This window comes from Corynebacterium sp. MSK041 (assembly GCF_030232265.1).
Classification (GTDB): Bacteria; Actinomycetota; Actinomycetes; order Mycobacteriales; family Mycobacteriaceae; genus Corynebacterium.
Window position 1 is genome coordinate 1 of record NZ_JASPJK010000002.1, and the last position, 57,371, is coordinate 57,371.

Annotated in this window: 57 protein-coding genes and 1 tRNA gene (1 of these 58 running past the window's edge); 30 read left to right on the forward strand and 28 right to left on the reverse strand. The window is 58.2% G+C overall.

Annotation, left to right across the window (positions count from 1 at the left end; genetic code table 11):
- Positions 1 to 84: 84 nt before the first annotated feature.
- From QP968_RS02350 to QP968_RS02430, 17 genes are all read left to right on the forward strand, one after another.
- Complete coding sequence (locus QP968_RS02350; protein WP_284854838.1) at positions 85 to 642, forward strand: hypothetical protein; 558 nt, start codon at positions 85 to 87, stop codon at positions 640 to 642.
- Between the two features lie 339 nt (positions 643 to 981).
- Complete coding sequence (locus tag QP968_RS02355) at positions 982 to 2,292, forward strand: TrkH family potassium uptake protein (RefSeq protein ID WP_284855100.1); 1,311 nt, start codon at positions 982 to 984, stop codon at positions 2,290 to 2,292.
- Entirely contained in the window at positions 2,285 to 2,974 is a 690-nt protein-coding gene (locus QP968_RS02360) for a potassium channel family protein (protein WP_284854839.1), read from the forward strand. The genes QP968_RS02355 and QP968_RS02360 overlap by 8 nt, the downstream gene beginning before the upstream one ends.
- Positions 2,975 to 2,996: 22 nt before the next feature.
- On the forward strand, positions 2,997 to 4,499 hold the full coding sequence (gene dop / locus QP968_RS02365; protein ID WP_284854840.1) for a depupylase/deamidase Dop: 1,503 nt from the start codon (positions 2,997 to 2,999) through the stop codon (positions 4,497 to 4,499).
- A 10-nt stretch (positions 4,500 to 4,509) separates the two neighbouring features.
- Positions 4,510 to 4,692 carry a ubiquitin-like protein Pup gene (locus QP968_RS02370; protein WP_034663289.1) on the forward strand — a complete coding sequence of 61 codons (183 nt, stop codon included), beginning with the start codon at positions 4,510 to 4,512 and terminating at the stop codon, positions 4,690 to 4,692.
- 35 nt (positions 4,693 to 4,727) lie between these two features.
- Positions 4,728 to 6,119: a Pup--protein ligase gene (gene pafA / locus QP968_RS02375; RefSeq protein ID WP_284855101.1), complete on the forward strand. Its 1,392-nt coding sequence runs from the start codon at positions 4,728 to 4,730 to the stop codon at positions 6,117 to 6,119.
- Entirely contained in the window at positions 6,112 to 7,068 is a 957-nt protein-coding gene (locus tag QP968_RS02380; RefSeq protein WP_284854841.1) for a helix-turn-helix transcriptional regulator, read from the forward strand. The genes pafA and QP968_RS02380 overlap by 8 nt, the downstream gene beginning before the upstream one ends.
- Complete coding sequence (locus QP968_RS02385) at positions 7,065 to 8,006, forward strand: helix-turn-helix transcriptional regulator (RefSeq protein WP_284854842.1); 942 nt, start codon at positions 7,065 to 7,067, stop codon at positions 8,004 to 8,006. The genes QP968_RS02380 and QP968_RS02385 overlap by 4 nt, the downstream gene beginning before the upstream one ends.
- 36 nt (positions 8,007 to 8,042) lie before the next feature.
- The gene (tatA, locus tag QP968_RS02390; RefSeq protein WP_284854843.1) at positions 8,043 to 8,339 is read left to right on the forward strand and encodes a Sec-independent protein translocase subunit TatA; all 297 of its coding nucleotides are present in this window, start codon (positions 8,043 to 8,045) and stop codon (positions 8,337 to 8,339) included.
- Between the two features lie 72 nt (positions 8,340 to 8,411).
- A complete protein-coding gene (gene tatC, locus QP968_RS02395) occupies positions 8,412 to 9,380 on the forward strand; it encodes a twin-arginine translocase subunit TatC (protein ID WP_284854844.1) in 969 nt (322 codons plus the stop codon).
- A gap of 24 nt (positions 9,381 to 9,404) precedes the next feature.
- On the forward strand, positions 9,405 to 12,176 hold the full coding sequence (locus QP968_RS02400) for a DEAD/DEAH box helicase (RefSeq protein ID WP_284854845.1): 2,772 nt from the start codon (positions 9,405 to 9,407) through the stop codon (positions 12,174 to 12,176).
- A 38-nt stretch (positions 12,177 to 12,214) separates the two neighbouring features.
- Entirely contained in the window at positions 12,215 to 13,318 is a 1,104-nt protein-coding gene (locus QP968_RS02405) for a M24 family metallopeptidase (RefSeq protein WP_350309328.1), read from the forward strand.
- An 18-nt stretch (positions 13,319 to 13,336) separates the two neighbouring features.
- Positions 13,337 to 14,086, forward strand: coding sequence for an SDR family oxidoreductase (locus tag QP968_RS02410; protein ID WP_284854846.1), 750 nt, complete (start codon positions 13,337 to 13,339; stop codon positions 14,084 to 14,086).
- A 23-nt stretch (positions 14,087 to 14,109) separates the two neighbouring features.
- Positions 14,110 to 15,408, forward strand: coding sequence for a lipase family protein (locus tag QP968_RS02415; protein WP_284854847.1), 1,299 nt, complete (start codon positions 14,110 to 14,112; stop codon positions 15,406 to 15,408).
- Between the two features lie 20 nt (positions 15,409 to 15,428).
- Positions 15,429 to 15,911: an FxsA family protein gene (locus tag QP968_RS02420; RefSeq protein WP_284854848.1), complete on the forward strand. Its 483-nt coding sequence runs from the start codon at positions 15,429 to 15,431 to the stop codon at positions 15,909 to 15,911.
- Positions 15,911 to 17,503 carry an apolipoprotein N-acyltransferase gene (gene lnt / locus QP968_RS02425; RefSeq protein ID WP_284854849.1) on the forward strand — a complete coding sequence of 531 codons (1,593 nt, stop codon included), beginning with the start codon at positions 15,911 to 15,913 and terminating at the stop codon, positions 17,501 to 17,503. Before QP968_RS02420 ends, lnt begins: the two co-directional genes overlap by 1 nt.
- A gap of 9 nt (positions 17,504 to 17,512) precedes the next feature.
- The gene (locus tag QP968_RS02430; RefSeq protein WP_284854850.1) at positions 17,513 to 18,418 is read left to right on the forward strand and encodes a polyprenol monophosphomannose synthase; all 906 of its coding nucleotides are present in this window, start codon (positions 17,513 to 17,515) and stop codon (positions 18,416 to 18,418) included.
- 92 nt (positions 18,419 to 18,510) lie between these two features.
- Here the strand turns inward: QP968_RS02430 and QP968_RS02435 are convergent, their stop codons facing one another.
- Positions 18,511 to 18,879 (reverse strand): RNA polymerase-binding protein RbpA, encoded by a 369-nt coding sequence (locus tag QP968_RS02435; protein ID WP_284854851.1) that lies wholly within the window; start codon positions 18,877 to 18,879, stop codon positions 18,511 to 18,513.
- A 153-nt stretch (positions 18,880 to 19,032) separates the two neighbouring features.
- On the opposite strand from QP968_RS02435, the gene QP968_RS02440 reads away from it, so the two are divergent.
- Positions 19,033 to 19,383: a hypothetical protein gene (locus QP968_RS02440; RefSeq protein WP_284854852.1), complete on the forward strand. Its 351-nt coding sequence runs from the start codon at positions 19,033 to 19,035 to the stop codon at positions 19,381 to 19,383.
- A 23-nt stretch (positions 19,384 to 19,406) separates the two neighbouring features.
- The gene (locus QP968_RS02445) at positions 19,407 to 20,144 is read left to right on the forward strand and encodes a YceI family protein (protein WP_284854853.1); all 738 of its coding nucleotides are present in this window, start codon (positions 19,407 to 19,409) and stop codon (positions 20,142 to 20,144) included.
- Positions 20,145 to 20,241: 97 nt separating this feature from the next.
- Here the strand turns inward: QP968_RS02445 and QP968_RS02450 are convergent, their stop codons facing one another.
- On the reverse strand, positions 20,242 to 21,561 hold the full coding sequence (locus tag QP968_RS02450; RefSeq protein WP_284854854.1) for an SAM-dependent methyltransferase: 1,320 nt from the start codon (positions 21,559 to 21,561) through the stop codon (positions 20,242 to 20,244).
- Positions 21,562 to 21,730: 169 nt separating this feature from the next.
- Here QP968_RS02450 and QP968_RS02455 point away from each other — a divergent pair, with 169 nt between their 5' ends.
- Together QP968_RS02455 and QP968_RS02460 are read left to right on the forward strand one after the other, a co-directional pair.
- Positions 21,731 to 23,131 carry an NAD(P)/FAD-dependent oxidoreductase gene (locus QP968_RS02455; protein WP_284854855.1) on the forward strand — a complete coding sequence of 467 codons (1,401 nt, stop codon included), beginning with the start codon at positions 21,731 to 21,733 and terminating at the stop codon, positions 23,129 to 23,131.
- Positions 23,132 to 23,243: 112 nt separating this feature from the next.
- Positions 23,244 to 24,314: a magnesium and cobalt transport protein CorA gene (locus QP968_RS02460; RefSeq protein WP_284854856.1), complete on the forward strand. Its 1,071-nt coding sequence runs from the start codon at positions 23,244 to 23,246 to the stop codon at positions 24,312 to 24,314.
- On the opposite strand, the gene QP968_RS02465 is transcribed toward QP968_RS02460, so the two are convergent.
- Entirely contained in the window at positions 24,311 to 24,751 is a 441-nt protein-coding gene (locus tag QP968_RS02465) for a PaaI family thioesterase (protein ID WP_284854857.1), read from the reverse strand. The two genes, QP968_RS02460 and QP968_RS02465, sit on opposite strands and share 4 nt — an antisense overlap.
- Positions 24,752 to 24,822: 71 nt before the next feature.
- On the opposite strand from QP968_RS02465, the gene gnd reads away from it, so the two are divergent.
- From gnd to QP968_RS02495, 6 genes are read left to right on the forward strand one after another with little or no spacing between them, the layout of a single operon-like run.
- Complete coding sequence (gene gnd / locus QP968_RS02470) at positions 24,823 to 26,325, forward strand: NADP-dependent phosphogluconate dehydrogenase (RefSeq protein WP_284854858.1); 1,503 nt, start codon at positions 24,823 to 24,825, stop codon at positions 26,323 to 26,325.
- A gap of 49 nt (positions 26,326 to 26,374) precedes the next feature.
- Entirely contained in the window at positions 26,375 to 27,715 is a 1,341-nt protein-coding gene (locus QP968_RS02475) for a DEAD/DEAH box helicase (RefSeq protein WP_284854859.1), read from the forward strand.
- Between the two features lie 12 nt (positions 27,716 to 27,727).
- Positions 27,728 to 29,110, forward strand: a complete 1,383-nt coding sequence (locus tag QP968_RS02480) for a hemolysin family protein (RefSeq protein WP_284854860.1) — start codon at positions 27,728 to 27,730, stop codon at positions 29,108 to 29,110.
- Positions 29,107 to 30,168, forward strand: coding sequence for a hemolysin family protein (locus QP968_RS02485; protein WP_284854861.1), 1,062 nt, complete (start codon positions 29,107 to 29,109; stop codon positions 30,166 to 30,168). Before QP968_RS02480 ends, QP968_RS02485 begins: the two co-directional genes overlap by 4 nt.
- 8 nt (positions 30,169 to 30,176) lie before the next feature.
- Entirely contained in the window at positions 30,177 to 31,043 is an 867-nt protein-coding gene (locus tag QP968_RS02490; protein ID WP_502870905.1) for a 3-methyladenine DNA glycosylase, read from the forward strand.
- Between the two features lie 33 nt (positions 31,044 to 31,076).
- A complete protein-coding gene (locus QP968_RS02495; RefSeq protein WP_284854863.1) occupies positions 31,077 to 32,507 on the forward strand; it encodes a vWA domain-containing protein in 1,431 nt (476 codons plus the stop codon).
- A gap of 72 nt (positions 32,508 to 32,579) precedes the next feature.
- Here QP968_RS02495 and QP968_RS02500 read toward each other — a convergent pair whose 3' ends face one another.
- From QP968_RS02500 to secA2, 5 genes are all read right to left on the reverse strand, one after another.
- Positions 32,580 to 33,164, reverse strand: coding sequence for a MerR family transcriptional regulator (locus QP968_RS02500; RefSeq protein WP_284854864.1), 585 nt, complete (start codon positions 33,162 to 33,164; stop codon positions 32,580 to 32,582).
- Between the two features lie 233 nt (positions 33,165 to 33,397).
- Complete coding sequence (locus tag QP968_RS02505; protein ID WP_284854865.1) at positions 33,398 to 33,964, reverse strand: bifunctional nuclease family protein; 567 nt, start codon at positions 33,962 to 33,964, stop codon at positions 33,398 to 33,400.
- Positions 33,965 to 33,971: 7 nt separating this feature from the next.
- Positions 33,972 to 34,709: a transcriptional regulator FtsR gene (gene ftsR / locus QP968_RS02510; RefSeq protein WP_284854866.1), complete on the reverse strand. Its 738-nt coding sequence runs from the start codon at positions 34,707 to 34,709 to the stop codon at positions 33,972 to 33,974.
- Between the two features lie 77 nt (positions 34,710 to 34,786).
- Positions 34,787 to 35,215 carry an oxoglutarate dehydrogenase inhibitor Odhl gene (odhI, locus tag QP968_RS02515; RefSeq protein ID WP_284865168.1) on the reverse strand — a complete coding sequence of 143 codons (429 nt, stop codon included), beginning with the start codon at positions 35,213 to 35,215 and terminating at the stop codon, positions 34,787 to 34,789.
- 195 nt (positions 35,216 to 35,410) lie between these two features.
- Positions 35,411 to 37,708, reverse strand: a complete 2,298-nt coding sequence (gene secA2, locus QP968_RS02520; RefSeq protein ID WP_284854867.1) for an accessory Sec system translocase SecA2 — start codon at positions 37,706 to 37,708, stop codon at positions 35,411 to 35,413.
- 107 nt (positions 37,709 to 37,815) lie between these two features.
- Between secA2 and QP968_RS02525 the strand changes: the two genes are divergently transcribed.
- A tRNA-Pro gene (locus QP968_RS02525) sits at positions 37,816 to 37,889 on the forward strand.
- A gap of 150 nt (positions 37,890 to 38,039) precedes the next feature.
- Here QP968_RS02525 and QP968_RS02530 read toward each other — a convergent pair.
- The 3 genes from QP968_RS02530 to QP968_RS02540 all read right to left on the reverse strand — a co-directional run bounded on the left by QP968_RS02530 (position 38,040) and on the right by QP968_RS02540 (position 40,010).
- Positions 38,040 to 38,300: a Txe/YoeB family addiction module toxin gene (locus tag QP968_RS02530; protein WP_284854868.1), complete on the reverse strand. Its 261-nt coding sequence runs from the start codon at positions 38,298 to 38,300 to the stop codon at positions 38,040 to 38,042.
- Positions 38,300 to 38,554: a type II toxin-antitoxin system Phd/YefM family antitoxin gene (locus QP968_RS02535; protein WP_284854869.1), complete on the reverse strand. Its 255-nt coding sequence runs from the start codon at positions 38,552 to 38,554 to the stop codon at positions 38,300 to 38,302. Before QP968_RS02535 ends, QP968_RS02530 begins: the two co-directional genes overlap by 1 nt.
- A gap of 85 nt (positions 38,555 to 38,639) precedes the next feature.
- Positions 38,640 to 40,010, reverse strand: a complete 1,371-nt coding sequence (locus QP968_RS02540) for an MFS transporter (RefSeq protein WP_284854870.1) — start codon at positions 40,008 to 40,010, stop codon at positions 38,640 to 38,642.
- Positions 40,011 to 40,078: 68 nt separating this feature from the next.
- Here QP968_RS02540 and QP968_RS02545 point away from each other — a divergent pair, with 68 nt between their 5' ends.
- Positions 40,079 to 40,483 (forward strand): cation:proton antiporter domain-containing protein, encoded by a 405-nt coding sequence (locus QP968_RS02545; protein WP_284854871.1) that lies wholly within the window; start codon positions 40,079 to 40,081, stop codon positions 40,481 to 40,483.
- 21 nt (positions 40,484 to 40,504) lie between these two features.
- On the opposite strand, the gene QP968_RS02550 is transcribed toward QP968_RS02545, so the two are convergent.
- The gene (locus tag QP968_RS02550) at positions 40,505 to 41,467 is read right to left on the reverse strand and encodes a CE1 family esterase (RefSeq protein WP_284854872.1); all 963 of its coding nucleotides are present in this window, start codon (positions 41,465 to 41,467) and stop codon (positions 40,505 to 40,507) included.
- A gap of 67 nt (positions 41,468 to 41,534) precedes the next feature.
- Here QP968_RS02550 and QP968_RS02555 point away from each other — a divergent pair, with 67 nt between their 5' ends.
- Entirely contained in the window at positions 41,535 to 42,326 is a 792-nt protein-coding gene (locus tag QP968_RS02555) for a class I SAM-dependent methyltransferase (protein WP_284854873.1), read from the forward strand.
- On the opposite strand, the gene QP968_RS02560 is transcribed toward QP968_RS02555, so the two are convergent.
- The 16 genes from QP968_RS02560 to QP968_RS02635 all read right to left on the reverse strand — a co-directional run.
- Positions 42,323 to 43,057, reverse strand: a complete 735-nt coding sequence (locus QP968_RS02560) for a CE1 family esterase (RefSeq protein WP_284854874.1) — start codon at positions 43,055 to 43,057, stop codon at positions 42,323 to 42,325. The two genes, QP968_RS02555 and QP968_RS02560, sit on opposite strands and share 4 nt — an antisense overlap.
- A gap of 12 nt (positions 43,058 to 43,069) precedes the next feature.
- A complete protein-coding gene (der, locus tag QP968_RS02565; protein ID WP_284854875.1) occupies positions 43,070 to 44,674 on the reverse strand; it encodes a ribosome biogenesis GTPase Der in 1,605 nt (534 codons plus the stop codon).
- Positions 44,674 to 45,363 (reverse strand): (d)CMP kinase, encoded by a 690-nt coding sequence (gene cmk / locus QP968_RS02570; RefSeq protein WP_284855103.1) that lies wholly within the window; start codon positions 45,361 to 45,363, stop codon positions 44,674 to 44,676. Before cmk ends, der begins: the two co-directional genes overlap by 1 nt.
- Before the next feature lie 39 nt (positions 45,364 to 45,402).
- Complete coding sequence (locus tag QP968_RS02575) at positions 45,403 to 46,443, reverse strand: pseudouridine synthase (RefSeq protein WP_284854876.1); 1,041 nt, start codon at positions 46,441 to 46,443, stop codon at positions 45,403 to 45,405.
- Between the two features lie 11 nt (positions 46,444 to 46,454).
- Positions 46,455 to 47,018, reverse strand: coding sequence for an SMC-Scp complex subunit ScpB (scpB, locus tag QP968_RS02580; RefSeq protein WP_284854877.1), 564 nt, complete (start codon positions 47,016 to 47,018; stop codon positions 46,455 to 46,457).
- Between the two features lie 5 nt (positions 47,019 to 47,023).
- The gene (locus tag QP968_RS02585) at positions 47,024 to 47,863 is read right to left on the reverse strand and encodes a segregation and condensation protein A (RefSeq protein WP_284854878.1); all 840 of its coding nucleotides are present in this window, start codon (positions 47,861 to 47,863) and stop codon (positions 47,024 to 47,026) included.
- 21 nt (positions 47,864 to 47,884) lie between these two features.
- A complete protein-coding gene (locus QP968_RS02590) occupies positions 47,885 to 48,760 on the reverse strand; it encodes a ParA family protein (protein ID WP_502869991.1) in 876 nt (291 codons plus the stop codon).
- Between the two features lie 106 nt (positions 48,761 to 48,866).
- The gene (gene xerD / locus QP968_RS02595; RefSeq protein ID WP_284854880.1) at positions 48,867 to 49,772 is read right to left on the reverse strand and encodes a site-specific tyrosine recombinase XerD; all 906 of its coding nucleotides are present in this window, start codon (positions 49,770 to 49,772) and stop codon (positions 48,867 to 48,869) included.
- Positions 49,772 to 50,446 (reverse strand): NUDIX domain-containing protein, encoded by a 675-nt coding sequence (locus QP968_RS02600; RefSeq protein WP_284854881.1) that lies wholly within the window; start codon positions 50,444 to 50,446, stop codon positions 49,772 to 49,774. Before QP968_RS02600 ends, xerD begins: the two co-directional genes overlap by 1 nt.
- A 52-nt stretch (positions 50,447 to 50,498) precedes the next feature.
- Positions 50,499 to 51,497, reverse strand: a complete 999-nt coding sequence (locus QP968_RS02605; protein WP_284854882.1) for a copper transporter — start codon at positions 51,495 to 51,497, stop codon at positions 50,499 to 50,501.
- Between the two features lie 15 nt (positions 51,498 to 51,512).
- The gene (steA, locus tag QP968_RS02610; protein WP_284854883.1) at positions 51,513 to 52,781 is read right to left on the reverse strand and encodes a putative cytokinetic ring protein SteA; all 1,269 of its coding nucleotides are present in this window, start codon (positions 52,779 to 52,781) and stop codon (positions 51,513 to 51,515) included.
- A gap of 66 nt (positions 52,782 to 52,847) precedes the next feature.
- A complete protein-coding gene (recN, locus tag QP968_RS02615) occupies positions 52,848 to 54,578 on the reverse strand; it encodes a DNA repair protein RecN (protein WP_284854884.1) in 1,731 nt (576 codons plus the stop codon).
- A 4-nt stretch (positions 54,579 to 54,582) separates the two neighbouring features.
- Positions 54,583 to 55,539, reverse strand: coding sequence for an NAD kinase (locus QP968_RS02620; RefSeq protein ID WP_284854885.1), 957 nt, complete (start codon positions 55,537 to 55,539; stop codon positions 54,583 to 54,585).
- A complete protein-coding gene (locus tag QP968_RS02625) occupies positions 55,539 to 56,366 on the reverse strand; it encodes a TlyA family RNA methyltransferase (RefSeq protein ID WP_284854886.1) in 828 nt (275 codons plus the stop codon). The genes QP968_RS02620 and QP968_RS02625 overlap by 1 nt, the downstream gene beginning before the upstream one ends.
- 14 nt (positions 56,367 to 56,380) lie before the next feature.
- Positions 56,381 to 56,566, reverse strand: a complete 186-nt coding sequence (locus tag QP968_RS02630) for a hypothetical protein (RefSeq protein ID WP_284854887.1) — start codon at positions 56,564 to 56,566, stop codon at positions 56,381 to 56,383.
- Positions 56,567 to 56,571: 5 nt separating this feature from the next.
- Positions 56,572 to 57,371: the 3' portion of an HAD-IIA family hydrolase gene (locus tag QP968_RS02635; RefSeq protein WP_284854888.1), read on the reverse strand. Its footprint extends 223 nt past the window's final position; only the last 800 of its 1,023 coding nucleotides appear in the window; the start codon falls outside the window, past its right edge; its stop codon occupies positions 56,572 to 56,574.

Here is a 57,371-nt window from a genome sequence, read left to right on the forward strand (position 1 = left end):
TGACTCACAATGAACATCCTCTCCTACGGACACAACATCCGTACAAGTTGGGTGTCCACTAAACGAGGGTAACCTCAGACACACTTGTTCTTTACAGATCTCGTGCTGATCCATCCCCCGTGTGCAGCGCAACTTATTTATCGATCCGAGGGTATTGATGCTCAAACGGCGGGTGGCCTCAAGCTCAATGTCCTTACCGGAGTATTTTTGGCAGTAAAACTTGTTGAAAAAGCCGACTTCGAAGCCCTGAGGGTGAGTGGCAAGAGTAGAGACGATATAAAGACGGAATTTGTTAGGTCTATTCCTCTTGCTCTGGCTCACCTAATGCATCGGGGCGGTTTACGGTCAGTGGAGAGATGGTCGTATTCTGATTCGTCCGAGAAGGTATCCGCAACTATCGCATGGTTGATCTTTGCAGTCGGAAAATTTGCTGATGTAGATGACCACTGGGCGTCTCGAATGGTTGAAAACCTAGAAGCTGCAATTTCGTCCATTCCTGCTCAAGATCGACGCTGGGGCGTTGATGCCCAGGATATTCGTGAGGGTTTTGATCAGATCAGAGTGAAACAACCGGCTTTGTGGGCAAGGTTTGGTGGCGAACTTGAAAAGGCGGCATCAGAGATCGGATCTTGGCGTTCGTAGCAAGTCCTTGGGTTTTCCTTCTAGTGATGTTTTGCGGCTCGTCGCTTGGAATGCCGACACCTTGGCGACTATCTGAAAGTGAGGATCGTAACCTTCTAGTAGAGGAGCTTGCGGAATGAATAACAGCCACATGTCACGCTTGGGTATGTCGCCCCTGTTGAGACCGAAGCAGCATGTTTTGGGCAGTAAACCAGGTGAAAGCAACTACAGAAAGCTCGGAAAACGCGTTAAAAGCAAATCCCGGGATAGCTCGAAAAGCACACGAGCGCATGGTCTACAGGAGTAGGCTGTGCGCTCGTGAAACTTATACCATCGTTCGGGCTGAATAGCCCGGCGCGCATGACGGCGGTGGGCTTCCTGTTGCTCATCTTTGTGGGCACGCTGCTGCTGATGCTGCCGGTGTCCGCTGTGGGGGACACGTGGACGCCCTTTATGCCGGCGCTGTTTACCGCAACTTCTGCGGTGACCTTGACTGGTCTCATCGTTGAAGACACGGGAACGTATTGGACTGGTTTTGGCCAGGGCGTGATCATCGTGCTCATCCAGCTTGGTGGCTTGGGCATCATGTCCTTGGCGGCCTTGTCTGGTCTGGTTGTGACAGGCAAGGTCAGTTTGAAAGCGCGGCGCACGGGGGCTGCTGAAGGGCGACCGATGTCCGGTGCTGGTTTGCGGCGCACCTTGATCTTCACGGTGCTGTTTACCTTGGCTGCGGAGGTTCTCATAGCGCTGGTCCTCGGCCTGCGCTTTGCGTGGGGCTATAACCATTCGTCTGGTCGCGCAGCGTGGGAAGGCATCTTCCATGCGATTTCAGCATTCAACAATGCGGGATTTAGTACGGAGAGCGACAATCTTGTTCCCTTTGCCGCGGATGCCTGGATCTTGCTCCCCATTGCTGTCGGGTTTATCGCCGGCGGTTTGGGCTATCCCGTGTGGTCCGAAATAGCATCACGGGTTCGGCACCGGACATCGCGCGCTCGCCGCATGTCGTTGACGGCGCGGATGACGTTCGCAGCAACGGGCTTTCTCCTTCTCGCCGGCACCGTGTTGATTGCCTGTACGGAATGGGAAGGCCAGCTGGATGACATGCCCGTGTGGCAGAAGCTGCTCAATGCGTTTTTCTCCGGCGCGTCACCGCGGACGGCCGGGTTCAATTCCATTGATTTTGGGGATGCACACCCCATCACGCTCATGGGCACGGACCTGCTCATGTTCATTGGTGGTGGCTCAGCTGGTACCGCGGGCGGTATCAAGATCACCACGGCCGTCGTGCTGTTGGCTGCCATGGCTTCAGAGTTCCGCGGCCGGGAAGAAACAACCGGGGGTAAACGGACGTTGCCGGAGTCAGCCACCCGGCAGGCACTCGCTCTAGCATGTGCCGGTTTTGCTGTTGTCATTCTCGGTGTTGGTGCTGTGCGAGTCTTTGACCCGGAGTTCACCGGTGACCAGGTGGTGTTTGAAGTGCTCTCCGCCTTCGGCACGGCTGGTTTGTCCACTGGTATCACTGCGTTGCTGTCCGCACCGTCGCAGATTGTGCTGTGCTTCATCATGTACCTCGGTCGCATTGGCTCTGTCACACTCATTGCAGCGCTAGCCGCATCGACGTTGAATCGTCATTACAGCTACCCGGAAGAAAGGCCCTTCATTGGCTAAGCAGATTCGCGCGTTCCACCGCTCCCATGGACGCATTAACATTCCACCGGTCATGGTGATCGGCCTCGGTCGCTTTGGTATCTCTCTCGCCTCGGAGCTCACAGCCAACGGCGTGGAAGTCCTCGGTGTCGATGCAGATAGTCGCGTGGTCAAGGAGCACGCGCCGTACCTCACCGATGCTGTGGTGGCAGATACAACAGACCCGGAAGCACTAGAGCAGCTGGGCCTGGATGACATTGAGTGTGTCGTGGTTTCTGTGGGTAGCCAGCTGGAAGCATCCATCCTCACGGTTTCGCACCTGCTTGATGCTGGTGTTCCGGATATTTGGGCGAAGGCGAGTTCAGAGCCGCACGGCCGGATCCTGAGCCAACTGGGCGTACACCACGTTGTGCACCCAGAGCGAGACACCGGACGCCGTGTAGCGCACCTGCTTGGCGGCAAGTTCCGGGAATTCGCCGAGGTCACTCCGGGTTACTGCGTGACCTCGATGAGTGCACCCCATGCTTTTACCGGCTTTGCCTTGGACCTGGAGGAGATCTGGCGGAAGCACCGCGTGCAGATCATCGCGATGAAACACGACAACGGCGATGTCATGCCGATGGTCAATGGGACGGTGCTCGCGCCCTCCGACATCATCATCGCTGGCGGTAGCCCAGCTGCACTGGAATCTCTCAACAGATAGGCGGCTATTAAGCTGAACTCTCATGACGCGTTTCATGGGTACAGAGACCGAATACGGCATCACCACCCCCGCCCAGCCGGGTTTGAGTCCGATTGTCAGCTCCACCCACTTGGTGGTGGCGTATGCGGCGATGCACACGGCGGCTCGTGCCCGCTGGGATTACCAGGATGAACACCCGCTGAAGGATTCGCGCGGGTTTGACCTGAAGCGCTACCAAACGGTTCCCATCGTCGCGCCGGATGCGCTGGGTGTGGCCAATGTGGTCACTGAGAACGGGGCGCGATTTTACGTCGACCACGCCCATCCGGAGTACTCAAGCCCGGAAGTCTCCGATGCGTTCAGTGCGATGGTCTATGACGCGGCCGGCGACATCGTTCTGGGCCAAGCAGCCGCGCGCGTGCAAGAGCTCTACGAAGAAGGAGTCTCCGTCCTTCATGGGCACGATCCGTGCCCACCGGTGAAGCTGTACAAGAACAACGTTGACGGCAAGGGCGCATCCTACGGCTCGCACGAGAATTACCAGTACTCGCGTTCAACGCCGTTCGATGCGATCACGCAGGGCCTTATCCCGTTCTTTGTTACCCGCCAGATCTTCACCGGCGCGGGCCGCATGGGTTTGGGGGAAGCCGGGGAGGAGGATGGTTTTCAGATCTCCCAGCGTGCAGATTATTTCTTCCAGGAGGTCTCGCTGGAAACCACGATTAACCGCGGCATCATCAACACCCGCGATGAGCCCCACGCAGATGCCACGCAATTTGGGCGCCTCCACGTCATCGTGGGCGATGCGAACATGTCGCAGTACGCGAATCTGCTCAAGCTCGGCACCACGAAGCTCGTGCTCGATGCGATTGAGCAGGGCGTTGACTTCAGTGATCTGCGCCTCCAAGATCCGGTTGCAGAACTCAAAGCAGTCTCGCGGGACCTAAGGTTCATACATAACCTGACGCTTATCGACGGCTCAACGGCTACCGCCATCGCCCTCCAGCGGGCGTATCGGGATCGTGTGGTGGCGGTAACAGACGTCGATAAGCAAGTGCTTTCTTTGTGGGGCGAGATCCTCGATGATCTGGAGCGCGAGCCGCTGAGCACGGCGGATCGGCTTGATTGGGCGGCGAAGTACACGCTGATCAATGGGTTCATCCAGCGTGGGGTGGACGTGGGCGACGCGAAGTTGAAGGCCGTGGACTTGCAGTACGCGGACATTGATCCGCAGACCTCGCTCTATCACGCGCTCGTGCGGGCGGGCAGGATGCGCTCGCTCGTCAGCGCGGAAGAGATCGCGAATGCAGCGGCGAATCCGCCGGAAGATTCGCGTGCCTACTTCCGTGGCCGCGTGGCTGCAAAGTTCGGCGCAGACGTGCTGTCTTCCAGCTGGCAGACCATTCAATTTGATACGGCACAGGGGCCGCGGACGATCTCCATTGCCGCGGTGGACAAGTTCACCAAGGACGACGTGGCCCGCATTTTGGACACGGCGGAAACGGCAGATGAGATCGTCGCCGCCCTTGGCACACAGGCGAAGTAGGGTAGAGAACATGGCTCAAGAGCACATTACGAAGCATTCTGGTGGATCTGAGGACGACGGCGACGCACAGGACGCCGGCCAGGTCACTGTCAACACTGCTGGCACTGACGATCTGTTGGATGAGATTGATTCGCTGTTGGATAACAACGCCGAGGAATTTGTGCGTTCCTACGTGCAAAAAGGTGGCCAGTAGTGACGGATCAACCCGTTGTCTACCCACGCCGGATCATGGGCGTGGAAACCGAATTCGGCCTCACCGCTATGCGCGATGGTTCCGCGGTCCTCGGACCTGAGGAGATTGCGCGTTATCTGTTCAAGCCCGTCGTGGCCCAGTACAAGAGCACGAACGTGTTCACGGATAATGCCGCGCGGTTGTACCTCGACGTCGGCGCGCATCCGGAATACGCCACGGCTGAGAGTGACTCGCTGACGCAGCTGCTCAACCACGACAAGGCTGGTGAGCTCCTGTTCAACGACCTGGCTGCGCAGGCGGAGGAAACTCTGGCGAAGGAGGGGATCGGAGGAGATATCTACATGTTCAAGAACAATGTGGATTCCGCAGGGAACTCCTACGGCACCCACGAGAACTATCTGATCAGCCGTGGACTTTCGCTGAAGCACTTTGGTAAGCGCCTTCTGCCGTTCCTGATCACGCGACAGTTGCTGTGCGGTGCCGGCATGATCAAGAACGGTCAGTTCGTTCTCTCCCAGCGCGCCGATCAGGTGTGGGAGGGCGTGTCGTCTGCTACCACGCGTACCCGCCCCATCATCAATACCCGCGATGAACCACATGGAGATTCTCGCCGATTCCGCCGCATGCACGTCATCGTGGGTGATTCCAACATGGCTGAACCTTCCTTTGCTTTGAAGATCGGCTCCACACAATTGGTCATTGAGATGCTCGAGGCCGAGTGGGATATTCCGGCTTTCGACGTCGCTGAGCCGATCAAACACATCAAGGAAATCGCTGCGGATACCACTGGCCAGACACCACTGGTGCTCAAGGATGGTTCCACGGTGAATGCCCTTGAGATTCAGCGTGGCGTCTACGAGGCAGCAACCCGCTGGCTGGAACAGCGCCCTGATGAAGGCACCCCAGTTGAGGAGCTGCGCCGCGTGCTTGAGCTGTGGGGACGGGTGCTTACGGCCGTCGAAAAGCAAGACTTTGAACCTGTCAGCACTGAGATTGACTGGGTGATCAAGCGGAACCTGTTGGAGCGTTATCGTGCGCGCCTCGGCGGGGATTGGTCCCACCCAAAGCTGGCGCAGATCGATCTGGCTTACCATGACATCAACCGCGAGCGTGGCCTGTTCTACCTGCTGGAGCGCAAAGGCTTGGTCAAGCGGTGGACAACCGATGAGGCAATTGCAGCCGCCGCGCACACAGCGCCGGAGACTACGCGTGCACATTTGCGTTCGGTGTTCCTCAAAGAGGCTCGTGCGCTCGGTGCCCACCACACCGTGGACTGGGTTCACCTCAAGGTGGATCGTCCCGTGCCGCAGACCGTGGACCTGCAGGATCCGTTCGCGGTGACAGATTCCCGCGTGGATGGTTTGCTGGACTATATGCGTGAACACGCCGATGAACTCGATGCGCCACTAGGGGGAATTCGTGGCTAAACCTTCCAACTCTGTGCACCCGAACGCGGATGCCGCGATTCAACGTCTGACCAATCTCACCTTTGCGCTGCTGGGCTCCGACCGTCCCCGCGAGTACGAGTGGGTGCGCAGCAACGTTGAGGGGTATGAGAATCGAACGGACGTCGCGTTCAAGCGCATGATCACCCGCGATGTCGTATCTTTGAAGCGTGCCGGCGTGCCCGCGCGTGCGGAAAACGGCCTGGTGTGGGTGAACAAGGACGCGTACGAGCTGCCACCTATTTCCTTCACCGATGAAGAAGCATTCGTCCTTGGGCTAGCGGGAGACCTCGGCACGCAGGGGAGCCTTGGTGCTTTCGCGCGTTCCGGTTGGACCAAGATTGCCGCTGCTGGTGCCACGCGCACGTTTGATGAGGCTCCCATTGCAGCTTTAGACAACGATATTTCGCGCTTGGACTCAGACATTGTGGCTGCTGTTACCGCGTGCGTGCGTGCGAAAACCAGAATGCGCTTTGACTACAGGCCTTCGCCCACTGCGGACGTGCAAACGCGAACGATGGATCCGTGGGGGATCGTTGCACTAAACAACCGCGCTTATGTTGTTGGTTTTGATGTGGAGCGCCAGGCACCGCGCAGCTTCCGTGCTGTACGCGTATCCAACATCCGCAAAGTCCAGGTCACAGATTTCACTGAAGCTGACAAGCCGCTGCAACAGGTGGTGGAGGAGTCCCTGCGTGGTCCAGTTGTCGATGCGGTGGTAACCATCGAGCCAGGCACGTGCACTGAACTCGCGGCCGCTGGTGTAACCCGCGCTGACGGCGCTCTCGTCTTCAAAGGTGTTGAACGCGATTGGCTCGTGCGCACCGTGGCCAGTTACGCACCACACGCGGTCGTCGACGAGCCAGCGGACGTGCGTGACAGCGTGGTGGCATTGCTGCACGCTGCTGCACAAGGAGGCGAAGAGCAATGACGAAGAAGGACAGCCCGGAGAAAATCTCCCACCTTGTGCGCACGCTCAATCTCATTCCGTACCTGCATAAGCACCCGAACGCGACGCCGATGGAGATCGCCCGCGACCTTGGGTATTCGCATACGGACGTGATGGACGATCTGCAGCGACTCATGCTGTCTGGGGTGGGTAAACGCCCGGAGGAACTGATCGATCTCGCACCTGAGTGGACGGGTGTCACCGTCATCGACGACCAAGGCATGAACGCGCCTTTGCGCCTGACACCCACCGAGGCCAACGCCTTGCTTCTCACCCTCGAATCGCTGGAAACAATGCCGGGTCTCATTGACCACTCTGCGGTGACCTCGGCGGCCCAAAAGATCCGTGAAGTGATGAGCAATGTGGGCGTGTCTGATGCTGAGCACCCGGATACCCCCGGTGCATTGGGCACGATTTCCGAAGCGCTGGCGCAGCGTCGGATGCTGCGACTGAACTACTACTCAGCCACATCCGACACAACCCGCGAACGCACCGTCGCCCCAGTTGGCATCTTCCATCGCGATGGCAATACGTACCTCTCCGCAGTGGAGGAGGGCGCAGCGAAAACCTTCCGTGTCGATCGCATTAAAGATGCATTGCTTATCGACGCCCCCGTGCCCGCCTCATCCACCCCCGGCGGCCCGGTATACGACGCGACTGATCCTTTCGGTTTCGGCGACGCCAAGGTTGCCACGCTTCGCATCCACCCGGAAGCGACGTGGCTGGCAGACTTCTGGCAGATTGAGCTCCACGACGAGCGTGATCGAGGGTGGGTCGTAGCCTCGATGCCGTACGGCAGTGATGACTGGCTTGTGCGTTTTTGCTTGAGTCAGGCTGACCGTGTGGCGGTCACCGAGCCAACGCATATCGCCGAAGAGCTTGCCGCTCGTGGAAAAGCTGGCCTTGAGCGTTATGCTTGACGGGATAGTTCGCCCCACTGTGTGAAAGGAAATCCGATGCCAAACCTCGGTGCGATGGAAATCCTCCTTATTGTCTTTGTCATCCTTCTGCTCTTCGGTGCAGCAAAGCTACCGGACCTTGCCCGTTCTGTTGGGCGTTCCGCGCGCATCTTCAAGTCCGAGGTTAAGGAGATGCAGAACGACGAAGCATCTGCCAACCAGAACCAGAATCAAGCTCCGGCCCAGCCGCGTGAGCTCACCAGTGGAAACGCCGGAAACACGGCTGCACAGTCTTCTGCTGAGGAAGGTTTCTGGGATCGCCCGGAGAACCAGCGGACTAATCCGGCTAATTAACCCGTGACTTCTCAGCCCACCGCATCCCCGCAAAAGAAGAGGCGGCGGAGGCGGAATAACCCCGAGGGATCCATGTCCCTCGTTGAGCACTTGCAGGAGCTGCGCCGCCGGGTGCTGATCTCCTTAGCCGCCGTCGTTGTGGGCACCGTGCTCGGGTTCATGTGGTACCAGTGGGCACCCGGCAACATCTTGCCCCTGGGAGAAATCATCCGCCGGCCGTACTGTTCGTTGCCGGTGGAGTTGCGCGCTGACCTCACCTCGGATGGCTCGTGTCGCCTTATCGCGACCTCCCCGTTTGAGATGTTCATGCTGCGCCTGAAGGTTGGCTTCCTCGCGGGACTCGTGGTTTCCTCACCAGTGTGGCTCCTACAGATCTGGGGCTTCATCACCCCCGGCCTGCTCAAGAATGAGCGACGCTGGACCCTCTCCTTTGTCACCTTTGCAGTGACTCTTTTCGTTGCTGGTGCAGTGCTTGCGTACTTCATCGTTGACCAGGGCCTGTACGTGCTCATGTCCATCGGTCGTGAGTACCAAGTCGGTGCCCTGTCCGGTGGCGAGTACTACAACTTCGTTCTCGCACTCATCGTCATCTTCGGCGTGAGCTTCGAGGTGCCCCTACTCATCATCATGCTTAACCTGGCCGGATTGTTGCAGTACGAGCAGGTGCAGGACAAGCGCCGCATCATCATCGTTATCCTGTTCATTTTCGCTGCGTTCATGACACCGGGCCAGGATCCGTTCTCCATGATCGTCCTGGCGCTGTCGCTGTGCTTCCTCGTGGAGATGGCGTTCCAGTTCTGCCGTATCCATGACAAGCGCAGCGCCAAGAAGAATGAATGGGGCGAATTGTCAGACGATGAAGCATCGGGCCCCATCGCCGCGCCGACACCAGTGGGTGCCGCAACGTCTGTCGGTGGACCGTCGGGGGCTGTACACGCTTCGCCCGCACCGCAGGCCCCGTCACCGGTTGCTCCACCAACGCGTTCAGAAGGCATCAACAACGCCTCTGACACCCCGGGCTACTTCGACGACGTTCTCTAACCACCACCACGTAGGGTGGGGGACATGGAAACCGGCTCATTGTCTTCGCATCTCGACGAGTTTCGTGCCACCAAAAGCTTCCCCCTCGATGATTTCCAGGTGGAGGCCTGCCAAGCAGTAGAAGATGATCGGGGCGTACTCGTGTGTGCTCCGACGGGCTCCGGCAAAACCGTGGTCGGTGAGTTCGCGGTGTCTTTGGCGCTCTCAAGAGGGACAAAGTGTTTCTACACCACGCCGATTAAGGCGCTGAGTAACCAGAAGTACCACGACCTCGTTGATGAGCATGGCGCGGATGCAGTGGGTCTTCTCACCGGTGACACGAGCATCAACGGCAGCGCTGAGATAGTGGTCATGACCACTGAGGTCTTGCGCAACATGATCTATGCCGAATCACCGGCATTGGATCGTCTGTCCCACGTGGTGATGGATGAGATCCACTATCTCGCCGACCGTGACAGGGGAGCGGTGTGGGAAGAGATCATCCTCAACCTCGATGAGTCCGCGCACATCATTGGCTTGTCTGCAACGGTGTCCAATTCCGAGGAATTCGGTGAATGGCTGGGGGAGGTTCGTGGTGATACAGCCGTCATCGTCTCGGAGAAGCGCCCCGTGCCGCTCAATCAGTTCATGATGGTGCAGCGCAAGATCCTCCCACTGTTTGAACCAGGTACGGACGGCCAGGTGAACAAGGATCTAGAGCGCACCATTGAGCGCTTGGAATCCGGCGCCGCCAACGAAGGCCGCGATGATTTCCGTGAGGGCCGTGGTTTCCGCTCCCGTTCGGGTGGTGGACGTAGTGGCTATCAACGGACCCAAGATCGTGTTCGCCCGGTTGGTCGGCCGGAGGTCGTGGAATCCCTCAAAGGCCGCGACATGCTGCCTGCCATCGTGTTCATTTTCTCCCGGGCTGGCTGCGATGGAGCGCTGTTCCAGTGCCTGCGTTCCCGCAAGGAGCTCACCACCCCGGAGGAAGCAGAACTGATCAAACAGATCGCGGATGAAGGGGTCGAAGGAATCCCGGAGGAGGACCTGGAGGTTCTCAACTTCCGCCAACTGCGCACCGCGTGGTCCAGGGGGTTTGCTGCGCATCATGCCGGCTTGTTGCCGGCGTTTAAACACATCGTCGAAAAGCTCTTCGTGCAAGGTCTCGTGCGCGTCGTTTTTGCAACGGAGACCCTGGCACTGGGCATCAACATGCCGGCGCGAACCGTGGTTCTGGAAAAACTGGTTAAGTTCAACGGCGATGCGCACGTTGATCTGACACCGGGCCAGTACACGCAACTGACGGGTCGAGCAGGCCGACGCGGCATCGACACGATTGGTAACGCGGTCGTGCAGTGGTCACCCGCGATGGACCCGCGCGCGGTGGCGGGTCTTGCGTCGACGCGCACGTACCCGCTCATTTCGCTGTTCACGCCGGGCTACAACATGGCCATCAACATGCTGCAAATGAACGGCTTTGAGGCCTCGATCCGGCTGATTGAGAAGTCGTTTGCGCAGTTCCAGACTGACCGCAGTGTCGTCGGTGAAGTCCGCAACATTGAGCGGAAGAAGAATCGAATTGAGTCCCTCCGGAGCTCATTGAACACTGAACTCGCGGAGCTCGGTTTTGATGAAAGCGATGATTATGTGGCCGAGCTCCTCGAGTACACCCGTTTGCGCAAGGACCTTTCGGAAGAGGAGAAGCGCTCCAAGAAGAACTCTTTGAATGAGCGCAACAAGGAGATCCAGCGCGTGCTTGGCCGGCTGCAGATTGGCGATGTCATCGCGTTGCCCTCCAAACGCCGACCTGAACTGGCTGCCGTTGTCGCTCCCGCCGGACGGAAAGACGATCCGCGACCATGGATCACCACCGAACGAGGCTGGTCCGGGCGCATTGACGCCGCTGCTTTTGCTAACGCACCAGTTGTCGTCGGTTCCATCAAGGTGCCACGCGACATCGCGCATAAGCCGCGCAAGCACACGCGCAAGGTTGTGCAAGAGCTCAACCGCGGTCGATTCAAGGCACCGAAGAAACTGAAGACGCAGGCACGCGTGAGGCCGTCGAAACGCATGCTTGAGCTTCGCGACGCTATCCACAGCCACCCGGTCCACTCCTGGCCACCAGCGGAACGTGAGCGTTTGGCACGCATCGGGGAAGAGATCGTGCGCGAGGAGCGCGCCCTGGCCTCCAACCAATCGAATGTGAACGCGCAGACCGACACTTTGGGCAAGACCTTCGAGCGCATTATCGGGCTGCTCACGGAGATGGATTACGTGGAGATCATCGATGGTGAGCCGACGGTGACGGAGGAAGGCGAACGCCTCGCTCGTATTCACAACGTGTCTGATCTGCTCGTGGCGCAGTGCCTCAAGCGCGGGATCTGGGATGAGCTTGACCCAGCCGAACTCGCTGGCGTCGCCTCCATGTGCGTGTTTGAAAACCGTAAGACAACCGGTGGGTACCCCGAGGCCGCGACCGACCGCATGGCTGACGCTATGAACGCAACCAACCGGATCCATGTGGAGCTGACCAGTGATGAGCAGCGGCATCGTCTGCCACTGACCAATATTCCGGATCCCAGCTTTGCGCTATCCATCCACCAGTGGTGCGCGGGCGCGCCTTTGGGCTACGCGCTAGCGGCAGCCGCGGAATCGGGTGCTGAGCTCACCCCGGGTGATTTTGTGCGCTGGTGCCGCCAGGTCATCGATCTGCTGGAGCAGATCGTGCGCACCGGCTACTCCGAGGAGATCAAGCAGAATGCACGCAAGGCAGTCGATGCGATTCGTCGTGGTGTGGTGGCCATCGGCAACTAACTCTTCCTCTTTTTCGTCTGCGTTTTACGATGGCGGGCATGATGCTTGATACCTACGCCCGACGGATCGCAGTGCTTCAGAAGAGAGTTTCTGATTCAGGCCTGGGTGGTGCCATTATCGGCACCGGCGCGGAGCTTGCCTACCTCACCGGCTCGTGGTCCACTTCGCATGAGCGGCTCACTGCTCTAGTCGTGCCACCTTCTGGCTATGCCCGTCTGTTCGCGCCAGCGACAGATGCCTCCGCAGTGGCGGAGGTTGGAAACATCCCCGGTGTTGTGGTGGAGACCTGGCGCGATGGAAACGAACCGTACGAACGGATCGCGGATCTGCTTGCGGATGGTCCGGTTGCGCTTGGTTCTTCACTCACCGCTGACCATGTTCTGCGTTTGCAGATGGCGGGGGAGATAGGGGAGACGGTTCTCGCAGCCGATGTATTGAGCGACATCTTCGCTGTCAAGGAACCAGAGGAGATCGCCGAGCTGGAGCAGGCCGCGCATGCCATTGACGCGGTCCACGCTGCTGTGCCGGAATTGCTCGTCGCTGGCAAGACTGAGCGTGAAGTGGCTGATGAGCTTGATCAGCTCATTCTGAAAGAGCACGCCACCGTCGACTTTGTCATCGTGGGTTCGGGCCCCAACGGCGCCAACCCGCACCATGATTTCTCTGATCGCGTTCTTGAACCAGGGGACCCCGTTGTGGTGGATATTGGTGGTTCCCTGGCCAGCGGTTACCACTCCGACTGCACCCGCACCTACGCCGTGGAATCCATGCCAGACCGTGCTGTCCTCGCTGCCTATGAGGAGCTCCGCGCAGCACAGTTGGAAGCATTATCCACGGCTCGGCCCGGCATGACCGCCGGCGAATTGGACGCAGTGGCGCGTGGGCGCATCAACCAGGCGGGCTATGGAGTGAACTTCTCACACCGGCTTGGACATGGCATTGGATTGGCGTTGCATGAGCCCCCATTCCTGGTCAGCGGCAGTGACACGGTCCTGCAAGAGGGCATGGTGTTCTCCATTGAGCCGGGCATCTACGTCGACGACCAGTGGGGCATGCGCATTGAGGACATCGTCGTGCTGGAAGCCCAAGGGGCGCGCCCATTGAACCTGGCGCCGAAAAACCTGCTCGGTGAAAGTCGCTGATCCATATAATCGGCAGGCATGACACACCACGCCAGCTCACACGACGGAACGCTTCTTCTCCTCGGCGCCACCAGTGATATCGGGGGTGAAATCGCCGTCCGGATGTGTGCTGGACGAAAGGTTGTGCTGGCGGGGAGGAACCCGGAGGGATTCGGGGGCGTCGAAAAGCAACTGCGTGAGGCGGGTGCTACTGATGTACGGGCACTGACCTTTGATGCGACAGACCTTGCCTCACACCGCAGTGTTGTTGAAGAAGCTGGTGCGAAGGGCCCGATCACCACGGCCATTGTGGCTTTCGGCATTCTCGGTGACCAGGAGCGTGCGGAGCACGATGAGTCTCATGCAGCGGAGATCGCCACAATTGACTACACCACGCAGGTGAGCATGCTCACTGTTCTCGCGGATGTCATGAAATCGGGGGAGATCTTCGCCTTTTCTTCGATCGCCGGGTGGCGGGCGCGTCGTGCGAATTATGTGTACGGCTCGACGAAGGCAGGGCTCGATGCCTTCTGCCAGGGATTGGCCGATCGATTGAATGGTGGTCCGTTGAAGCTCATTACCGCGCGGCCAGGCTTTGTCATCGGTTCCATGACGGAGGGCATGAAGCCCGCGCCCATGTCCGTCACACCAGACCACGTTGCTGATGCGGTAGTCGCGGCGGCACGGAAGGAAGGCAGTCGGACCATCTGGATTCCGCGCCAGCTGCAACTGCTGGCGTGGATCATGCGGTGTGTGCCTCGACCCATCTGGCGGCACATGCCACGTTGAACCCGAGGTTAAAGGAGCCAACGATGTCGACGAAGAAGAACCGCATTATTCCCCGCACTGTGATCGCAGGTGCCCTAGGAGCTGTTGCCACCGCGGCGTGGTGGCAAACTCGTAAAACGGGGACGCACGGGTTGTACATCCGAACTCTGCTCCCACTCGTGGTGGACTTCCTCACACCCCGGCGAAACCCAAAAGCGCCCGACCTCAACCCGCAGTGGCTTGCCGGACAAACGAATGGTGAGCTCATCCGTGCTGATGAAGTGCGCGTGATGGGGCTGAACTCATCGATGAACTCGGGCGCCGCATGGCGTATTGAATACTCAACGACGGATGCGGAAGGCCGCCCGCTGTTGGCTACCGGGCTGGTGATTCGTTCGAATAACCCCTGGGAGGGCACAGGCCCACGCCCTGTCATTGCGCATGCACCAGGCACGCAAGGCACGGCGGCGCACTGCGATCCCTCACATTCGCTGTCGGTGTTCACGTCGTTCAAACTGCCTCTGGATATCATTTCGGCCTACGAGCAGCCAGCGATCAACATGTTTGTCGCTGCTGGATGTCATGTGGTGGTCACGGACTACCCGCGTGATCCGGAATCAGGCCGGCAGCTCTACTGCAACCATGTCGCGGGTGCGCATGCTCTTTATGATGCGGTGCGGGCCGCCCGCCACCTCGGCATCGAGAGTGAGACGTTGGGGCTCTTCGGGTTTTCCCAGGGCGGTGGCACCGTGGCTGCAGCAGTGGAGGAGCCAGACTACGCGGGAGATCTGCAGCCGAAAGCGGCGGTGTGTGGTGCACCGCCATCAGACTTTGACGCGATTCTGGAACATGTTGAAGCAGAGACAGCCTCATTCGTTCTGCCCTACGCGCTCGATGGGATGATGGCGACGGAGCCGGCGATCGAAGCGGAACTCGCTCCGCTTCTAACGGATTCGGCGAAGGAGCTCTTGGAACTCGCCCGGAACCGCTGCGTGCTGGGGGCCATGCCGCATTCGGCGAGGCAGGATACGTCGAGCTGGATCGTCGATAAGCGATCATTGCCTGAGGTGATCGCCTCGTTGCCGGCTACCCGTGAAGCGATGGACAAGATGCGATTGGGGTCGCGCCCGCCGCGTGTGCACACTCGGCTATGGGCAAGTGTGCATGATGACATCATCCCGTATTCCTCCACGCAGAAGCTTGCCGACGAATGGGGCATCGATCTGCTGACTCGCCGCCTGTTCCCGCTGCTGCGTTTCGACGTGGGCAAGCACCTCATCCCATTCTTCATCTGGATGCACGATGACGTGACGTGGCTGATTGACAACCTGCAAAAGAATTAGTCTGCGGTAGTGTTCACCGCATGCCCTTTATTGCCATCTATGTCCTGATCGAAGCGCTCGCATTCTGGGGAGTGAGCAAGCTCGTCGGTGTCGGCTGGGCGCTCGCCGGCTTGTTCATCCTGATGGCTTTTGGCGCGGTGGCTGCCAGCATGGCGCTGCGCTCAGAGCTCCAGCGTGCATCAATGGGGACGTCGACCATGGGCCAGTTTGCCGGTGGCACAGCTCTTGTCGCAGCTGGATGGGGTTTATCCGTGATTCCGGGCTATGTCTCCTCGCTGTGCGGTGCCTTGCTCGTATTCCGGCCTACGCGTGAGCTGATTCGCTCTTTGCTTGCTCGTAGCTGGCAAAAGAAGATCGAGGACTTTGGCGTGAAGTTTTACAGCTCCTCACCAATGAGCGGGTATTCGCCCACGTACGGCTCGTTCATTGACCACGATGAGATTGAACAGTGGTCCCAGGATGCCCGCCCCGAAGACTTCGGTGAAGCGGGGGATTCACGCTAATGGCCCGCCCGGTGGTTATTGCATGTTTGCGTATTGCCCTCGCCGCCCTCGGCGGTGGCCTCACGTACTTCTCCTTTGAACCGCATGGGCATGCCTTCGCAGGGATTGTTGGCATTGCGTTGCTGTGGGCTGCTCTCCAGCCTTGGAGTGAGGCCCCTGGGCCTAGCGTGAAGCTCGGTGCGTTGAGTGGACTCGTGTACGCACTGAGCCTGTATCTGCCGCTTCTGCCGTGGGTCGGGGAATTCGTTGGCGTTCTGCCCTGGGTCGCATTGTCTATTTTTTGCGCGCTGTACTCGATTGTCACCGGAGTGTTTGGCACGCTGCTCGGGCGTACTCGCCTTGGATTCATCGGCTTCCCGTTCGTTTACGTGGCCGTGGAATATGCTCTTTCTTCTTTCCCTTTCGGGGGCTTTTCCTGGGTGCGTCTCGCCTGGGGCCAGATCAACAGCCCGCTGGCGAACTTGGCCTGGATAGGCGGCCCAGCCTTGATTACCTTCGCGGCGGTCATGGTGGCGAGTGCCGTTGGTACGGCGCTCCTCGTGTTGCTCCCTTGGGGGCAACGCCGCTCGCAGTCACGATCGCTGGCCGTCGCTGCCTTGGCGCTGGCTATCGTGCCGCTGATGGCGGGTGCTGCTGCGGGCATGAACCTGAACAGGGACGCGAACACGACAGGTGAGGTCACAGTCGCAGCAGTACAGGGCAATGTTCCGCGCCTAGGACTTGACTTCAACGCGCAGCGCCGTGCGGTTTTGCAGAACCACGTGCAGCGTACGCATGAGCTCGCAGCTGACTTACACTCGCAGAACCTTCATGCGGATCTTGTTTTCTGGCCGGAGAACGCTTCGGATGTGAATCCATTCCGGGATGAGGAGGCACGTGATCTCATCATGGGTGCCGTCACAGACGTTGGCGCGCCGGTGCTCGTGGGCACATTGACCAAAGACAACGTCGGGGACCGCAACACCGCGGTGGTCTTCGACCCAGTAGATGGGGCAGAGGACAAGCACCATAAGAAATATCTGCAGCCGTTCGGTGAATGGATGCCTATGCGGGATTTTTTCCGGCGTTTCTCCCCATACGTGGACCAGGCCGGTGATTTCAAACCCGGCACAGGCAATGGCGCTGTGACCATGGGCGGTCATGTTGTTGGTGTGGCCACGTGCTATGAAGTCGCATTTGACATGGCCTACCGCGATGCCGTCAATGCAGGTGCGCAGATCCTCACCACACCGACCAACAACGCCACCTTCGGGTTCACGGACATGACTTACCAGCAGTTGGCAATGAGCCGGCTGCGTGCGATTGAGACGGACCGCGCTGTGGTTGTGGCTGCCACGTCAGGTGTGTCCGCGATCGTCCACCCGGATGGTTCCGTGTCACAGCACACCGAGATCTTTGAACCGGCGCATCTGATTGAGAAGTTGCCGCTGCGCGATTCTGTCACCTTTGCAGTACGTTACGGCGAGCTTATTCAGTGGTTGCTGGTGGGATTTGGGCTTGTGATCATGCTCGCGTCGTTGTTCCGGACACGACGGGGGTATGCTTCAAGGTTGACCGACGAGCAGCCCGCGCTGCACCGTAACCAACAATAAGGAGAGACCGTGGCTGGTAAACCCAGTGACTCAACGCTGGTGATCATCCCCACCTACAACGAGTTGGAAAACCTTCCGCTCATCATCGGACGTGTGCGTGAAGCAACGCCGGAGGTGGAGATCCTTGTTGTTGACGATAATTCTCCCGACGGCACCGGCGCCAAGGCTGATGAGATCGCAGCTTCTGACAAGCACGTGCACGTCCTGCACCGCCAGGAAAAGACTGGCCTGCTGGGTGCCTACGTCGCTGGCTTCGAGTGGGGCCTTGAGCGTGATTACCAGGTCATCTGCCAAATGGATGCGGATGGCTCTCACGCGCCGGAGGAGTTCCCGCGTCTTCTTGCCGCCATTGATGCGGGTGCAGACCTGGTGATTGGTTCCCGCTACGTGGAGGGCGGTGAGGCTGTGAACTGGCCGCGTAACCGTTATCTGCTGTCCAAGGCTGGCAATATGTACGTGTCGCTTGCGCTGGGTACGGACGTTGCGGATATGACTGCGGGGTACCGCGCGTTCCGTCGTGAAGTTCTTGAGACTATCGACTTTGATGAGCTCTCCCGCAAGGGCTACATCTTCCAGGTTCAGATCGCCGACAAGGCCGATCAGGAGGGCTTCGACGTGCGTGAGGTGCCCATCACTTTCACGGACCGCACTTTGGGTGAGTCCAAGCTGGACGCCAGCTTTGCCAAGGACTCTCTCATCGAAGTATCCAAGTGGGGCTTTGAGCGCCGTTCCACGCAGCTGAGCAACCTCAGCCATGAGATGGGCCGTCTGGCTAAGTACCAGCTCAGGGAACTGGGCGTAAACAAGATTCCGCGCAAGTTTTCGCGCATGGCTACAACGACCAAGGACATGGCAGAGGAAGGCACGAAGCTGCTCAAGTACGAAGTTGGGCGTCTGGTGAACAACCGCCACTAAAAGTCTGCATACATGCGAATACCCGGTCAGCTTGAGCTGGCCGGGTAATTTGCTTATCGACGCAGAGTGCGGGCACGCGCCGACAGTGCGGTTTAGCTTTCTGCTTGTTCCTTAGCCAGGCGAGCAGCAGCACGGCGACGCTTACGCAGCTGCTCCAGGCGCTCCTCAAGCAGCTCATCGAGCTCGTCGAGCGTGCGGCGCTCACACAGCATGTCCCAGTGGGTGCGTGGTGGCTTCACAGGCTTGGATTCAACGCCTTCGCCCTCCATGAGAGTGCCGGTCTGGCCGTTCTTGCATGGCCATTCCTCGGGGATTTCGGCATCATCAGCAAAAGGGATCTCAAAGATCTCGCCCGATGGGGTGCGGTACTTGGCCATCCTGCGGGGAGCTAGGTCGTGGTCACGGTCCGTTTCGTAGCTCACTGCGCCCATGCGACTACCACGGAGTACCCGGTCAGCCATGCTTTACCAATCCCTTCATTAAAAGTCTCGGCCTGGAGTGTAGGCCGTGCGATCTACGAGTATAACGACTCATATGCATAACGCGCCTTTGGCTCGGTTTGTTCCGCGCCAATGATGAATCTTTTATTTCGTAACGCTACGATATTGGTTGCTATGGATAACGATAGTGGGGAAGTGCTCTCCGACTGCGAATGGTGCGGTCGGCCATTTGCGCAAACACCAGGCCGTGGGCGCCGCAGAAAATATTGCAGTGACTCGTGCAAACAACGCGCCTATGAGGCGCGACGAGGCATCCCAGCGCGGACACGCAACAGCCTCGAAGCATTTGAAAGCCATGAGGTTGACCCCCAGCGTGCAGAAGGTATTCGCGACCGACTCTTTGAGCTGAGGTGCGCAGCTGAAGATGTTGCTACGGCAGCCAAGGAGGGTGCGGATGCTGAGGAGATTGAGTCCTTGTGCGTTGAGCTGGTTACCATGGCTAAGAAGCTAGAAAACATTCGTTAAGGTCGGTTTTGGAAGGCGCGAACATGAGTGATATCGAGCGTGACGGTGAGGCTGTCCGCGAAAAGAAACAACGCAACAACAAGCCAATTATCATTGGTGGTGTTATTGCCGTTACTGTTCTCGCGCTCCTCGCAATTATTCCTATGGTGATGGCACTGATGGCTACGCCAGGTATCAAAACCGAGCCCATTGACACGGATGGTGCCAAGCCCGCCACAGCGGACATGGATGGGACGTGGGAGGTGCTCAGCCGCCAAGGTAAGAACTACACCTCGGCTGGCTTTACCTTCGATGAGTTGCTCCCGGGTGACGCTCGCACAACATCAGGCTCCACGACGGCTGTGAGTGGTGAAATGACCGTCGAATCCGGAACTTTGACCGCCGGCGAGATAACCGTGGATATGACCAATATCGTCACGGACCGCGACCGCCGTGACGTTAATGTGCGTAGGAAGATCCTTCATACGGAGAAGTACCCGGAAGCATATTTTGTTCTCACCCAGCCGGCGGATGTTTCGGCGCTACCAGAGGATGGAACCACGGGCACGGTGGAGCTAACAGGTGACCTGACTATTCGCGGTGTGACTAATGAGGTAACTCAGGACTTTACGGTGTTGCGTACCGGTGATCACGTCATTGTCCATACGGACATTCCGTTTAACCGTCTTGATTACGGAGTGGAGACGCCAGACTTCGTCGCGGCCAAGATTGCTGAGGAAGGCGAGATCAACATTCGCCTTAACTTGGTGAAGAAGGATTAGCCGAGGCTAAACGCCATCTCTTCCCCTTTTGTCCGATAATGTACATTATGTCAAGTAGGGTTTGATGGGGAAGATTCTTAGTCTTTCGGGCTAGCCTTTAGCGCACTCCCCGCCTGTGCCGGTGCGTCAGCGTGTATTGCACAACATCGAGCATTCCCAATTCAGCCATGGCTTGGCGTAGTGCGAGCTGCCAGACCCATAGGCGCCGGTACACCGCATCAAACCCATCAGCCGCCGCTTCACGTAGTTGGCCTTGGAATGTGGTCAGCTGGTGTTTGAGCGACAACGCCAGGTGATCCGGAGCGTGTGTTTCGCTGATTACGCGCAACCCGGTGTATTTATCGGCAATCTTCCTTAACTCTTCAGAATTGCTGTACTCCAACGATGGCCAGATATAGGCGCGCAGAGACTCCATGGCGTCGCGGGCGGGCCCTGAGATCTTCTCTGTGGCTGTCACGCATTGAATCACTGCCCTGCCGTTCTTCGATAGCAATGAATCCATCAGTTCCAAGCGGGCACGCTGATGCGGCTTAGGCAAGGTCTCCAGGTTCTCTGCGCAGACGATCGCGTCATAGCGTCCCGCGCGGCGTGTCAAAGCGCGTGACAGGTCTTCAGCCACACTGATGTGAACGGAATCCGCTACCCCAGCGAGCGTGAGACGCTCTCGCAGCGTTCGCACCACCGCTGGGTCCGTCACCACGGCATCGACAGTTGCGCGGCGTGACGCAGCCGCGATTGCCACTGCGCCCCCAGAGCATGGAATCTCGGCGACTTGGGTGCCGGCGCGGACCCCGGCTTCGTCGAGAAGCATGCTCACGCTGCGCGTCTGGGCGTCTCCGAGGTCATGCTTCATCGTTTCCAGAGGTGGCGCGAAATGTGTTGTGTCTACAAAGTAATTCGTGGGCTCCTTGCCACGCCCAGCGGCCGGCACGAAAGATTTATGGCTCATACGTTCCGTAGTGGGAACGCCCGTAGAAAAATGACCCGCGAATGCGCTCATGCCATCCCCGGCGTAGCGTGCGACGAGTTCCGGTGGAACCTCTCCCCCGACGAGGTGCGGATCTTCCTTAATATGCGGTGTTCGCGGGGCATATCCGGAGGAAAGCAGGCCCCGAATCACCTTCACCAGATCCGCGGAGGTATCCGTCCGCCACTCGCCTGCCATGTACCCTTCTGCAAGCCCCACCCATCCGCGAACGGCGATGCGCTCAAAGAGTTGTGCATGATCCACTACGAGGTCGTGGTCCCCCTCTGGCGACAGCTCAAGGCCTGCTTGGGCACAATGGCGGGCAAATTTCGCTTCCGCCATTCTCGCACGGATGCGCATTCCTGCAGCTGAAGGGATATATACGAGGGACGGCCAACGTTCGGCGTCCACAGAATCCAGGTGAGCAGAATAAGCGGGATGAGTGGGCACGTGCTTCAGGATAAACCTTTGGGATGCCCCATATGCGGAGCCACGGCGCGCTTAGAAAACAAACCGGCGTATGATCACATGACGGATCTGCCTATAAGGCTTCACCCAGGCTAAAACAGGCTCGCAACAAGCCACGCGCTCAAGAAGAAAACTTAAAGGAGTTTTTTACATGTCCGACAAACCGTACCGTCCGGCCGGAAACCGCCACCATGTTGTCATCATTGGCTCTGGTTTCGGCGGGCTCTTTGCCGCGCGTGAACTGGACGGCGCTGATGTGGACGTGACGCTCATTAGCCGCACGAACTTCCACCTCTTCCCGCCGCTCCTGTACCAGGTAGCCACCGGCATCCTTGGCAGCGGTGAGATTGCTACATCCACCCGCCAGATCCTGGGCAAGCAGAAGAACACGGACGTTGTGCGTGGTGATGTCACGGACATCAACCTGGAAGACAAGACCGTCACCTTCACCGAGGGTGAATTCACCCGTGTCTACGAGTACGACTCCCTCATCGTTGCTGCCGGTGCTGGCCAGTCTTACTTTGGCAACGACCACTTTGCTGAATTCGCTCCGGGCCTGAAGACCATTGACCATGCACTGGAGATTCGCGCACGTCTGCTTTCCGCTTTCGAGCGCGCTGAAGTCACCGAGGATCCGGCTGAGCGCGAGCGTCTGCTCACCTTCGTCATCGTGGGTGCAGGGCCGACGGGTGTCGAGCTTGCTGGCCAGGTTGCAGAGCTTGCCCACCGCAGCTTCCGCAACGAGTACTCCAATTTCCGCCCGTCGAGCGCAAAGATCGTGCTTCTCGACGGCGCTCCGCAGGTCCTCCCACCATTTGGCAAGCGTCTGGGCAGGAAGGCTCAGCGCGAGCTGGAGCGTCTTGGTGTGACCGTGTACTTGAACTCCCTGGTGACCAACCTTGATGCGGATTCCGTCACCTACAAGAACATGACCACCGATGAAGAGACCACGATTGAGTCTTACACCAAGATTTGGTCCGCCGGTGTCGCTGCTTCCCCACTGGGCAAGATGGTGGCAGAGCAGGCTGGCCTCGAGGTGGACCGCGCCGGCAAGGTGCCGGTAAACAAGGACCTGTCCGTTGGTGATCACCGGGACGTCTTCGTCGTCGGCGACATGATGAACCTTGACCGCCTCCCGGGTCTTGCCCAGGTGGCTATCCAGTCTGGTGAGTACGCTGCGAAGGCCATTAAGGCCGGTGTTGAGCAGAACCAGCAGCCGGACGAGCGCGAGGCATTTGAGTACTTTGACAAGGGCTCCATGGCTATCGTGTCCCGCTTCCACGCTGTGGTGAAGATGGGCAAGGTGGAAATCGCTGGTTTCATGGGCTGGATCATGTGGCTGTTGGTTCACGTATCCTTCCTGGTGTCCAAGCGCAACCGCATCGTGTCCATGTTCACCTGGACGTTGAATGCTCTGTCGCCCAAGCGCTACAACCTGGTGTCCACGTTGCAGCACATGCACGCGCGGACCGGGCTGCTCCAGCTGCAGAAGCAGTTGGGAGATGAAGCAGATAACTTCGCTGAAATCCGTGACACCAAGGATGAGAACTAAAGCCCTACTGCTGTAAGATCCCGGCTATCTCCACTCCCCTTCTACATCTGAAGCGGGGTGGAGATTTTGTCCCTAATCCACACGACCCAGGAGTAACAAGGGGGTCCCCGCAATGCCGCCCAAGATTCCGTTGCCACGCAACCGAAAGGCTCCAGCACAACGCGAACGTCGTCCCCTGCCTGTTCCTGTGGAACGGTCGGTGGATTTTTGTCGCGTCTTCGTTGATGGGGTGAACCAACCAGGTACTTACCAGTTCTCCACCGCCATGCAGCGCGTGCAGGGCTCGGACAACGCCTATGTGTGGCTTTCACTCAAAGAACCCAGTGTGGAGCAAATGGAACAGGTTGCCGCTCTATTTGGGATCCACGAACTGATTGTTGAGGACGCGGTGACGGCCCACCAGCGCCCCAAGGTTGAGCGCTATGGGGATCAACTCTTCATCGTGGTACGCACAGTGGAATATCGCGATGATTCTGAGGTGACAGATCTCCGCGAGATCATTTCTACTGGTGAGGTCCAGATACTGATTGGCAGTAACTTTGTCATCACCATCCGCCACGACGCGGAACTACCCAACCTGACGCGTGAATTGGTGGAGGACCCGGAGATTTCCTCTCTTGGTCCGGCGGCCGTCGCGTGGAAAGTCGCTGACCACATCGTGGAAAACTACGCCCGGGTAACCACCTACCTGAGTGAAGATGTGGATGAGTTGGAAAATGAGGTTTTTACACCACGCCGAGAAATCAACATCGACAAAATCTACATGTACAAGCGTGAGATTTTGGAGATGCGCCACGCTATTGATCCTCTTGGTCCGGCACTCCGGACTGGGCTCTCCTTGCACAATGATCTGTTGAGCAAGGAGCTGAGCTCCTACCTGCGCGACGTTCAGGACAACGCGATGATTGTCACTGATACCGTGTCAGGCTTTGATGAGCGACTGTCATCCCTTTTGGATGCTTCCGTGGCAAAGGTTTCCATGCAGCAGAACACCGACATGCGCACGATTTCTGCTGTGGTTGGTATGGCAGCGCTGCCCACGATGATTGCCGGAATCTATGGCATGAACTTTGAGTACATGCCGGAGCTCGGGTGGCACTACGCCTACCCCATTGTGCTCCTAGTCATGCTGGGCAGTATGGCAGCCATGTACTGGTGGTTCCGTAAGAACCACTGGCTCTAGCGCATCACCATGGTGCGCAGCGTGGTCTCTGCTGCGAGCTTGCCGTCGTGCCGCATTTCAATCTTCCAGATCTGTGTGCGACTGCCCACGTGAATCGGTGTTGCCTCGGCTTCAATCACGCCAGACTGCACGCTGCGGATCAGGTCGGTGTTGTTGTTCATACCCACCACCGGTGCGCCGGCTGCTAGGTAGCCAGCGAAGGAACCCATGCTCTCCCCGATGGAGCAGAACACGCCACCGTTAACCAGACCGGCTGGCTGGTGGAGGTGCGGGCCAACCTCAATGGTGGCTACCATCTTCTCTGGGCCGAAGTCTTTGTACTGGAGTCCGATGAAGTCATCGAATTTGGTCATCTGGCTGTTGAGGAAGGCAAGTTCCTGCTCAGTAAGTTGCCGTTTGCTGAATTCTTCGAGGTTGCTGAGGTCTTTGATGTCCATGCACCCAAACTGTAGCAACGAACACATTCCTTGTGGCCTGCTTGAGCGAGGATCTTTGTATGCTCTTTCCTATGACTTCGAATGACGCATCGGCTAATGCCACCTCTGCCCCCGCTGATTCCACCGCTGGTCTTGCACAGATTGGCGTGGTGGGAATGGCCGTGATGGGTTCTAACCTTGCCCGTAATTTTGCTTCCCGTGGCCACACCGTGGCTATCTACAACCGTTCCCCAGAAAAGACCCGCGCTGTGATGGAACAGTATGGCAATGAGGGCTCTTTCATTCCATCGGAGACTATCGAGGATTTCGTGGCTTCCCTGGAACGTCCACGTAAAGCTGTGATCATGGTGGCTGCAGGCGCCGGCACAGATGCTGTGATTGATCAGCTGGTTGAAGCGATGGATGACGGCGACATCATCATCGATGGTGGCAACGCGCTTTTCACCGACACGATTCGCCGTGAGAAGGAAGTTGCTGCGAAGGGCCGCCACTTCGTGGGCGCGGGTATTTCCGGCGGTGAGGAGGGCGCGCTGCGTGGTCCGTCTATCATGCCGGGCGGCCCGAAGGAGTCTTGGGAGACCCTGGGGCCGCTGCTTGAGGATATTTCCGCCAAGGTGGATGGTGTTCCTTGCGTGACGCACATCGGTCCAGATGGTGCTGGCCACTTTGTCAAGATGGTGCACAACGGCATCGAGTACGCGGATATGCAGGTCATCGGTGAGGCATACCACCTGCTCCGCTACGCAGCAGGCATTGAGCCAGCTGAGCTCGCCGAGATTTTCTCCGAGTGGAACCAGGGTGACCTGGACTCCTACCTGATTGAGATCACGGCTGAAGTTCTGCGCCAGGTTGATGCGAAGACGGGCAAGCCGTTTATCGACGTCGTGGTGGATGCCGCTGGCCAGAAAGGCACCGGCCGTTGGACCGTAAAGGAAGCACTAGATCTCGGCGTGCCCACCACCGGTATTGGTGAGGCCGTGTTTGCCCGCGCACTGTCTTCCTCTCTTGCACAGCGTCAGGCAGTCCAGGAGACCGGCCTTCCGGCTGGCCAGACCGCTGATTTGGCCAGCCTAGGTGTGGACAAGGAACAGTTCGTGGAGGATGTTCGCCGTGCGCTCTACGCATCCAAACTGGTTGCCTACGCACAGGGCTTTGATGAGATTACCGCGGGCTCGCAGGAGCACGGTTGGGATATTAAGCCGCAGGATTTGGCGACGATTTGGCGTGGCGGTTGCATCATCCGCGCGAAATTCCTCAACCGCATCACAGAGGCCTACAACAACAATCCGGAGTTGCCGTCCCTGCTGCTTGATCCGTATTTCCGCGGTGAGCTAGAGAACGGTCTGATTGATTCCTGGCGCCGCGTTGTCGTTGTGGCAACTCAGCTGGGTCTTCCCATTCCGGTGTTTGCTTCCAGTCTTTCCTACTACGACTCGCTGCGTGCACAGCGTCTGCCAGCTGCGCTGATTCAGGGGCAGCGTGACTTCTTCGGTGCGCACACCTATAAGCGCGTTGACATGGAAGGCACATACCACACCAACTGGTCCGGTAACCGCGAAGAAGTGTCCTCCTAGAGCGGTTCGGGTTCACGAATGCACCGGAGGAGGCAGTAGACTTCCTCCGGTGCCTACCTTTGACCAGCTGGGATTACCAGCCCCCATTGTCAGTGTTCTGAATAGACAGGGAATCACGGAACCATTTCCTATTCAGGCTGCAGCAATCCCAGACATCCTCGCTGGGAAAGACGTGCTGGGGCGCGGGCCGACTGGTTCGGGCAAGACTTTCACCTTTGGGCTTCCCATGCTGAGCCTTTTGGCCGGTGCGCCATCGCGCCCAGGCAAACCACGCGGACTAATTCTTGCCCCTACCCGTGAATTGGCGGCGCAGATCCGTCAGCGTTTGGATGATCCCGCAGCAGCACTCGGTATGCGTGTCCTTGAGGTTGTTGGCGGTGTGAACATCAACAACCACATTCGTTCCTTGGCCTCCCCTGTTGATCTTCTGGTGGCTACACCAGGTCGTGCCCAGGACCTGATCAACCAAGGCAAGCTTGACTTTTCCGCAGTAGAGATCACGGCTATCGACGAGGCGGATCAGATGGCCGACATGGGTTTTCTCCCTCAGGTGCGTAAGCTTCTGTCTGCAACCCCAAAGCGTGGCCAGCGGTTGTTGTTTTCTGCGACACTGGACGGGGACGTCGATAAGCTTGTGCAACAATTCATGCACAATCCGGTGACTCATTCGACGGCGCCTGTGCAAGCCGCGGTGGATTCGATGGAGCATTACCAGCTTCTCGTGGGCACGCGTGAAGCACGCAACGATATCGTGCCCTTTATTGCGGCGCGTGAGGGAAAAACTGTCATGTTCATGCGTACGAAGCATGGCGTTGACCGGCAGGTGAAGAAGCTACGTCGGGTGGGTATCAATGCGCATCCGCTGCATGGCGATAAGGGCCAGGGGGCTCGTACCCGCGCGATTGAGGGCTTTGCGGACGGCTCCATCCCTGTCCTCGTGGCCACTGATATTGCCGCGCGCGGGATTGATATTTCGGATGTTTCACTGGTCGTGCACATTGACCCACCCTCTGAACACAAGGCGTACCTGCATCGCGCTGGGCGTACAGCACGCGCTGGCACCTCGGGCACCGTGGTCACCCTGGTGATGGATGACCAGCGAAAAGAAGTTGATCAGTTGCTTCGGAAGGCTGGAGTCGACGCGACCAAGGTGGAGGTCCGCGCAGGTGATGCAGAATTAGCTAAAATTACGGGAGCGAGAAAGCCCACCGGAAACCCGCTGCCTCCACCAGGACAGCCGGCAAAGGCAGGACAATCCTCGTCTTCCAACCACCGGTCGGCGCGCGGCAACAACCGTCGACGCGGAGGCAACCAACCACACCGCTCAGGCGCACGCCGCCAGAAAAGGAGTTCAGGGCGCGGAAAGCGCGGCACCAACCGCTCTTCCTAGCGTCCCCGGCCCATGGACATTCTCATATCCATCCTCGCCCTTCTCGGGTTTATTTTGCTCACGACATCAACAGGCCTGTTCGTTGCTATTGAATTCGCTATGACGGGGCTGGAGCGCTCGGTGCTTGAGGCCCATGTCCTGGAAAAGGGCGATAAAACAGCCAAGGCAGTTCAGCGCGACCATTCGAATCTTTCCTTCGTGCTCTCCGGGGCGCAGCTAGGCATCACCCTCACCACGTTGGCCACGGGCTTCCTGGCAGAGCCTGTACTCGCTCGATTCTTCGGGCCCGCGCTAGAACTCGTGGGTTTGAACGAATCTGCATCACGCGCTGTAGCCATCGTGTTGGCACTCATTGTGGCCACTATTTTGTCGATGGTCTTCGGCGAGCTGGTGCCCAAGAACATCGCCATTACTAATCCGTTGGCCACCGCGCGTTTCGTAGTGCCGCCGGTGAACGCTTTCAACACTGTGTTCGCCTGGTTTATTAAGTCCATGAACGCCTCCGCTAACTGGTTCGTGCGCAAGATGGGTATCGAGCCTGCTGATGAGTTGGCATCTGCCCGCTCCGGCCCAGAACTCGGTGCGATGGTGCGCAGCTCGGCTCAAGCCGGTGGTTTGGATAAGGAGACCGCGCGGATGATTGACCGCTCCCTCCAGTTCGGGGAAACCACGGCGGAGGAAGTGATGACACCGAGGTCCACTATCGATTCCCTGGATGCAGAAGACACTGTCAGCGACCTCATTGCGCTGGCTATGGAAACAGGACACTCCCGCTTCCCCGTTCGTCGCGGAGATTTGGATGACACGATCGGTCTTGTCCACATCAAGGATGCTTTCTCCGTTGACCGTGCATTGCGCGCCACAACCAAGGTGGAAGACTTAGCTAAACCGATCAGCTCTGTACCGGGCACACTCGATGGTGATGCTGTTTTGAATCAGGTGCGTTCCGCTGGCTCTCAAGTGGTGCTCGTCGCCGATGAATACGGAGGCACACAAGGGTTGGTCACCATTGAGGATGTTGTTGAGGAGATCCTCGGCGAGGTCTATGACGAATACGATGACCGTGAATCAGAGCGCGACTTCCAACGATTCGGTTCCTCGTGGGAGGTCTCCGGGCTCGTGCGCCTGGACGAATTGAGTGACCGAGTTAGCTACCTCGCTCCTGACGGGCCTTACGAAACGCTGGGTGGGCTGATCATGTTCGCACTAGGCCATATTCCCGAGGTTGGAGACACAGTGGTGTTGCCAAGGACTGAACAAGAAGTCCACGAGGATTTTGAAACCGGTAATGCGGGTGCCTGGATTGCACGTGTCACCCAGATGGACGGGCGTCGCCTGGACAAGGCGATTCTTACTCCCATTTCCCATGAGGATGTTGCGAGGTACCAGTCATGAGCCTCGGTCTAGCAACAATTCTTATCGTCGTTTTGCTCGCGGCAAACGCCTTCTTCGTTGCCGCTGAGTTTGCCCTGGTGTCTTCCCGCAGGGACCGCCTTGAATCGATGATCGCTCAAGGCAAGACGGGTGCGAAGAGGGCTCTCGACGCATCTGAACATCTTTCCTTATACCTGGCTGGTGCTCAGTTTGGCATCACCATCGCGTCATTGATCTTGGGTAAGGTCGCAGAACCTGCAATCGCCCACTTCTTGGAGCGTCCGTTTGAGTTCATCGGTGTGCCCGACAATCTGGTGCACCCGTTGTCCTTCGTTATCGCGTTGCTGTTCATCACAGTTTTGCACATCATCTTTGGTGAGATGGTTCCCAAGAATGTGGCCATTGCAGGGCCTGAAACACTAGCGGTGTGGTTGACCCCAGCCATGGATCTGTGGGTAAAGGTAACGCGTCCGTTGATTTATGGGCTGAACGAGATCGCACGCTTCACCCTTAGGCTGTTCGGCATTGAACAGCGTGACGAGCTTGATGCGACCGTGGATCAAGAACAGCTCGCTTCGATGATCCTAGAGTCCCGTGAGGAAGGGTTGTTGGATGCGGAGGAGACTCTGCGTCTAGCGAATGCCTTGAAATCGGAATCACGCAACCTGAAGGAAGTAATGATCCCGATCGATCAGTTGGTTACTCTCCCCTACTCACGCACCGGCATTCCGCTGTCTGTTCTGGAGAACGCGGTGCGAGAGACCGGGTATTCCCGATTCCCAGTAGAGGGCTCCGGTGGAGCTTTGGTCGGCTACATCCACGTCAAGGACGTGCTCGATCTGCTGGACACGGATGAGTCTGGTGTCACGGATCCTCTGATCCCCTATAACCGTGTGCGCAGGCTGAGCATTGTGGATGGCTCCGGCAGCCTTGATGATGCCTTGACGGCTATGCACCGGCGCTCTGCCCACATGGCACAGGTCCGCGATAACGGTGAGCTCGTCGGCGTGCTTGCGCTGGAGGACCTTATTGAAGAGTACGTGGGAACCGTGACCGACTGGACGCACGAGGAAGACTAGTGGACCAGGTGGTTCTTCCCCGCGCACAGTGGGAAGCCGACGCAGCAGCGCATGAGGAGCGCGCCCGCCAGTGGATTGAGCCGAACCTGCAACGTCGTGCGCGGGGTGAGAAGCATCCGATCTGGGACTTCCTCTTCGACTACTACGCTGTGCGCCCGGCGCATGTGTATCGCTGGCACCCGGGGTTAGGCGTCGCTTTAGAAGATGCGGCCGATGCCCCGCAGACCCGATGGCGTGACTATGCAATCAGCGGCGATGGCACGGTGACCGCGGATGTTGCGAGCTTTGTGGCCCACCGTGGACCAAGTCTTGCTAAAACGCTCGAGCTACTTACTGCTATGGAGCTCAACCGGCCACAGTTTGATTGTTTCGGGCTGCACGAGTGGGCGATGGTGTACCGCACCGAGAAGCCGCGCCATGATCTTCCGTTGCGTTTGGGCACGCGTGGGACAGCAGAGGTTGTGGAATCGCACACGCTCAAGTGCACGCACTTTGATGCTTATCGGTTCTTCACTCCACCGGCGAAGCCGCTGAATCTCACGGTGTTGAGCAACGACACGCGCCCCGCCCATGATCAGTGTGCCTGTTTGCATACCGGAATGGATTTGTTCAAGTGGGCTTTCAAAGCCGGCCCGCTTATTCCCGGCTCCCTTCTTCTGGATTGCCTCGAGTTAGCCATGGATATTCGCCTGTTGGACATGGAGGCCTCACCCTATGATTGCCGCCCGCTGGGGTACGGGGTTGTCGCAATAGAAACGGCAGAGGGGAAAGCAGACTACGTGGCACAGCAACGAGCTTTTGCGCAGCGTGCGGAACCTCTGCGACACCAGCTCGTGCGCTTCTACGAGCTCGCGCTGTCAGCCGATAAGCTGTAGTGCGGAAACTCACTGCACGAAAGGGACCTCCAGATGGGACGCCATTCCTCGGGGAAGAATAATTACGCACTGTCAAAGGGGGCCATTGCCTTCCTTGCCTTGATTGCGATTCTTGGGCTCCTTGCGGCGTATATCTTCTCTAACCGCAGCAACACCAATGATGAGCTCAATGCCGGTGGTACGGAGGAGGAGTCGTGTGTCGCGGGAGACCTCGCGTTGCCAGTCGCCGCTTCCTCCGAGGAAGTTGGGCGCATGCTTATCGACGTCTACTCGGAGACCGCCCCCGTCGTCCGCGACTACTGCGTCCGCCCGGTGTATGTGGATTCACTGGCGGAAGCTGCAGTGTATATTGCTCCGAACACTTCCATCTCCCATACCGAGTTGGAAGAAGCCGGACGGGCAGCAGCAACGAATGAACCGTTGACGGTGGCGTCCGTTCCAGCGGGTGTTGCTGGTTCCACTGAGGTTAAGCCTGACACCGTTGATGTGGCTACGGTGGATTTCCCCATTGGGGATCAGCCTGAGGCCTCAGCTCTGGTGGCCGCTAAGCTGGCCCCTTCTGAAAGCGAAGCAGTTGCTGCTTTGACCGAGCATCGCATCGCGTCTACCTCGAAGGCCGAGTTGAACTCCACTCGTCTCATTGCCACAGCGGAGTTTGCCACCCCTGAAGGCTTTAAGTTCAGTCGGGTTGAGGGAGCCGACATTGTTTATTCTGCTATCCCCTTGACCACGTCGGACAACGTCACTGAGGATCAAGCCCGTGCCGGCCAAGCTTTTGCTGACACAACCGGCAAGCTTTTCACCGGTGATGGTGCAACCAAACTTCCTGTCATCGCTGAATCGGTGTGGGCCGCTGCCCTGCCTGAGGGTGGCCGATTGAAGACTGGTAGCGTGGACAACAGCACTGAATCAACAAACATGGCAACTGCAGCATCCACAGATACGCTCTTTGTTCTAGATACGTCCGCGGGCATGACCAACTACGCTTCTGCGGCCGAGGACGGTATTGCCCAGGCAGCGAAGAAGCTTTCCGCTGCGGGCCACCGTGTTGGTCTATGGAACTACTCCTCTCCCTTGTCCCCTGGAGTGGCTAACGGCTACCGTACCAATGTCGCCTTGGGAGACAACGGCGAGGAGGTCGCCAGCGCAGTCACACGCTTCCTCAACGACGGCAGCCCTCAAACCCACGAGGTTGTTTTAGCCGTGCTTGCTTACGCCCAAACAACTGCGAGTGCTGAGAACCCAGTGCGCATTGTCCTCGTCACCTCCGGCACGTCTGATGCGTCCACCCCGATCGCTGAATCAATCAAGCAAGCCGGGGACGCCAGCGTCGAACTGTCAGTCGTCCACGTTGGTGGCGGCGAAGAGGATAAGGATCTTGCCTCCGCCGCACAGTCTGCGACAACAGCGGCGGATGCTAAAGCGCTGCCTCAGGCTATCTTCGGCGCAGCGGCTGTACGCTAGCCACCCCATAACACAAAGGAACCTGCTGCCTCATATTGAGGTAGCAGGTTCCTTCTTTAAGCTTCGGAAGTTCTACGAGCTACGGCGACGGCGGCGGTCAGCCAGCTCATCTAGAGTCACCACGTTGTCAGAATCTTCCTTGGACTCGATGTCCCCAATACGCTCGGATGGGAAAGCGGAGATCGTGCCGGTGAGTTCCTTAACAATCTGCGGGACAGCAATAGCAAACACGCCCTGGCCACCACCGAGCAGATCGATGATTTCGTCGTTGCTGCGGCATTCGTAGACCGTTGCGCCGTCCGAAACAAGGATGATCTCTGAGATCTCACCGACACCGCGGTCGCGCAGGTTGTCCACAGCGAGACGGATGTTCTGGAGTGAGATGCCGGTGTCCAACAGGCCCTTGACAATCTTCAGAACAAGGATGTCTTTAAAGGAGTACAGACGTTGGGAGCCTGATCCGGTCGCGTTGCGGATGGAAGGACGCACTAGATCAGTGCGTGCCCAGTAATCGAGCTGGCGGTACGTGATGCCGGCAACCTGGCATGCGATGGGCACACGGTAGCCAACCTCATCGGATGGACCCAGATCAAACAGGGTCTCCTGGACTGGGGCCTCGATCTCGCCGTCGGCGGCGTAGGTGTCAAACGTACTCACGTAATTACTCCCATGAAGTTTCAAAAGGGGCGCACTAGTTATTAAATGCCAAGCTTAAACTTCGGTCAAGACTTCGACGTGCAACACGCCGTAACTTAAACCTCTACTTTAAGTTTAGTCCTATCTTGCACCATTGTCATCTTAAATAACAACAGTAGCTTTTACATCACTAATCACATAGGTAACAGCTCTAACTGTGCGAGGTGTCTAAGTGGGTGGCAGTGATGGGGGTTCTACTCCCCAGCTTCGCCGAACCCGAGATCCCCTTCTTCAACACCAAGATCACGCATGAGCTGCTGGAAATCTGCGTCAGCTTGTGCATCCCCACTCGCAGATTCGGGGTGCCTCTGGGGTTGGCTGTTCGTGTCCAATTCAACATCAAAATAATCAGCGGCGTCTTCTGGGGACAACCAGATAGAAGCTTGATTAATCACCAGCTCATCTACCTCGATAGGTAGATCCATCATCGAAGCAATGATGAAGAGATCAGACGGACGACAATCAACTTCAGTGCCATTGTCCATGGTGATCTGCCCCATAAAAACACCGTTGTAGTAACTGCTGATTTCAAGGGCTGAAACGCCGGTTGTGGAGTGTGCGATGACTTCGGTCAACACATCGTGAGTATCCGGTCGCTTTGGTTCCCACTCAGCAATCCGGGCGACGAGCTGCGCGCCACCAACGGGCGGTAACCAGACAGGAAGGAAACGTTGGCGTTCCTCCCAAAGCAATACCGCGCAGAGGAAGTTTTCGGGCCCGATGGGAAAGACTCCACAGAGCTTAACGGTTACTGTGCTCATGGAGCGACTACCTACCACTTGAGCGCCGCAGCTCGTTCTTCACCAAAGATGTGTTCAGTGCCAGGATCTGGCTCATCATGTTTTGTGCCATTTCATCAGCCTCCTGAGCAGCAGAAGCCTTCCCTGATTTCGCCACTGGCTGGGTCACGCTAGCGATTAGATCAGCCTGACGTACTGCAGCTTGGCGCAAGGTCTTGATGTGGCGCTCATCCAACCCGAACTGGATCAAACCATGAACGGCGGAAAGAGCGCGGACATCATTTGCGGAGAATAATCCTGAAGGATCAGGGTGAATCAAACCTGCTTTGATACAGGACTCCACGAGCGCCGGATCGCACTTCGCTTGCTCCGCCAACATGTCATCGGAGAAGCGGGCTGGCGCCTGGGCCGCAAGACTATCGGTGGTGAAGATTTGCTCTGCGGGCTGTCCAGGAATCAGGGCGGCTACTGCGCCATTGTCCATGGCTTCAAGCTGCTCACGGATGACCTTAAGCGGAAGATAGTTATCGCGCTGCGTCACCAGAATGTATCGCAGGCGATCCACATCAGCGTCTGTGAAACGGCGGTAACCAGATTGGGTGCGCTCGGGCGAAATTAACCCCTCAGATTCAAGGAAACGGATCTTGGACACCGTGACATCCGGGAATTCCTCACGCAAACGTTTAATCACCACACCGATAGACATGGTTTTCACGCCCGTGCGGGGGGCGGGCGTTGCGGGAGTAGTCTTCCGGATTGCGCTCACGGCGTTCAGTTCACCTTGAAGGAGGGGCTAGGGGTACAACAAAGTCGCCTCGTCGATGACGAGTGCTGTAACGGGGTTTATGCGTTGTCCGCAATAAAGACCAGACGGAACTTGCCAATCTGGATCTCATCGCCCGTGGACAGTGCCTGCGAGTTACGTGGCTCACGGTTGACGTAGGTGCCGTTGAGCGATCCGACATCCACAACCTCAAACTCGCCTGCGTTACGGCGGAATTCAGCGTGACGGCGGGAAACGGTCACGTCATCGAGGAAGATGTCAGCCTCTGGGTGACGGCCGGCGGTGGTGGTGTCCTGGTCTAGCAGGAAGCGTGCGCCAGCATTCGGGCCACGCTTTACTACGAGGAGGGCTGCGCCCTCAGGCAGGCCCTCAACGCCGCCTACGTTCTCAGAGGCGGTAGCTCCCGTCTCCATCTCCTTCAGAAGATCGGCACGGAATACCGAAGTGGTTTCTACCTGTGCCTCCGGCGTACCGGTGTTCTCGCTCATGTCTTCTCCTGACGTTGTCGACGGAATCAAACTTACCGAACAAATTTCAGTACAAAATTTAGTCCACGATCATCATACCGGCATCTTGAATCACTGCGAGTTAGAACCGGCTGAGTCGCAGCGTTTTCACAGTCTCACCTGGAAAAAAGGAGTTCCGACACGCCGGAGCTAGGCGTTCCAGTAGCCTCCACTGCCCTACCGGAACATGTTGGCAATACCCGAAATGACGGAGTTGCCACCGCCTGACAAAGGGTTATCGGAGACCATATAGGTCCAGGTTGCGCTGGGGCGCTTCCAGCCGGCGTCTTCCATGTGGGCCCCGGCATCGTCGATAAGCACACTATTGAACGTGTCTACTGCCTGTTCAACCGCACGATTGGCCAGGTGCTTGAACTCGCGCACGGCAATGCGGTGGTACTCGGTCAGGGGCGTCTCACGCGCGATGGCGCGCAAGTGGATGGACTCTCGCACCTCATCCATGTGGGACAGATGTTCTGACCATTCGTCATCCAAGTGGAAAAGCATGATCTCACGCGCAGCTTGTTCCAGAACGCCCTGATCAATGCCCGCAGCCTCAAGCTCAGCAGCACGCTCCGAACTACGCTCAGCGAGCTCAACCCAAGCCCGGTCGGTGTCGAGGAGGGTGGCGCGGCGTTCGTCGATAATCGCCCGATGATCAGCCAAGAGTTGGTTGTACTTCCACGTCTGCGCGTGGATTTCCAGCAGCTGTCCCTCGGTCACGCGCTGGCAGTGGGCGATGAAATCGTGGACCCGTTTGGTATCAATCCGCCCATTCTCGTTGGGCTGTGCTGTGATCTGCTCATCCGCGCCTCCTGCGGTGACGATGTCATCCTCCAAGGAGACGAAGAACAGGCTCAAACCCGGATCTCCTTGGCGTCCAGCGCGCCCACGCAGCTGGTTGTCCAAGCGTGCTGTGCGGTGGCGTGCAGTGCCGATCACAGCCAAGCCACCGAGTTCCACAACAGCATCGCGGTCAGATTCATCAGCACCACCGAGACGAATATCAGTACCGCGACCAGCCATCTGGGTAGACACGGTCACGCGACCCAGATCACCGGCTTCGGCGATGATGCGGGCTTCTTCCTCATCGTTCTTCGCGTTGAGCACGTTGACGGTAATCCCCTGCTCCTCCAATGCCTCCGCGAGCGCCTCCGATTCAGCCACGTCATGTGTACCCACGAGAAGCGGCTGGCCAGTGGAGTGAATGTAGGCGATCTCCCCCACCAGCGCCTTGAACTTATCGTCCATGGTGGCGTAGATTCGGTCCGCCTCATCAAAACGCTGGAGTGGTTTTGCCCGGTCAATCGTGGACACACCAAGGTCATAGAACTGGCGGAGCTGATCAGTCGCTTCCACCGCCGTACCGGTCATGCCGCACACCAGCGGGTAACGGCGCATGAGAGCCTGAAGGGTAATGGAATCGAGGATCCGGCCACCTTCGGAGACATCCAAGCCTTCCTTCGCCTCTACAGCGGCTTGGAGGCCGTCAGGCCAGCGCTGCAGTTCAGCCACGCGGCCGCGTGAGGCATCCACGAGGTCGATTTTGCCGTCCTGCACGATGTAGTGGACATCCCGGATGAGCAGGGCCTTCGCGTGCAGCGCCAAATTCACACGGACCAGGATGGTGCCAATGTTCTCATCGGAATACAACGAATCAATTCCAAGGGCCTTCTCAATCTTGGCCGCACCGTCATCGGTAAGGAAGACATTCCGGCGGTCTGAATCGATGGTGTAGTCCTTGTCTTCGACTAGATGGGACACCGCCTCAGTGATCTGGCCAGTGGCCTGCTCCCCCGGCTTGGAGCCGGCGAGGACGAGGGGGACCAAAGCTTCGTCTACAAGCACACTGTCCGCTTCATCGACGAGCGCAACGTCTGCTGGGGCCTGGACTGTCTGGCTTCGGTGCGTGATCTGGTTGTCGCGCAGATGATCAAAGCCGATCTCGGCGACAGGCGCGTACACAATGTCACTCTTGTACGCCGCAACGCGCTCTTCGCGTGTAGAGGCCTCCGTGACCGACGCGACCGACAACCCAAAGAACTCCACGAGTGGTCGCATCCACTCCGCATCGCGATGGGCGAGGTAGTTATTCACCGTGATCACGTGCACCCGTTTTCCGGTCAGTGCGAAACCCGTCGCCGCCATCGCTCCAACGAGTGTCTTGCCTTCACCCGTGGCCATCTGGATGACATCACCTTCGAGCAGGCGGAGCACTGCCTGATTCTGTACCTCAAACGGCGTCATGCCGAGCGTGCGCGTCGATGCCACGGTGAGCAACGCGAGGAACTCCGGCTTCTTCGAAATCTCCCCGTTCGCGACAGTCTCTCGCACCGCCTCGGCGATCTGCGCATCGCTGTACTGCTCATACCCAGCGATCAGCTCATGCGCTTGCGACACAATGCCTTTCGACTTCTTGTTGTTGCGCTCGGCGGTTGAGCCCATCGCCTTCCAGAACCAGTCAAACTTGCCCATGGGGCAACTTTACGTGACCAGCCGATTACATCAATCAATCCCCCGTGGGGTAATCTAGCGGACGTTCGCTTCATGCAGGCTTAACGCTTGCGCTTATCGACGAACAACGGGCTGTGGCGCAGTTTGGTAGCGCACCACACTGGGGGTGTGGGGGTCGCAGGTTCAAATCCTGTCAGTCCGACAAAATCTTTTCGGGGATTCTTGCCAAAGGCGGGAGCGCCTATGCGTCAGGCTGCATAAGAGTGTGGTCCAATCAGGGTCCCCATTGGGCATTCACGTCCCAAGCTGCTTAGCATCGAGATAATCAGCACAATCTCCGGTTCAGCCTTAATTAGCGTCCGTAATGATATCGGCAGGCCGCGATTCGCACTTCCCCATCCATGACTTGGTACACCAATCGGTGTTCATCTGTGATTCGTCTCGACCAATACCCTGACAACTCATGCTTGAGCGCTTCGGGCTTGCCGATTCCCTCGTTACCGTTTCGGACAATGTCCTTGATTAGTTGGTTGATGCGTTTGAGGATTCGCCGATCAACTGACTGCCACCATAGATAATCTTCCCACGCTGCCTCGTCCCAGATGAGAAGCATTATTCCTCAATGAGAGCGTGCTGTGAACCACGCTGATTCTCTAGGTTTTCAATAGAACCAAGCAGACGGCGCGCATTAGCCGGCGAACGCAGAAGATACGCGGTTTCACGCAAAGACTCGTATTCAGATAGCGACACAATCACGACGGGTTCATGGCCAGCGCGAGTTATGACGGCTTCTTCGCGGTCATTAACCACATCATTCAGCACCTGTGCATAGTTCGCGCGGGATTCGGTGTAGCTGTAAGTCTTCATAGTCCACCTCCCAGCGGTTAACGTACAGAAAACCGTACAGTCCTACGTGTGCGACGTCAATCCCCCAATACAGACGTTATTCGTGCTAATTGTCCGATTCGACGACTCGGTACTTAGCTCCACCTACGAACTTGGAGGTTGCACGCTTAGCGACGAGCAGCCCAATGAAACCAAATGCCCACACGGCAAGGACCGCGAGCCAACCGATGCGGAAGGACTCCCAGGTGTAGTTGCCGCCGGTCGAGGTGGCGTCAAGCAAGAACCCAACGCTCGGTGCAGCAATCATGGTGGCCACGAACCCGCCCATGTTGGCCAGGCCGGTGCCGGTGGCCAGAATCTTTCGGTCAACTTCCTCACGGACGGAGTCAAAACCGAAGTTGGACTTAGCGCCGAGAGCTGCCATCAGAATGTTGAGCACAATGACTGCCCAGAAGGCAGGCGGGTTAGTGGGCAGCAGGAATGCGACCCAGATAAGAAGGTCCATGACGGCGATGATTGCCACCACATTGATGCGCTTGCGGCCCGTGCGGGCGGAGATCATGCCCATCAAAGGGCCAGCGAGGATCACGGCCGCGGTGTTGATCACCAGAACGGAACTGGCTTGAGCCGGGCTCAGCCCCAAGCCCAAGGTCATCAGCGGCATGCCCCACAGAAGGGTGAAGATGCACTGGTGCATCAGGCCGGTCCAGTGGGTGAAGAAGCCCTGCCAGCACACCGGGTTGGTCAGGACCATCTTCAAGGTTTGGCCGATGGTGAGGCGCTCCGATTCGGTGCTGCGGTGGGCGTTTTTGTCTTTGCGGGCGCCGGGGGCGTCGGCAAGCGCGACAAGCCCCACGATTACGATGATGAGGCCGGCGGTACTGACGGACAGGAACGCGGGCACCCACCCCGCGGCATGAAGGATGGCTAGGAATGGCACAGCGGAGATGAACTGGCCTAGCTGACCCAGCCCCGCGGTGAGCTGTGTGAACAGCGGAGTCAGGCGCAGCGGGAACCACAGGGGCAACAAACGCATGGCTCCCAAGAATGCAGTAGCGTCGCCCGCGCCAATGAGCACACGAGCAGCGACTGCGAGTGGGTATGACGTGGTGAACGCGATGATCACCTGGCCGATGGCCATGATGAGCGCACCAGCGACCATTGTCTTCTTAGGGCCGATGCGGTCAATGATGATGCCGGTAGGAATCTGCGCCAAGGCGTACACGCCCACCTGGACAGCGGTGAACACAGCCAGCTGGGAGGCGTTGATGTGGAAGCGATCGAGGGCCTCCACGCCGGCAACACCGAGGGACGTACGGCCGACGATTGCCACGACGTAGGTAAGCAGAGCCGCCACCCACACGACAAGCGCGCGAGCAGTCAGCTGCTCACGCGGGTTCTTTGGTGTGGAGTCTGCGGGTTGGCTCCGTGTTGCTTCCGGTTCACGAGAATGACGCTGATTTTCCACGCGTCTCATGCTAGACCTGCCCCACAAACTGTGTATCGGCGGGTCGTGCTCTCCCCATTAGGGGGAGAGCACGTTTCGTGCTTCTGGACAATCTGCCGGTGATGCAGACTTCAACCTGCGGATTTGTTACTCACGTACTTGGTTGCGGTCTCATTCCATGGGCTGTGCGACTGCCACCGCTCATTGGGTTTCTCGTTGCCGGCTTTGCGCTCCATGCCGCTGGCGTAGAACATGATGCGGCACTCGACCTCTTCTCCGACATCGGCGTGAGCCTCATGCTGTTTGCCATTGGTCTGCGCCTCGACCTCAAGGCGTTGACCGATGAATGCGTGATCAGTTCGGTGGCCATGTACTGCGAAGATGTCGAGGACCTGGAAGCCCTTGGCCTTAACGTTGTCGTCCACCTCCAAGACGGTGCCGGCGAATCCTTGGCAGAACGCACCTTCATTGAGAACAGGCACCGGCAGCTGAAGGCGGAGTAAACCTATGCCCCACTCTGGCGCCTAGTTGCGCCGGGGGATGCGGAAAAAGTCCAGGATCGTCTTCGTCGCAAAGTTTTTGCTTGTTAGTGCGCCCGGCCCGATGTCGATGAGATCGCCGGGCCACACGTGTCTACTGCCCTCGAGGCGGTAATGCTCCAGCGGCGCATCGCAATGCTGCCAGGTGAGTTTTTGTCCCGGACGTTCAAAGGGTTCAGTGATGGGCTGTGGGTGGCAGTGATTCCGCTTCTCCGCTTCGACGAGAACGCGCTGTACAGGCTCATAGCGGGTGTGATACCGCCAGCCGCCTTCATAGTCGATGACTGGATCGGCAGTGCCATGGAAGTCAATCTGCTTCATGGGCACCGGCGCGCACCCCTCAAACACCTTCTCGTAGTAGGCGGCTGACACAGTGGCAATACCGGTGAGATGGTGTGGCCGATGGCAGGCTGCATACGCCACAAATCCGCCGCCGTTGGAGTGGCCGGCAGCGAACACACGGGCTGGATTAACCGGATAATCGCGCAGCATCTGCTCACGCACCGCGTCGAAAAATGCGAGGTCCTCCTCCCCCGTCGTCGTTGCGTACGGTGCGGGAGCCCACGAGGTGTTCACGCCCTGCATGTACACCACAACAGCGTGGGCGGAATCAAAGTTCGTGGTGGCGCGCATCTGATCCATGGTCATGCGGTAGCCGTGAAAAACCATGATGAGTGGCAACCCATCAAGCGCGTGCACATCCGTTGGTGTGGAGACGAGGTATTCGCGTTCATGCCCGCCAATGTGCATCGTGCGTCGGTGCGTCGTCGTTGGGCCATTGGGCATTGGGCGGTATTCCGGCGGTTCGTTGAAGACTTCCACGACTTTGTCCTCAACCGCGGCTTTGCCCGGCAGTGAGCCGCATGCGCTCACATGAAAGCAGCTCAACAGCACCACAGCAGCAGCAACTGCTGGGCGGAAAGCAGATTTTAGGCGGGCATTTTTCACTCGTTCTAACCTACGCTACTTGCCCAAAAATTCACGTCCTACCCAGACACCAGGTACATTGCACCCCATGAGTTTCGGCCCGGAGCAACATCGCTTCATTCCAAGCAAAAAGAATGCGCCGGGGTTCAGCGACGAAACAGCACGCACGTTCACCGCGGGGGCGTTTCAAGCAGGAGCATCGCTTTACGACGATGTCCGGCCTTCCTACCCTTTCGCGGTTTCTGAGCTTGTCACTGATGCGACAACCGTGATTGATGTCGGTGCAGGATCGGGCAAACTCGCGGCAGATTTGCTGACCCCTGGGCGCACGGTCTTTGCTGTGGACCCGTCAGCAGACATGCTTACCGTGTTGAAGCAACAGCACTCAGCAGTACATGCTTGGCGCGCAACTGCTGAGGCAACCGGGGTGCGGGATAGTTCGGTGGACGCCTACGTCAGCGCGCAGACCTGGCACTGGGTGGACACTGCAGCAGCAAGCGCGGAGGCTGACCGAGTAGTCGTACCTGGTGGCAAGCTCATGTTGTGCTGGAACACGCTCGACGTTTCCCACCCATGGGTACTGCGCTATTCCCGCATCTCTCATTCCGGTGACGTGCACCGCGAAGGCTTCTACCCGGAGGTATATGCCCCCTGGTCCCTGACTGAGGAGCTTCGCCTGCGCTGGTTCCAGGAAGTCACCACGGCTGATTTGTTCGCGCTGGCTAAAACGCGGTCCTACTGGTTGCGTGCATCAGACACGACGCGAGCGAAGGTAGAGGCGAATCTGAGGTGGTACCTCTACGAACGATTGGGGTTTGAAGAAGGAGATCGGATTCCTCTGCCCTATCGCACCGACGCATTCTTGTATGAGCGTGCTTAGTGCTCAGCCCAGGTGATACAAAAGAAATCGAGAATAATCTCGGTGACATCAATGCCCCGACTGCGCGCCCAGATTCCTGCTGGCCACTCATGGCCCATGCCCTCGACAGGAATGTGAGCAGTCCGCGCCTGGTCGCCGTTGCGCTCAGCGAAAGCAGTGGCAACATCCCATGCTGGTTGGATGACTCCCCCGCCACCACGGTTTTCACCGGCATAGGGCACAACGTCGTCCCAGGTGCCATGGATATTTAGGTAGTCAATGGGAGATCCTGCAGCTAGCTCATCCGCACTCGACCGGATGGCACCGGCAACGGTAGCTGCACCGGCGTACTTGTCTGGGTTGTTTGTGGCCAGAACAGCAACGAGCCCACCGCCATTGGAGAATCCGGCGAGGTACACGCGCTGCGGATCAATGGAGTACGCAGAGCTGATGTCAGCAATAATCGCTTCGATCAGTGCGGTGTCTTGCTCCACCGTCGTGATGGCATAAGGCGCTGGACTCCACGCCAGGCCCTGTCCAGTGGGTGTGACAACGACAGCGTTGGCTACGCCAAGGTTTGTGCCAATGAGAAAGTCGTAGCCATTATCCCCCTTGCCGTGAATACCCACGATCAGTGGCAACGGCTCACCATTATGCGCCGTTGATGGGACAGAACAGTGGTAAGAAAACTGCTGTGTTCCATGACCGGGCACGTCAACGGTGACAGTGCGAGTGCTGCGAGGGTGTGGCACGACAGTTGGCTCCTAGCGGCGCTTCGGGTTGCGCTCACGCACGCGTACGGCGAAGCGCACTGGAGTGCCGTGGTAACCGAACTGCTCACGGAACTTACGCTCCAAGTAACGGCGGTAACCAGCATCCAGGAAGCCAGTGGTGAACAGCACGATGGTCGGCGGACGTGTGCCCGCCATGGTGGCAAAAAGCACCTTGGGCAGGCGGTTATTCTTCATCGGCGGAGGGTTAGCGGCAATTGCCTCACGCAGCCAGTTGTTCAGCTGGCCGGTGGAGATGCGGCGATCCCAATTTTCCAGTGCCGTGATCATCTCCTGCTCCAGGCGGTGCAGACCGCGACCGGTCTCGGCGGAGATATTTATCTTGGATACCCACGGCAACTGGTTTAGCTGCATGTCGAATTCGCGGTCAAAGTAGTACCTGCGGTCCTCATCCATCAGGTCCCACTTGTTGAAGGCAATGACCATGGCCTTGCCCGCATCCAACACCATGGAGATGACGCGTTGGTCTTGTTCAGTGATCTCCTGGGATGCGTCGATAAGCACGACGCATACTTCTGCCGCATCGATCGTGCCGCGCGTACGCAACGAGGCGTAGTACTCATGCCCCGTTGCGTTCTTGACCTTCTTGCGTAGGCCAGCAGTATCAATGAAGCGCCATAGCTTTTGATCCAGCTGGATGAGCTCATCCACCGGGTCAACCGTCGTGCCGGCAACGTTGTCCACCACGGCACGGTCAGACTTGGACAGCTTGTTCAGCAAAGAGGACTTACCCACATTCGGCTTACCCACCAGGGTCACGCGGCGTGGGCCCTCCGTGATGGAGTTGGCGGACTTGGGTACTTCAGGGAAGAGACGGATGATCTCATCCAAAACATCCGCACCACCGCGACCGTGCAGAGCGGACACTGGCCACGGATCGCCCAAGCCGAGGGAATAAAACTCCGCAACGTCCGCCCACTGGGACTCAGACTCAAACTTGTTCGCAACAAGAATGACCGGCACATCAGAGCGCTGCAGGTTCCGTGCCATTGCGGCATCGGACTCTGTCACGCCGACGTGGGAATCCACGACCATGAGGATGATGTCTGCATCATGCATCGCTGCTTCTGACTGGTGCGCGATAGAGGCGTGAATGCCCTTGGCATCCGGGTCCCACCCACCGGTGTCCTGTACCCAGAAACGGCGGCCTGCCCAGTCAGCCAAGTAGCTCACGCGGTCACGGGTCACCCCTGGGTGGTCCTCGACCACGGCTTCGCGGCGACCCAGGAAACGGTTGACCAAAGAGGACTTGCCTACGTTCGGACGGCCAACAATGGCAACCGTGGGAAGAGCTTCCTCCAAGTGCCCATCCGCATTGATGCGCTGAACGCCAAAAGCAGCTTCGACCTCAGCCCAATCCTCCTCGGACATGTCGTTGGTGATGTCAACATCACCTTCGGAATCCTCACCGTAGTCGGCGGGGCCGAACTCCGATTCGTCGAAAAGCTGCTCAGCTTCCTCCCCATATTCAGAGATGAAATACTCTTCGCCCTCATAGTCCGCGGGGTTGAACTCGGTGTACTCGAACTCCGTGGGCGCATCTTCCGAAAACTCGTTGTTGTTGCGCTGGTCAGTCATCATGCACTCCTTTCAATCAACGCGATGAGGGTAGCCAGGACCTCGTCCTTGCTCATGGTCGAAGTATCGATGATCTCCGCATCCTCGGCGGGACGAAGCGGACTCGTCGCCCGCGAAGAATCCAGCTCATCGCGGCGGATCACGTCGGCGAGCACAGTGGCAAAGTCGACCTCGCGCCCAGCGGAGACATCTTGGTCATAGCGGCGCTGCGCGCGCACCTCCGGTGAAGCCGTGAGGAAGGCCTTTGCCGGCGCGTCAACAAGCACAACCGTTCCAATGTCACGACCCTCCACGATAGCGCGGTGCGCGTCACGTGCGAGTTTGCGCTGCAATTCCACGAGGTTCACGCGTACCTCCGGAATCGCTGACACAGCGGACACATTCTGCGTAACGTCCCGTTCGCGGATCTCCCCCGAGACATCCTCCCCAGCAAGAATCACTTCGGTAGAATCCGGATCATCGGAGACTTCCAAAGGCAGATCACGAGTGACCTCAATGACGGCAACCCTATCAGCGGGGTCCACACCAGCACGGAGCACAGCCAAAGTGGCCACCCGGTACATCGCACCGGTATCCACATACTTTGCGTTGAGCTGCTTAGCCAACGCGCGGCACGTGGTGGATTTACCGGTCCCTGACGGCCCATCAACAGCAAGGATCAATCCGCCATCAGGCATGTTCGTCAGCATTGCCGGGTTAGTGTTTTGGATCTTGTCGGTGCTGCTCATTTACATCTCCACTGCCTTGTACAGAGCCGTCAGCTCCGAATCATTGAGCGCACGCATCGCGCCTGGCTTCAGCTCTCCAAGCTGAACCGTGTGCACTTTCGTGCGCACGAGACGCTGCACCGGGTAGCCGGCGGCCTTGAGCATGCGGCGGACGATGTGCTTGCGGCCCTCATGAATCTCCAATCGGATCAGCGATTGGCCTTGGTGAGTGTCCACGATCTGCACGTAGTCAGCCTTGGCCATACCGTCATCCAGCTCAATTCCGTTCTTGAGCTCGCGCACGAGTGCTGGCTTTGCTTCGCCCAGCACTGTAGCCAAGTACGTCTTGGACACGCCGTAGCGTGGGTGCATGAGGCGGTTAGCCAGCTCACCATCATTGGTGAGGATCAGCAGGCCTTCCGTGTCCGCATCAAGCCGGCCCACGTGAAAGAGGCGGTTACCGGCCACAACACGGTCAGCCACAACATCGCCCACGCAGGGTCGGCCGAACTCGTCCTCCATGGTCGTGTGCATACCGCGTGGCTTGTTCAGCGCGAAGTACTGGTGATCCTCATTCACATTCACACGCACACCATCAACACGGATGATGTCCACGTTCGGGTCCACGCGCACGCCCTGTTGGCGGATGATCTTGCCGTTGACCTCAACGCGACCTTCATCAATCATCACTTCGCAGTTCCGGCGCGAGGCAACGCCAGCCTGCGCCAGGACCTTTTGCAGACGAATGCCTTCTGCTTGACGACGTTTCTGTGGCCTACCCGTGCGGTGATCCCGTTCGTCCGGATCGCCGAGTTCCACTGCCTTGCCCTCGGGGGCGACGGGATCTTCACGGTAGTCCCACCAGTTATCAGCGAGCGGGTGCGGTTCTTCTGCCGCCTTTTCAGCAGCGGCACGACGCTCACTCAAGCTGACGTTCTGGTGTTTGGCGGGCTTTGCGTTGGAGAGCAAGAACTTCTGGTCCTTGCCCCGATTCTGTTGATTGTCATGGCTCTTGTTCGAGCCCTTATCCGGTGAGCCTTCTCGGCGAGCGGTAGGTTTCATAGTCCCCGAATCTACCAGGCATCTTCGATGGAATCGACTTCCGGAAGCAGCGGTGCCAAGTCTGGCAATCTGTCCAAAGAATCGATGCCTAGCTGCTCCAAGAACAGTTCGGTGGTGACGTAGCGGTGCGCACCAGACGATTCATCGGGTTCCACCTCAGCGATGAGTCCACGCAGAGTCAACGTGCGCATGACACCATCGACATTCACTCCTCGAACACCCGCTACTTGGGCTCGCGTCACCGGCTGCCGGTAGGCAACCACGGCCAGTGTTTCCATCGCCGCGCGACTGAGTTTTGTTTGCGTACCATCCACCAAGAAAGCTTCTACTGCATCAGCATTCTCTGGCCGGGTGTACAACCTCCACCCTTCAGCTGTTTCACGCAAGTCCATTCCAGAGCCACGGTGATCCAATTCTTCCGCCCACTCTTTCAGAGCTAAGGCAACATCTTCTGGGGCTGCATGCAAAGCACCGGCGAGGTCCGCCACGGTGGCGGGTGTATCGATCACCAGGATGACGGATTCAATCTGTGAGCGCAGCTGCGAGACCATGGGCAGGTCCGAGTTCTTCTCCATGTTCCCTACTCCCAGTTCTGCGCGGCCACCACCGCGGGATCCACATTTTTACCAGTCCACGCAATATCCAATTGCCCGAGGGCCTCCTCCTGCTGGGCATCAATCGCATGGGCCTTATACAGCTCTAACACTGCCAAAAATCTGCCCACAACTTCCATTGTTTTAGTGCAGTCACGGGTCAGCGCGGTGAACGTAAGCCAATGATCTGGGCCGGCGAGTTTTAGCGTGTCCAAGATCTTCCCGGCCTGCTCCGGCACAGATACGGCCTGGGCATGCACGTGGTCAGTGCGCACTGTTTCTGGTGGCTTCGGCCGAAAAACAGAGGCAGCTAGCTCCGCGAAACTGCCCGCTGTGTGTCCGAGCTCCACGGGCGGCATGAGATCGAGGAACTGATCCTCCATTCCCACTGCGCGGGGATACCGCCGCCGGGCATTGGTCTGCCATTCCTCAAAACGATCAGCCACCTGCTGGTACGCCCGGTACTGCAGCAGGCGTGCGAACAAGAGGTCACGGGAAGACAGAAGCTCCAGATCTTCCTCGTCATCCTCACCACTACGCGGCAAAAGACGCTGTGTTTTGAGCGCTAAAAGAGTCGCCGCCGTGACTAGAAACTCAGTGACTTCATCCAACTGTGCTGTCTCGCCCAACAGACGCACATATTCAATGAACTCATCAGTAACTTCAGCCAAGGCGATCTCAGTGATGTCAAGCTTCCTGGCACCAATGAGGTTCAGCAGCAGATCATAGGGTCCCTCGAAGTTATTGAGAACAATGGTGAAACCGGTGATCTCTGGCTGGTAACCCTCATTACCAGCCATCGGTCGATTCGTATGCGTTGTTGTCATGCCGGATCAACGGCTCCCCTACTAGCGCTGGGAAGTGCGCTCGATGACCTCAAGCGCCAGATTTCGGTACTGCTCCGCGCCTGGTGAGTTGGGTGCCCACGTGATAATCGGTTCACCAGCGACAGAAGTTTCTGGGAAGCGGACGGTGCGGGTAATCACGGTGTCAAAAACACGATCACCGAAGACTTCCACCACACGATCCATGACCTCGCGGGCGTGGGTGGTGCGACGGTCAAACATGGTCACCAGGATGCCCACGATGTCCAAGTCGAAGTTAATGCGGTCACGCACCTTCTCCACAGTGTCCGCCAGAAGGGCGAGGCCACGCAGCGAGAAGTACTCGCACTCCATCGGGATGATCACGCCATGAGAACACGCAAGAGCATTCACAGTGAGCAAGCCCAACGATGGCTGGCAATCGATGATGATGAAGTCATACTCCCCGCGCACTGGGCGCAATGCGCGGCCAAGGGTTTGTTCACGGCCGACCTCATTGACCAATTGGATTTCCGCGGCTGACAGATCAATATTGGCCGGCACGAGATCCAAACCGGAAACATTCGTGCGCTTAATAGCCGAGTGGATGGAAGAGGTGTTATCCAACATCAGGTCATAGACCGTAACTTGATCCTCATCTTGAGTCACCCCAAGACCGGCAGACAAAGCGCCCTGCGGATCCAAATCAACCAGCAGGACTTTACGTCCCTGTTCCGCAAGGCAAGCGCCAAGATTGATGGATGAGGTGGTCTTGCCCACGCCACCCTTTTGATTAACCATGGAAATGATCGTGGCCGGGCCATGCTTGTCCAGTGGCTCCGGCTGAGGGAGTTCGCGCAGTGGGCGTCCAGTCAGTCCGACTGCTGCCTGCTCCGCATCGAAGAGTCCTTCGTCTGCCACAGTCCCGCCCTTCATTTTCAGGTCGACCAAACATTTACTGCCCGTCATCTTACACGGGTGTTATTTACCGCGTAATGCGTCTGATCCCCTTGTTTTCGCAGTGTGTTTAGGAACGCGGATGGGCGGTACGCCAGACCTCACGCAAGTTCTCTGGAGTGACGTGAGTGTAGATTTGAGTCGTTGTCACACTGGCGTGACCGAGTAATTCCTGGACGGTACGGACATCTGCTCCACCCTCAAGAAGGTGTGTTGCAAAGGAATGGCGCAGAGTGTGCGGTGAGATGTCTTTCTCAATCCCCGCGCGCGAAGCCGCATCTTTAATAATTGTCCACGCGCTCTGCCGGGATAGCGCTCCCCCGCGCTTGTTAAGGAATAGTGCATGAGACTTGCCCTGTGACAGGGCGGGACGACCACGCACTAAGTATGCGTCTAACGCCAGATTCGCCGTGCGCCCCACCGGGATAATGCGTTGCTTGTCGCCTTTGCCAGTGACCTTGATGTACCCGGGCATCTGGGAAACATCATCCACTACCAAACTGAGCACTTCAGATACACGTGCTCCCGTGGCATACAGAATCTCCAACAAGGCCTTATCGCGTAGGTGGTGAGGGGTGTCGGTCAAGCAATCGTCGAGAAGCTTGCTCACCTCATCAATACTCAAGGTGTCAGGCAGCTTCTCCCCCTGCTTGGGTGGTGAGACGCGTGCTGCAACATCCGCAACCACAATGCCCTCAACGGTGGCGAACTTATGCAGACCCCGGGCAACAACAAGTGCTCGGCTGGTTGAGGATGCCGCCAGTGGCTTCCGATACTCATCGCCCCGGCGAAGATCTGCGACATAGGCCTCTAAATCAGCAGCAGTCACTAAGGCGAGATCCGTTTTGCCAGAGCTTTCCAGCCAATCAACGTAACGCCCTACATCACGCCGGTAGTTGCTTAGCGTGTTCTCTGAAACACCCCGCTCAACAGCGAGGTGATCAAGCCACAATTGGCCAACTTCCCGTGCCTTCACTACATCCCAATCTTTTTCATATCGGGCTGGACACCTTGGTGCTGGCGCCGTAGCGCCATGTGAGTCGGCCGCACATCAAAAGGTGTGTCAGTGGAACGGGGAAAAGAGCGCCCCGCGAGCACATCCGATGCGGCGAAGATGCCGGCTATCGCAATCGAATTGATAATGCGGCCGGACATAACGGCTTCACGCGCATCCTCAATGTGCATCCAGGTGAAGCCCATGTCTGCTTCTTCATCCTCGGCTTCAGGGCGCTCCACCTCAGTCAAACCAGTGGCCATGAAGACGCGTACTGCTTCTTCGGCGAAACCCGGGGAGGTAACCAAGTCCAACAAAAGTGACCAGTTCTGCGCTTCAAGCCCAGCTTCTTCGACGAGCTCGCGCCGTGCTGTAGTCAGCTCATGCTCACCTGCAAAATCGAGCAGACCCGCAGGAAGTTCCCACAATCGCCGTCCTACGCTGTGGCGATATTGCTCAACGAGGGCGATACGGTCCTGTTCATCCACGGCAACGACAGCCACGGCCCCGAAATGTTCTACGATCTCGCGGTGAGCGCTGACACCACCTGGCATGGTCACCGAGTCGCGCCGAAGCGCCAGAATGGGCGCGTCCACAAGAAGCTCAGAGCTTGTCACTGTGAATTCATGTCGCGAGGATTGTGCGTGGGAAGTCATGGCACCAGTTTAGGCCCGGCTCGAACAGACAAGCCGGGCCTAAGCGCAAGCTTTATTCAGCCGACTCAGTGCGTGGACGTTCCGGGGCGGGCGCCTGCGCGTTGGAGGCCGAGCCGTAGGCACCAGACTTACCGCCTAGCTGTTCAGCCAGAGCGAGGATGGTGGAAATCCTTCCGGTTTCAGTGTCGAGGGAATCCACGGTGGATACCGCAGCGCTTGCCTCAGCATCGGAGCGAATCAGCTCGATGGATCCATGTGGCCCCGCCGCGCCACGGCGACCGGCAAGCACAACGGCATCCCCGCGTGAATCCAGGCCTTTGGCAAGGTCGGCGAGAACCGTCGCGGCAAACACATCCGCATCGTCCTTGACGCCATCGCCCTCGTCGATGCTGCCACCGGTGACCACAATGATGCCCTGTGCCGGGGTGATCGTGCCATCGGCGTATTCGATGAATCCGGCATCACGCAGTGCGTGCAGGACCAGTGCGCGGTCTTCGACCGTGGCCAGTGGCTCATTCTTGTCCACGTCAAACATCAACGCAGTGCCCAAGGACTCGCCAGCGTGCGTACCTGAAGTTTGGTTGTCCACAGAAAGTTGTGCGCCCGCCGGCAGGGTGTTCGCGACGATGGAGCGCAGCTCATCTGCACCATCCTGGGAAAGGAACTTGTCGGTTAGAGTGATCTGCCCGGCTGCCGTAGCACCTGCCTGTTGGGCAAGAGACTCGACGGCTTTCACATCATCCTCATCGGCGTTAGGAGCCCGCACAATGATGTAGGGGCGCTGTTCCAACGTGCCCTCCACAATGCGTTTGGAGTGGCCAGCCAGAAGCGCATTAGCGGAATTGGCCTCCGGGTTTTCTGGGACCTCACCGTCCTGCTTGTTTGCCTTAGCTTCACCCCGGTCGGCGGAGTCGATGTTGTTGAACGCGTAATCCGAAATAGGAGCCAAGGAGGGCGCTACCACCAGGGTTCCCAGGGTAAGGCCACCTGCAAGGCCCCATGCGAGGCCACTGGCAACCCATCCGGCAACGCCGGTCTTCTTTTTAGACATGTTGTTGCGCCCCTCCTAGCGCTTGAAAAGGTTTTGGACGGTCAAGGCGAAGTTGTTCCACGTGTCAATGAGGTTGTCAACGAACGTCCCGTTACCCATGAAGCCGACAATGAGGACCACAGTGGCTAGCGCCACGAGCAGGCCCAGAATTGCCCACGCCCACGCAACACCGGAGCCAGAGCTGGTCTTGTACAGATTCTCAATCACCGTGGATTCCACGATGCGGTTGCCGGCCTTGAGGCGCGTCAGCATTGCAGCCGGGGACGCTGCCAGGTCATTGCCGAAAATACGGTCCAGGTCGACGAGATCACCGACGGTGACAATTGTTTCGGCCTGGTGAAAGACAGCCAGCAAGATTGCCAGATCCATCGCCGAATCAGCAGCTGCCGGGAATGTCACGGCACCAACACCAAGATCCTGGATGCGTTCCAAACCAGCTGCATGCCCATCCGGGTCGGCTGGCAGGATCACCCGCGCATCACCACGCAGCGCGTCCGTGGAGATATCTGCTGGGTCTCCAACGATGAATTCGCAGCTGTATCCCAGATCAAGCAGCGTGTCAGCGGCACTGCCAACGCCGATGATGACTGGGCGGTATTCACGAATGAAGTTCCGGAGATTGGTCACTCGCTCACGCACATCAGGAGTGGGTGCGACGATGAGGACTTTCTGGCCATCCATGACATCGCCAAGTTCGGGCACACCTACACCGTCCACAAGCAGCGGCGATTCGGAATGGATGAATTCGATACTGTTGCCAAAGTAGGCTTCCATATTCTCAACAAGGGCGCGCTGAGCATCATCAAAAACCTTGTCAGCGGTCTCCCTGCCCAGGTAGTCAGTCTGCGCGATGACCTTCTTGCCCACGACGAGTTCGCCATCAGCGCTTAGCGTGGCTTTCTTGCCATCCCGAAAGGCTTCGCGCGTGGTAGCACCTGCGCCCTCATAGAGCGGGATCCCAGCGTCCAGCAGAAGCTGCGGGCCATAGTTCGGGATATTGCCTGTTGAGAACTTCCCAATGTTCACCACAGCAGCCGGACGCTTTTCCACTAGCGTCTGAGCCTGACGTCGCGTCAGGTCAGGGGCATCCACGACGGCGATATCGCCTGCAGTGAACTTGCGCAGACCTTTGCCCTGCGGAGTGCAGTCACGGAGGTGGCCATGAATGGGGGCAGCGGGCTTCTCCGTCGCGTCTGGCGTGGCGGGGACTGCGAGAGTGTCAGGGGTACCAGCCGTCTGCGGGGTTGGTTCTTTCGCCTCAGAGGCATTGGAAGTTGAGCTCATGACACGTAATCTTGCTGTATCAACCAGCAATATTGGTGGAGGCGCGCTGTAAGAACAGCTCTGTTTTTAGAATGCAGCGATCTCTGCCTGGGCGCGCTCCATGAGCTCATTAGCGTGCGCCCGGCCTGTCTCCGAATCATCCATGCCGGCGAGCATCCGAGCGAGCTCCTCAATGCGCGCGTCTCCCTCAAGCACATCAACACCGGACGTCACGGATTCATCGCTCACATTCTTCGACACATGCAAGTGTGTCGTAGCGTATGCAGCAACTTGCGGAAGGTGCGTAACCACAATGACCTGGTTGTTTCGTGCTAGACGAGCCAAACGTCGTCCAATTTCGACGGCAGCGCGACCGCCGACACCGGCATCCACTTCATCAAACACCAACGTCGCGCCACCCTGCTGGCTAGACAGAATGACCTCTAATGCGAGCATGACGCGCGAGAGCTCACCACCAGAGGCGCTCGAAGCCAATGGTTGTGGCTCAAGCGCATCGTTCGGGGCCAATCGCAATTCGACGCTATCAGCACCGTTACGGTCGAATTCTTGCTTATCGACGGACACAGTCACCCGCGCCTTCGGCATCGCCAGCCCGCGCAGTTCCTCCGTGACCGCTTCCTCCAATTTCCTAGCCGCAGCAGTCCGCTCCTTGGTCAGTGCTTTTGCCGCAGTGGTCATCTCTTTCTCGCTGGTTGCCACACGCTTCCTCAGCTCTTCAATTGCCTCCGCAGAAGTATCAATCGAGGCCAGCCGCTTCACTGCCTTGTCACGCCAAGCAAGCACACCTGCGATATCCGGCGCATACTTCCGGGTAAGGCTTTTCAGTTCCTGCTGACGTTGGAGCAAGCGCTCCAGTTCATCTGGATCACTTGGGAGATCGGAGAGGAACATACCCAACTCACCAGAGACATCAGTGAGAACCGCTGCAACATCTGCCAGCTGGCTGCCCAGTTCCCGCAAATGGCCGTCACTGGCCTGTTGCAGCGTTGAAGCAGCCTGGCCAATGAGCGTTGAGGCTGGATCCGCACTTTCCGCACCGCTGTTGTACTCCCCGACGGATTCTGCCCCATCAATGGCGACGAGTGCGCCTTGCGCGGACTCGCGCAGTGCATCCACATCCTGCAAGCGGTTGATCGTAGCTACTAGGTCAGTGTCCTCCCCATCTTTGGGGTCAATGCCGTCGATTTCATCCACGGCGAACTGGAGGCGGTCGACTTCTTGCGCTAACTCACGGCGCTTTTCTGTACGCTCGCGCAGATCCTTCGTCGCCGCGCGCCATTTCGAATAGGACTCGCGGTAACGCTCTTTCAATGGTGCGATAGCCGGGTCAAAAGCATCCAACGCTGCCAGCTGTTCTGCTGGGGCCAACAACCGGAGCTGATCATTTTGTCCGTGAATAGTCAACAGGTGGGAGGTGAACTCAGCCAGTGTCGCAGCCGGGACAGTCCGCCCGCCGAGGTGAGCTCGGGAACGGCCAGATGCCTTCACCGAGCGGGCAGCAAGGTACTCGCCGTTCTCATCCGGCTGCGCTCCGGCGTCTTCGGTGATGGTGGTGAGGGCGTCCCGTGCGACGTCGCTAAGCAAGTGCGTGCTGAAAGCACCTTCAACAGTGGCTTGCGCAGCGCCCGTGCGTACCTTCGATGCATCCGCGCGCCCACCAGTAAGCAAACGCAAACCGGTGACAACCATTGTTTTACCCGCACCTGTCTCACCAGTGAGAACATTGAGTCCCGGCGAAAATTCGACGGCGGAATGCGGGATAACGCCCAGGTTATCGATAGTTATTTCGGTGAGCATAGACCTACCGCTGCGTCACGTTATCGGCGTAGGAGAAATCATCCTTGACCACGGGACCGCGCCAGCCATTGACCGGCAGATGAAGTTTGCTCACAAGGCGATCAGTGAACGGCCTGTCGTCCAGACGCACGAGGCGAACGGGACGCTGTCCGCGTACAACCTCAAGGCGCGAGCCGGGCGGCATGTCCAGATGGCGGAAACCATCTAACACGACGTTGGCGGGAGTGGTAGTGATCAGCGACTCAACTGCGACCTTGGAGCTGGGCGAAACGACAAGTGGCTTTGTAAATAGAGCGTGGGCGTTATTGGGAACCACCAAAATGGCGTCCAACTCCGGCCATAGAATCGGGCCACCCGCGGAAAACGCGTAGGCCGTCGAGCCCGTTGGTGTTGAGATGAGCACACCATCACAACCAAACGAGCTCACCGGACGAAGATCAACTTCAAGGATCGCATCCAACACACCACGGCGGTCTAGGTTCTCCAAGCTCGCCTCGTTAAGAGCCCAACCCGTACCCACGAGGTCGTTGTTGTGGTCATGCACCGTGACATCAATGGTCATTCGGCTATCAAGAGAGTATTCGCGGTCGATGACACGGCGAATTGCGGTTTCCAGGCTGTCCTCTTCCCACTCCGCCAAAAAGCCAATGTGGCCCAAGTTGATACCAAGGATTGGCACATTTTGAGCACGTGCAAAACCAGCGGCGCGGAGGAATGTGCCGTCACCGCCAAGGACGAGGACAAGCTCGCAGCCTTCCGCTGCATGTTCATCTGGTTCAACCCGGCACAGCTCGTCCAGCGCCGGGTAATTACCGGCGTAGGGCAATTCCTCATCGCCCAGCAGACGAACAGTGAAACCGGCCTCGAGCAGCAACTCAGTTGCGCGGGCAGCAGAAGCGATATTGCCTTCACGGCGTGTATGAGGGACCAAAAGAACAGCGCGGTCACTGCTTGTTGCCATTAGTTTTTCGGTCCTTCCTCTACTGCCTGCTGAATCATAGCGGCCAACTCGCCTTCACTCGGAACGCTGTGGCCACCATCCTTAACCAGCCATAGGAAGTATTCTACGTTCCCACTCGGCCCGGGAAGCGGAGAAGCCACTGCAGCACGACAACTTAGGCCTAAAGTATGAGCGAATTGCGCGACCCCCAGGGTCACTTCCTCGCGCAGCTGCGGTGAGCGCACAACTCCCCCGCTGCCGAGCCGCTCCTTGCCCACCTCAAACTGTGGCTTCACCATAGGTAGCAAGTCAGCACCGTATTCCAGACTGTCTGCGATAGCCGGCAGGACCAGTTCCAGGGAGATGAAAGACAGGTCACCCACCATCAACTGCGCGGGTCCACCCATCATCTCCGGGGTGAGGTGCCTGATATTGGTCCGGTCCAACACTGTCACGCGCTCATCGTTTTGTAGGCGCCACACCAACTGGCCATAGCCCACATCAACGGCGACGACTTCTTTCGCCCCGCGGCGCAACAGCACATCAGTGAAGCCACCGGTAGAAGCACCCGCGTCCAGGGCCCTCTTCCCGGCAACGTCCAGCCCAAATGGCTCGAAAGCCTCTAGCGCCCCAAGTAGTTTGTGCGCACCGCGCGAAGCCCAGTCATCGCCGTCAGCTTCCGCGACCTTGATGGACACATCCGGTTCCACAACGGTGGCTGGCTTCTTAGCCACAAAACCACCGACTTCTACGCGGCCAGCCTTGATCCACTCCACAGCCTGTTCGCGTGAACGTGCGATCTTCCGGCGCACAAGTTCCGCGTCCAAACGTCGACGCCCTGGTGCCATGCCTAATCCCCCCTTTAAGCCCGGTCCTGGAGTGCCTCGGCGAGGACCTCATACGCTGCCTCATACTCGGCTAACTCCGCCGCCGGATCATCCATCGGCTGGGAGAGCACCGCCTCAAAACGCGCGGTCAGCTCCTCAGGCGTGATCGCCGGCTTGCGGGGATCACGTGGCTTCGGCATCGGGGTGCTATGAGATTGCATGAGCTTTACCACCACGCCTTGATCGCCGTACCAGCTGCAGGCGATGCAGCCTTCACATCGATGAATTCGGGCTCGTCCTCAATATTCCACGCCACACTTACAACAGTGCGCAACGCTTGGAGCCACGTCGCGTCCTCGTTGCCACCATCAAGAATGATCACGGCCTCCTCCGAAGCACGCTGTTCAACCGTCGCGGTGAACCCGCCCTGAACAGCTGGCGCTAGAGAGCTAAAGTCCCCTGCATAGCTGGTCAACACTAGCAAGTCCTCCGCTATAAATGTTGGGCGTTGGCCGAGGGGTGCAGCAATCAGTGCCCGTGGACCCGAAACACCAGTGAGCACATGCAACGTGTCCATCCCCGCTGCCACCCCACCGGCGATATCCGTATCCAACCGGTCTCCCACTACCAATGGTTTGTGTACGCCGAGTTTTTCCTGCGCTAGATCAAACATCGCGCGACCCGGTTTGCCGGCGGCTTCGGGTACAACGCCAGTGGCACTGGACACGGCAGCGACCATAGAACCATTGCCCACCATGAAACCGCGCTCAGCTGGCAACGTTGAATCCAAGTTACTAGCCAGATACACGGCACCATTGCGGATAGCCAGCGCTGCCTCGGAGAGCTGCCGCCACCCGGTGTCCGGATTGTGCCCGTGCAGAACCACCGCCGGGTTGTCATCCGCGGAATCCACAACGACGAAGCCAGCCTCACGCACCAGACCCTTAAAAGAATCGGCCCCGACCACTAAGACCTTCGCGCCGGGATCCGCGTGGCGTTGTGCAAGCACGACCGCAGCTTGCGCCG

Excerpts from the sequence above, each read along its gene's own strand:
- QP968_RS02355 (WP_284855100.1), top strand. The coding sequence starts at position 982 with ATGACGGCGGTGGGCTTCCTGTTGCTCATCTTTGTGGGCACGCTGCTG.
- dop (WP_284854840.1), top strand. The coding sequence starts at position 2,997 with ATGACGCGTTTCATGGGTACAGAGACCGAATACGGCATCACCACCCCC.
- QP968_RS02370 (WP_034663289.1), top strand. The coding sequence starts at position 4,510 with ATGGCTCAAGAGCACATTACGAAGCATTCTGGTGGATCTGAGGACGAC.
- pafA (WP_284855101.1), top strand. The coding sequence starts at position 4,728 with ATGGGCGTGGAAACCGAATTCGGCCTCACCGCTATGCGCGATGGTTCC.
- QP968_RS02385 (WP_284854842.1), top strand. The coding sequence starts at position 7,065 with ATGACGAAGAAGGACAGCCCGGAGAAAATCTCCCACCTTGTGCGCACG.
- tatA (WP_284854843.1), top strand. The coding sequence starts at position 8,043 with ATGCCAAACCTCGGTGCGATGGAAATCCTCCTTATTGTCTTTGTCATC.
- tatC (WP_284854844.1), top strand. The coding sequence starts at position 8,412 with ATGTCCCTCGTTGAGCACTTGCAGGAGCTGCGCCGCCGGGTGCTGATC.
- QP968_RS02400 (WP_284854845.1), top strand. The coding sequence starts at position 9,405 with ATGGAAACCGGCTCATTGTCTTCGCATCTCGACGAGTTTCGTGCCACC.
- QP968_RS02405 (WP_350309328.1), top strand. The coding sequence starts at position 12,215 with ATGATGCTTGATACCTACGCCCGACGGATCGCAGTGCTTCAGAAGAGA.
- QP968_RS02410 (WP_284854846.1), top strand. The coding sequence starts at position 13,337 with ATGACACACCACGCCAGCTCACACGACGGAACGCTTCTTCTCCTCGGC.
- QP968_RS02415 (WP_284854847.1), top strand. The coding sequence starts at position 14,110 with ATGTCGACGAAGAAGAACCGCATTATTCCCCGCACTGTGATCGCAGGT.
- QP968_RS02420 (WP_284854848.1), top strand. The coding sequence starts at position 15,429 with ATGCCCTTTATTGCCATCTATGTCCTGATCGAAGCGCTCGCATTCTGG.
- lnt (WP_284854849.1), top strand. The coding sequence starts at position 15,911 with ATGGCCCGCCCGGTGGTTATTGCATGTTTGCGTATTGCCCTCGCCGCC.
- QP968_RS02435 (WP_284854851.1), bottom strand. The coding sequence starts at position 18,879 with ATGGCTGACCGGGTACTCCGTGGTAGTCGCATGGGCGCAGTGAGCTAC.
- QP968_RS02440 (WP_284854852.1), top strand. The coding sequence starts at position 19,033 with ATGGATAACGATAGTGGGGAAGTGCTCTCCGACTGCGAATGGTGCGGT.
- QP968_RS02445 (WP_284854853.1), top strand. The coding sequence starts at position 19,407 with ATGAGTGATATCGAGCGTGACGGTGAGGCTGTCCGCGAAAAGAAACAA.
- QP968_RS02455 (WP_284854855.1), top strand. The coding sequence starts at position 21,731 with ATGTCCGACAAACCGTACCGTCCGGCCGGAAACCGCCACCATGTTGTC.
- QP968_RS02460 (WP_284854856.1), top strand. The coding sequence starts at position 23,244 with ATGCCGCCCAAGATTCCGTTGCCACGCAACCGAAAGGCTCCAGCACAA.
- QP968_RS02465 (WP_284854857.1), bottom strand. The coding sequence starts at position 24,751 with ATGGACATCAAAGACCTCAGCAACCTCGAAGAATTCAGCAAACGGCAA.
- gnd (WP_284854858.1), top strand. The coding sequence starts at position 24,823 with ATGACTTCGAATGACGCATCGGCTAATGCCACCTCTGCCCCCGCTGAT.
- QP968_RS02480 (WP_284854860.1), top strand. The coding sequence starts at position 27,728 with ATGGACATTCTCATATCCATCCTCGCCCTTCTCGGGTTTATTTTGCTC.
- QP968_RS02485 (WP_284854861.1), top strand. The coding sequence starts at position 29,107 with ATGAGCCTCGGTCTAGCAACAATTCTTATCGTCGTTTTGCTCGCGGCA.
- QP968_RS02495 (WP_284854863.1), top strand. The coding sequence starts at position 31,077 with ATGGGACGCCATTCCTCGGGGAAGAATAATTACGCACTGTCAAAGGGG.
- QP968_RS02505 (WP_284854865.1), bottom strand. The coding sequence starts at position 33,964 with ATGAGCACAGTAACCGTTAAGCTCTGTGGAGTCTTTCCCATCGGGCCC.
- odhI (WP_284865168.1), bottom strand. The coding sequence starts at position 35,215 with ATGAGCGAGAACACCGGTACGCCGGAGGCACAGGTAGAAACCACTTCG.
- secA2 (WP_284854867.1), bottom strand. The coding sequence starts at position 37,708 with ATGGGCAAGTTTGACTGGTTCTGGAAGGCGATGGGCTCAACCGCCGAG.
- QP968_RS02530 (WP_284854868.1), bottom strand. The coding sequence starts at position 38,300 with ATGCTTCTCATCTGGGACGAGGCAGCGTGGGAAGATTATCTATGGTGG.
- QP968_RS02535 (WP_284854869.1), bottom strand. The coding sequence starts at position 38,554 with ATGAAGACTTACAGCTACACCGAATCCCGCGCGAACTATGCACAGGTG.
- QP968_RS02540 (WP_284854870.1), bottom strand. The coding sequence starts at position 40,010 with ATGAGACGCGTGGAAAATCAGCGTCATTCTCGTGAACCGGAAGCAACA.
- QP968_RS02555 (WP_284854873.1), top strand. The coding sequence starts at position 41,535 with ATGAGTTTCGGCCCGGAGCAACATCGCTTCATTCCAAGCAAAAAGAAT.
- der (WP_284854875.1), bottom strand. The coding sequence starts at position 44,674 with ATGACTGACCAGCGCAACAACAACGAGTTTTCGGAAGATGCGCCCACG.
- cmk (WP_284855103.1), bottom strand. The coding sequence starts at position 45,363 with ATGCTGACGAACATGCCTGATGGCGGATTGATCCTTGCTGTTGATGGG.
- QP968_RS02575 (WP_284854876.1), bottom strand. The coding sequence starts at position 46,443 with ATGAAACCTACCGCTCGCCGAGAAGGCTCACCGGATAAGGGCTCGAAC.
- scpB (WP_284854877.1), bottom strand. The coding sequence starts at position 47,018 with ATGGAGAAGAACTCGGACCTGCCCATGGTCTCGCAGCTGCGCTCACAG.
- QP968_RS02585 (WP_284854878.1), bottom strand. The coding sequence starts at position 47,863 with ATGACAACAACGCATACGAATCGACCGATGGCTGGTAATGAGGGTTAC.
- QP968_RS02600 (WP_284854881.1), bottom strand. The coding sequence starts at position 50,446 with ATGACTTCCCACGCACAATCCTCGCGACATGAATTCACAGTGACAAGC.
- QP968_RS02605 (WP_284854882.1), bottom strand. The coding sequence starts at position 51,497 with ATGTCTAAAAAGAAGACCGGCGTTGCCGGATGGGTTGCCAGTGGCCTC.
- steA (WP_284854883.1), bottom strand. The coding sequence starts at position 52,781 with ATGAGCTCAACTTCCAATGCCTCTGAGGCGAAAGAACCAACCCCGCAG.
- recN (WP_284854884.1), bottom strand. The coding sequence starts at position 54,578 with ATGCTCACCGAAATAACTATCGATAACCTGGGCGTTATCCCGCATTCC.
- QP968_RS02620 (WP_284854885.1), bottom strand. The coding sequence starts at position 55,539 with ATGGCAACAAGCAGTGACCGCGCTGTTCTTTTGGTCCCTCATACACGC.
- QP968_RS02625 (WP_284854886.1), bottom strand. The coding sequence starts at position 56,366 with ATGGCACCAGGGCGTCGACGTTTGGACGCGGAACTTGTGCGCCGGAAG.
- QP968_RS02630 (WP_284854887.1), bottom strand. The coding sequence starts at position 56,566 with ATGCAATCTCATAGCACCCCGATGCCGAAGCCACGTGATCCCCGCAAG.